Consider the following 57671-nt stretch of genomic DNA (forward strand, 5'->3'; position numbering starts at 1 on the left):
AAAGACCCTCATTCACATCAAACAACAGGGCATCACCACGGTCATCGTAGAACAGAACGCAGTGCGCGCGCTGGAGCTGGCCGACCGTGCCGTGATCCTTGACACAGGCGGTATTGTCTTCGATGGCGCCGCCGCTGAAGTCCTCGAAAACGAGGAACTGCGCGCCGAATACCTGGCCATCTAACCCCAACACTCCCCGTCGGGCCGGTTCATGTACCGGCCTTGGCACCTTGGGGCTGATGCGGTGGCATCAGCCCTTTTTTGGTCCCGTTTCCTGGAACCCGTGATGCCAGTTTGCAAGTGGCCACAAAGGACCCCACCACGCATTTTGCCTCCTGAATTCGCTTTGCTTTGCGCCGGAACAGCGGTTATCTGCCCCCATGACCGATCTTGCCTTTGAATTTGCGCCGGTGGGGCTGGCTCTGCTCGATCAGCGGGTGATCCAGCGCTGCAACCAGCAGTTTGCCGAAACCTTTGGGGGGGATAGCGGCAGCTATGTCGGCCTGCCCATTGCTGAACTTTACCCCAGCCAGGAAGACTTCCAGCGCATCGGCGACCGGCTGCAACAGCCCGACGCGCAGTCGGGGCAGTATAACGACGAGCGGATCATGCGCCGCCGTACCGGCGATCTGTTCTGGTGCCGGGTGCGCGGGCGCTCCCTGACGCCGGAGCACCATTTTCGCAGCGGTGTCTGGAGTTTCGCCGACATCTCGGACGACCGGCCCGTGGTCAGTCTCACCCCGCGCGAGCGTGATGTGGCAATCCTGACCTGTCGCGGACTTTCAGCCAAAGAAATCGGCGCTGAGCTGAACCTGTCCTATCGCACAATCGAAACCCACCGGGCGCATCTTCTGGTCAAGTTCTCCGCCCGCAAACTGCCTGAACTGGTGGCGAAACTAACCGGAATGCCGCTCTGAACAGCGATCCGCACCGCAAGATTGCAAATCACCTCAAGGGCGCCCATGTTAGCGTCCATATTGTCAGCGCTTTCCTTGTGGTAAAGCATACCCTATAAGCGCCTTCAAATCTTATGCCCGCAGCTTCTGCGGGCCTGTCGGAACCGGCTGAGGACAAAAATGACAAATAAGACCCACGAAGCAGACGTATCCTTCATCAAAGCGCTGGCCGAACTGCTGCGCGACAATGACCTGACCGAACTGCAGGTGAAGCGTGACTACGGCGAAGACGACAGCCTGAATGTGCGCGTGTCGCGTCAGACCATCGCCGCACCTGCCCCGGTGCAGGCATACGCGGCCCCGGCGCCTGTTGCCGCTGCTCCCGCAGCCCCGGCCCCTGCGGCTCCCGCCGCAGCGCCTGCCGCCGCCAATGACGATCCTGCAAGCCATCCGGGCGCTGTCCCATCGCCGATGGTGGGCACCGTTTACACCCAGCCCGAACCCGGCGCGCCGACGTTCGTGAAGGTGGGTGATCAGGTGGCCGAAGGCGATACGCTGCTGATCGTCGAAGCCATGAAGACCATGAACCACATCCCGGCACCCAAGGCCGGTACCATCAAGCGTATCCTCGTCGAAGACGGCGCAGCGGTCGAATTCGGAACACCGCTGGTCATCATCGAGTAAGGGTCCACCATGTTTGACAAGATCCTGATTGCCAACCGCGGTGAGATCGCCCTGCGCGTGATCCGTGCCTGCCGGGAAATGGGCATCCAGTCGGTTGCCGTACATTCCACCGCAGACGCTGATGCCATGCATGTGCGCATGGCGGATGAGTCCGTTTGTATTGGCCCGCCATCCGGGACACAAAGCTACCTGTCGATCCCTGCCATTATCTCCGCCTGCGAGATCACTGGCGCGCAGGCGATCCACCCCGGCTATGGCTTCCTGTCGGAAAACGCCAACTTCGTACAGATCGTTGAGGATCACGGCCTCACCTTTATCGGGCCGACCGCCGAACATATCCGTGTCATGGGTGACAAGATCACCGCCAAGGATACGATGAAGGACCTCGGCGTGCCCTGTGTGCCCGGTTCTGACGGCGGTGTGCCCGATCTGGAAACCGCCAAGAAAATCGGCGAAGATATCGGCTACCCCGTAATCATCAAGGCCACCGCCGGTGGTGGCGGTCGCGGCATGAAGGTGGCCAAGACCGCTGCCGACATGGAGCAAGCCTTCATGACGGCGCGCGCCGAGGGCAAGGCTGCCTTTGGCAACGATGAGGTCTATATCGAGAAGTACCTGACCACGCCGCGTCACATCGAGATCCAGGTCTTCGGCGATGGCAAGGGTAAGGCCGTGCATCTGGGCGAGCGGGACTGTTCCCTGCAGCGTCGCCACCAAAAGGTGTTTGAGGAGGCCCCAGGCCCCTGCATCACCCCGGAAGAGCGCGCCCGCATCGGCAAGACCTGTGCCGAAGCCGTGGCCAAGATCAACTACATCGGCGCCGGGACCATCGAATTCCTCTATGAAAACGGCGAGTTCTATTTCATCGAGATGAACACCCGTCTGCAGGTGGAACATCCGGTGACTGAGGGCATCTTCGGTGTCGATCTGGTGCGCGAACAGATCCGCGTTGCCGAGGGGCTGCCGATGTCCTTCAGCCAGGACGATCTGGAAATCAACGGTCACTCCATCGAAGTACGCATCAACGCAGAAAAACTGCCGAACTTCGCACCCTGCCCCGGCAAGATCACCCAGTATCACGCCCCAGGCGGTCTGGGCGTGCGCATGGATTCGGCGCTTTATGACGGCTATTCGATCCCGCCCTATTACGACAGCTTGATCGGCAAGCTGATCGTGCATGGTCGCGACCGGCCCGAGGCCTTGGCCCGTCTGAGCCGCGCTTTGGGAGAGCTGATCGTGGATGGTGTCGACACCACCGTGCCGCTGTTCCACGCGCTGCTTGAGGAAAAAGACATCCACACCGGTGAGTATAATATTCACTGGCTGGAGCATTGGCTGGAAACCAACCTCGGCAACGCCTAAGAGATCGGGGCGGTCCAACGGGCCGCCCTTTCTTCCTTCCTGCACCGGCCAGAACTTTGCCTTGCGCGGCACGTTTTTCCGGTTCCGTGTCTACCCACTCCCGTTTTAGACTAACGCCATGACCCTCACGCCAGACCTGCTGCTGCACGCCTATTCTGTCGGCGTCTTTCCAATGGCTGAAAGCCGGGATGACCCGGAGGTGTTCTGGGTAGATCCCAAGCGGCGTGGCGTCTTCCCCATTGGCGGCTTTCACCTGTCACGATCCCTGATCAAAACCTTGCGTCGGGGCGGGTATCAGATCTCAGTGAACCGGGATTTTGCAGCTGTGCTGGACGCCTGCGCGGATCGCGAAGAAACCTGGATCAACCCGGAAATCCGCGCCAGATACATTGACCTTCACAATCAAGGCAACGCCCATTCGCTTGAGGTCTACCATGCTGGCGCGCTGACGGGCGGTGTCTACGGCGTTGCGCTGGGGGGGGCGTTTTTTGGTGAGAGCATGTTCTCACGGCGGCGTGACGCGTCCAAGATTGCACTGGCCTATCTCATGGACCGCTTACAGCAATCAGGGTTCACGCTCTGCGACACGCAGTTTCTGACGCCGCATCTGGCCTCGCTCGGGGCGATCGAAATCACCCGTGCCAGCTATAGGCGCCAATTACGCGACGCGCTGGATATCGCCGCAGACTTCACCGCTGTTGAGCTGCCCGATCCTCAGGTGCTGGTGCAGCGCATGACCCAAACGTCATAACGGCTGTGATCCAGCGCATTCAGCGCCGGGCTTGAGGCGATCATCCAACCGTCAAAATACACTGTGGCATCATTGGGATTGCGCACCGTCAGATAGGCATAGGCATCACCCGTCGGGTTGTCCGCCGGATAGCGGCATTCCCGCAGACTGACGATCACGCCAAAAATTTCCGCGCTGCCGCCGACAGGAATTTCCAGATCCTGTGTCTGACCGTTGACCTTGTCGAGACCACGCAGAACAGCCGAACTGCCCGTCTCCGCAGCGCCCTGCGCAAAGGCGGTGCCAATGCTCAATCCACATGCCAAGACTGCCGAGAGCAGACGCATCAGCCTTCGTCCCCGCCGCCTGCAACGAACTTCACCAGAAGCGAGATCAGACTGACCGCGCCTTGGGTATCTTCCACCGCATCACCTGCTTCAAAGGCAAAGGGCGATCCGCCCGGCATTACCTCGACAAAATTACCACCCAGCAGACCTTCGGAGGAAATCACCACCGCGCTGTCATCCGGGATCTCAATCCCGTCTTTCACCGAAAACCGGGTATCCGCGCGGAAGGTTTGTGGGTTCAGATCAACCCCGGTCACGGTGCCAATCTTGACACCGGCAAGGCGAACATCGGTGCCGACGCTGACCCCCTCCAGAGAACGGAAGGAGGCATTGAGTTCATAGCTTGATCCGGCCCGAGACAGACCCGCGGCCTGCCCTGCATAGACGGCAAATCCGATTGCGGCGGCCAGAACCAGCCCACCTGCCAGAACCTCAGTAGTGTTATGCGACATGCTGTTTCAGCCCCTGCCCTTGGATGGGTCGGCGTTCCTGCCAACCGATCGGCGCCATCTCCCGGCGCTGCTGTCTCACATGGATAGGCCGGACTTATTCCGGCGACCACGCCTCATAGTCGCTGCGTTCCTTCGGGGCGCCTGCGGCCCGGATCGACCCGGCTAGGCGCATAGGCCAGCATGGTGCCGGTCAGGTTTTCCTGATGCGGCTTTTCCCAGGATTTATGGGCAAGCGGCTTTTCCGACGGGACCTCGTCAAAGGTGCGGTGCAGCCAGCCATGCCAATCCGCGCCAATACGGGAGGCCTCAACCTCGCCGTTGAACATCACCCAGCGCTTGCTGTCATCGGCATTGCGGTAAAACACGTTGCCCTGATCGTCTTCGCCCACCTTGAGCCCCTTACGGGCGGTGAAAATACGCGTATTCAAGGTCGAGCCGTTCCACCAGGTTACAGCCCGCAAGAGAGAGTTCAGGATTCCCATCGGTTCCTCCGAAAATTTCGCTTCTGATATGGCGCAATTTGCGGCCAAGGTCCAGACACGCCGCACCCGCCCGTGGGGATTGTCGCAAAACTTCTTGGACAATTACACAAACAGGCCACAATTGCGGCCCATGTTGATCTCGAATTCTTAACATCCGATAGCGAGACCGCGCGTGCGCTTCATCCTTTCTCTGGTTGCGACCCTTATTGTCACTGTTGCCGTTTTGGATCTGATGCAGGTTACCAGCCTGATGATCCACGACAACCGCGCCCATCACGGGGCAAAGACAATCCGCCTGACCGAACCAGAGACCGGAGACTGGCAAAAGATGACAGAGAAGACACTGACCGCCGCAAAAACCATGCTGGGCCTTGAGCCGGGACCGGAGAAAAGCGAGCTACAACAGTTGATAGACCGACGGCGCAAAGAAACGGCGCCGATGCGTGCCTTCGAATTCTAGCCGTCCCTGCTCTGTCGACGCCGCATTAGCCCGGCGTCAGAGCCGTGACCTCAATCTCGATCCGAAACTTGGCGTCGATCAACCCGCATTCAATCATCGTTGCAGCAGGCGGGTTGTCGCCAAAGGTCTGCGCCAACAACGGCCAGCAGGGTTCGAAGTCTGCCCGGTCCGGCAGGTAGTAGTTCACCCGCACCACATCGGCAAAACTGGCGCCCGCCTCAGCCAATGCAGCACCAATAGTGTCGAGCGCCGATTGGCACTGCGCCACCACATCATCGCCCTGCCCCACGGTCCCCGCGACATGCACAAACCCGCCTGCAACCACAGCGCGGCAATATCCTATCTTGGCCTCAAATTCACCACCTGAGGAAATACGTTTGATCATCACAACTGTCCTTCGTCATAGAAAAACGGCGCAAGGTTCCCCCTGCGCCGCCTGAAATCAATCGTCACGCGTTGTACACGTGTCGCTTAGGTTCAGCCCGCTGTGGCTAAGCTCTTTTTCGGCGTCAGCGTGGATCATCAGGGGCTGTGCGTCAGAGGTCACGGACTCTTCGTTGACGACCACTTTTTCGACGCTGTCCATGCCCGGCAACTCAAACATGGTGTTGAGCAGGATGTCCTCCAGAATGGAGCGCAGACCGCGGGCGCCGGTTTTGCGTTCGATCGCTTTCTTCGCGATGGAGCTCAGCGCCTCGTCGGTGAAATCCAGTTCGGTGTCTTCCAGTTCAAAGAGACGCTGATACTGTTTGACCAGAGCGTTCTTCGGCTTGGTCAGGATGGTGATCAGCGCATCTTCGTCCAGATCTTCCAGCGTCGCCAGAACCGGCAGGCGGCCGACGAATTCCGGGATCAGACCGAATTTTAGCAGATCTTCCGGCTCCAGATCCTTAAAGGTTTCGCCCACACCCGCGTCACTGTCATCACGCACATCCGCGCCAAAGCCCATGGCAGAGCCCTTGCCACGCTGTTTGATGATCTTGTCCAGACCAGCAAAAGCGCCACCGCAGATGAACAGGATATTGGTGGTGTCGACCTGCAGGAATTCCTGCTGCGGATGCTTGCGGCCGCCCTGCGGCGGAACCGAGGCTACGGTCCCTTCCATCAGTTTCAGCAAGGCCTGCTGCACCCCCTCGCCCGACACATCGCGGGTGATCGACGGGTTTTCCGACTTGCGGGTAATCTTGTCGACCTCGTCGATATAGACAATGCCGCGCTGCGCGCGTTCGACGTTGTACTCCGACGCCTGCAGCAGCTTCAGAATGATGTTTTCAACATCTTCACCGACATACCCCGCCTCGGTGAGGGTGGTGGCATCGGCCATGGTGAAGGGCACATCCAGAATCCGCGCCAGCGTCTGCGCCAGCAGCGTCTTACCGCAGCCGGTCGGGCCGATCAGCAGGATGTTGGATTTCGACAATTCAATGTCCGAACCGGCCTTCTGGGCGTGGTTCAGGCGCTTGTAGTGATTGTGCACCGCAACCGACAGCACCCGCTTTGCCATGGCCTGACCGATCACATAGTCGTCCAGAACTTCGCAGATGTCCTTCGGTGTGGGCACACCGTCGGTGGATTTCAGGCCAGAGGCCTTGGTCTCTTCGCGGATGATGTCCATGCACAATTCGACGCATTCGTCGCAGATGAACACGGTTGGGCCCGCAATTAGCTTGCGCACCTCATGCTGGCTCTTGCCGCAGAAGCTGCAATAAAGCGTGTTCTTGCTGTCGCCGCTTGAGTTCGTTGCCATGGTCTACCTTTCCGTCCGGGGCGTGCATGCGCCTCCTGCGCCACCCGTAATATTGGCAGCTTATGCCACCGGCACAGCCGCCACAATCGCAAAGTGTGCCCCGATGACGACGGGGCACACTTGTCAGCTCACACCGCTGATCAGCTGTCCTCTGGGTCCAGCTTGCTGCGGTTTTCAACGATTTCGTCGATCAGACCGAAGTCTTTTGCATCCTCAGGCGACATGAAGTTGTCGCGCTCCAGCGCGTCCACGATTTTGTCGTATTCCTGACCGGTGTGCTTGACGTAGATTTCGTTCAGACGCTTCTTCAGCTTCAGCGTTTCCTCGGCGTGGATCATGATATCCGTTGCCTGACCCTGAAAACCACCTGAGGGCTGGTGAACCATCACGCGGCTGTTGGGCAGCGAGAAACGCATGCCGACCTCGCCAGCGGTCAGAAGGAGCGAGCCCATGGAGGCCGCCTGACCAATCACCAGCGTCGAAACCTTAGGTTTGATGTACTGCATGGTGTCGTAGATCGACAGGCCGGAGGTCACAACGCCGCCGGGGCTGTTAATGTACATCGAAATCTCTTTCGAGGGGTTTTCTGCCTCAAGATGCAGCAACTGCGCCACGATGAGCGAGCTCATCCCGTCGTGAACCGGACCATTCAGAAAAATGATCCGCTCCTTCAGCAGGCGGGAAAAGATATCATAGGCGCGTTCACCGCGGCTGGTCTGCTCAACCACCATCGGCACCAGCGTGTTCATGTATGTTTCTCTTGGATCGACCATATTGACCTGCCTGCTTTGGATTGTGTCGGCATCATAGCCGACTGAGTATTACCTGAGTCTTAGTGCCTAGGCACATTTGGGCTGCAAGGGGCGGTGATTGTTTTTGCCTTCCGTTGTGGCCAGCCCCGAACCAGCGGCCGCGATGGCGCAAACAGTCCGGTCGGCGTCGAAAACCGCAGTCCCGCCGTCGCAAAACGTTGGATGCAAGCCGCAGATCGGGGTTAACTAGCATAGATCACAGACCCAACCGAAACCGGCGTGTTACAGGTTCCCCAATATGATCGACGATTATTTTGTGCAAAAAGGGGCTTCGGCCAATCTGACCATCCCCTTTGACGGGGAGCCTCAGGATTTCTATTTCCTGTTGTTGCCAAAGGCGACGATGCTGCCGATTGCGGCCGCTGTGGAGCCACTGCGCATTGCCAATCAGGTGACCAACACGCAGCTCTATCGCTGGTATGTGATGACGCCCGACGGCGCTCCGATCCAATGCTCCAATGGGATGGCCATCACCCCCGATCTACCGATGGGACCGCTTCCGGGGGACGCCTTGGCCTTTGTCTGTTCCGGTGTGGAGCCGCAGAATGCCGCCAGTGACGCGGTGCTGAACTGGCTCAGACGCGAACGCCGGTTTGGCCGTTCCATCGGCGGGATCTGCACCGGCGCCTTTGCTCTGGCGCAGGCCGGGTTGCTGGGCGATCATCGCTTCACCCTCCATTGGGAAAACCAGCCCGGGTTTGTCGAACGCTACCCGGATCTGCTGCCCTCCCCCCGGATCTTTGAGATCAGCGATACGCTGATGACCTGTGGCGGCGGCAATGCAGCCACGGATATGATGCTGAACCTGATCGAAGACCGCCACGGCAAACAGCTGGCGATCATCGTGGCGGATATGTGCCTGCATGTGCGCACCGGCGGTCAGAGTACGCCGCAGAAATCCAACTATGCTGTCGCCATTGGCAGCCGCAACCAGCGCCTGTTGAATGCGCTGCAACTGATGCAGGAATCGATTGAAGAACCGCTATCCATCGGTGAGCTGTGTGATCGGCTGGACATTTCGCGCCGCCAGCTGGAGCGGCTGTTTGCCCGCTATCTCGACCAGAGCCCGATGCATGTCTATTTCGACATGCGCCTCAGCCATGCGTTTGCGCTGATGAATGAAACATCCATGTCTGTCACAGAGATCGCGCTGGCGTCCGGGTTCAACAGTGCCACGCATTTCTCGCGCCAGTTCAAACGCAAATTCGGCGCCAGCCCGCATTTTTTCCGCAAAGGCTGGAACTAAACAGCCCTTGCGGTAACAGCTGTTATTTGGCCGGTCAGCCGTCGATCTTGCGCCCCATGATTGCTAGGGACTGCTGGTAGACCGTCGCCGCATTCCACTGTTTCAAGACCTTATAGTTGGGCTCGCCCTGCTGATAGCCGCGTCCCGGTTTCCAGCCTTTCTTGCGTAGAAAATAAGCGGTTGAGGCCAGCGCATCGCCCATATTGTAGAAATCCACCCGCCCGTTGCCGTCCCAGTCGACACCATAGTTCAGCGCATTGCCGGGCAAAAACTGAGTATGGCCCAATTCGCCATGTTTGGCCCCTTTGGTCGCGCCGGTGATCGCACCACGATCCACCAGTTTCAGCGCGCCAATGGCATGGGGTTTAAAAAACTCGGAGCGGCGGCAATCATAGGTCAGTGTCACGATGGCAGAGACCACCTGACTATCGCCCATGTAGTTGCCAAAGGCGGTTTCCATACCGTGGATGGCGATCAGGATCCCGGCAGGCACGCCGTATTTACGTTCCAACGCGGCAAAGAAGTCGGCATTGCGTGCCTTCCGCTTGCGCCCCTGTGCAATGATCGTATTGGCGCCACGGATCTGCATGAATTTCTCCAGAGAGTAGCGAAAGCTCTTCTGGTTGCGATCCGCAGCAATGGTGCGACGGGCGTAGGTTGTGTTGGCCAGCGCGTTCAGCCCGGCCTGGCGCACACCGGCCCGCTTGACCTCAACGGCGAAGTCGCGTTTCCAACTGTCAAATCCGGCAGATGTATTGCCGCAGGGCGCGGCCTTAGCGGCGTACGGCAGACCACACAGTAGCGCCGCAGACAGAGTGGTGGCTAACCATCCCCCTGCCCGCCGCTGCGCAGTTTCTTTGCGGGTATTGGCCGTGGCAGACTGTGAGAGAGATCGACGAAACAACTGGAAAATCATAAAAACCTGGGTCCAACGCTTGGGAAATGGGTTTCCAGTCTAGCGGATTTCCGCATCAAAGCCAGTCACAGGATCAGCGTTTTTCCCCTTGCCCGCGTCGCTCGCCCTTACCCTCGCTCAGGCAAAGGCGCTGCCGGATGCCAAGGCCAGACCATCGGCCACGGCGGTCATCGCGTTTTCTGTGTAAAGTTCCGCCTTTGGGCAAAGCTGCTGCATCTGCTGCTGTACCCCCCTCAACAGGGCTGAGCCGCCCACAAGCACCACTCGCGAAACCTGCTCCGCGCGCAGATCGGCGCGGCACAGGGTTTCCTGGGCACAGGCAGTAATCTCGGCGATATCGGCGGCAAGGCTGCGTTGAAGACCCTCAGCAGCCAGCGGCACCGACAGGCCCCGTTCCAGCACTTTCAGATCAATCACCGCACTACGCTCTCCCGGCTGGTTGGCCGCAATTTTGCCCCGCTCCACCGCAAAGGCGAGATCATGGCCCAGTTCATCCTCCAGCACGGATAGCAAGCGCGCCAGTTTTTCCGGCTCCTCGGCATTGCGCGCCAGATCCTGTGCGGCCCGGCGGCTATCCGCAGCATAGAGGAATGGGATCATCTGCCAGGTCGCCAGATCGTTGAACAACCGATTAGGTGCGGGCAGGCTGCCACCGCCGAAGCTGTTGCGAATAGCACTGCCACGCCCCAGAAGCGGCATGACGTGATCAATGCTCAGCTGCCGATCAAAATCTGTCCCGCCAAGGCGCACACCGTGAGAGGCCAGAATGCGGGTCGTGCCCTCTGCGGTTTGCTCAAAGGCAGTGAAGTCCGAGGTGCCGCCGCCGATATCGACGATCAGCCCGATACCGGATTGCGCGCGGGCCGACCGCAGGGCCGCCTCCGGTTCCAGCATGAAGCGCACATCCTCAAACCCCCCCGCCATATAGCAGGCGCGCAGATCCACTTCTGCCTGTGCATTGCGGGTGGCATCCTTGCTGTGGAACAACACCGGGCGGCCGGACAGCGCATGGGTGAAGGTCTGTCCGGTGGCCGCCTCAGCACGTGCCTTCAGCGCAGCTAGAAACCGCGCCACAATGGTTACGAAATCAACCAGTTCTCCGTTCAGACGGCGTTTTTCGTGCATCAAGGGGGTGCCAAGCAGGCTTTTCAAGGCGCGCATGAACCGCCCTTCGTCACCATTGATCAGTGCCCGTGTGGCCCGGCGCCCGATGATCATACTGCGGCTGTCAATGTCAAAGAACACCGCCGTCGGCAGGGTGGTTTCCCCCGGCTCGACCTCAATCAGCCAAGGGCGCCCGTTCACGGCGACACCCGCCGCGGAGTTCGAGGTGCCAAAGTCGATACCAAGGGTGTTGGGAGGGGTCATGTCGGGCACCTGTCGCTCAGAAAGAACCGGCGTAAGTATCGCAAGGATCTGCGCAAAACAAGGGTTCAGAGACATGTGACACAGGATCGGCGCGCCTGAAATAAAACCACCCCCGCAGCTATCGGTTGCGGAGGTGGTGTGCGGGGCGATGCGCCCAGCGTCATTCGGCAGTTGCAGCCTTCAGATAGGCAATCACCGCCTCGATATCGGCGTCTTTCTTCAGTCCTGCAAAGGACATCTTGGTGCCCTTCATGTATTTCTTCGGCTTGGCGAGAAACGCAGCAAGTTCAGCCTCATCCCAGACCAGCCCACTCTCGGCAGCGGCTTTCATCGCTTTTGAATAGCGGAACCCTTCGACATGAGCTGCTGGCGCGCCGATGATACCGTTCAGGATCGGGCCGGTTTTCGATTTAGCCCCCGCCCCGATCTGGTGACAGGCCTTGCACTTACGGAAGGTTTTCTCGCCCTTGGCGACCAGTTCCGGGTCCAGGGCAACAACCACTTCGGCAGGGACTTCTGCGGGTTGCTCGGCTGCGGTGTCCTCAACCGGTTCAACGTCGGCAGGTGCTTCGGCCCGGTCTTCCTCAGGCGTCACATCCAGCACCATGGCCCGCATGGTGATTTCGACGCTGTCCTTGCAATTCTCCATGCAAGGTTCCGGGTTCCAGAAGTGCTTCTCCGCCTCCAGCCGGTCATCCAAAACGAAACCATCCACATTGGGAAGCTCCACATCGGCGAAGGTCGCATCCGACAGCACAAATTCATCATCCACCAGATCGTTGGAATAGAGAATATAGGCCACGATGGCATAGACCTCATCCGGGGTCAGCGACTGCGCATCGCCAAACGGCATGGACCGGTTCACATAGTCCCAAGTGGTGGAGAGATAGGGCCAGTAGCTGCCGACGGTCTTCAGCGGATCATCATGATCCAATGTGCCCTGCCCACCTGCGAGCTTGGGCCAGTTGCCGACACCTTCGGCAAAATCGCCATGGCAGACGGCGCATTTCTCGGCAAAGACCTCTTCGCCGGTGAACACATCGCCTGACCCTTCCGGCAGGCCGGTGCCGTCAGGGGCAACGTCCAGATCCCAGGCAGCGATTTCCTCCGGCATGGCAGGACGGCCCAGGCCAAACCCCTCTGCATAAACCGGAACCGCCAAAGCCGCTGCAACGGCTGTTGCTGTGATAAACTTAGGAAACTTCGACATTTTCCGCCTCCCCGCTTGCCTTGACCCACCAGGTCTGGATGGCGTTGTTGTGATAAATCGAATTCAGCCCTCGCACCTCGCGCAGCTGCGCTTTGGTCGGTTGCACATAGCCGGAGGCATCGCGCGCACGGCTTTGCAGCAGCATTTCAGAGCCGTCCCAATTGGTATCGAGGTAAAAGCGCGTCAGCGCCTTGTCCGTGCCGGGAGCCGCCAGCCGCGCCTCCTGCCAGCTCTTGCCGCCATCTACCGACACATCAACACCGGTGATCGCACCACGGCCCGACCAGGCCAACCCTGTGATCACCAGCGGCCCCGTGCCATGTTTGATCGGCGATTGCGGGCTGGGGCTGGTGACGACGGATTTCGCGTCCATCTCCCAAGTCCATTTGCGGCTGGTGCCGTCAGCCAGCGTATCGGTGTATTTCGAGGTTTCCTCACGGCTTTCGACCGGCTGGTCCATCACCTCAACCCGGCGCAGCCATTTGATCCACATATTGCCCTCCCAGCCCGGCACCACCAGGCGCACGGGATAGCCATGCTCCTTGCGCAGCGCCTCGCCATTGGCCTTGAAGGCGACCAGCACGTCATCCATCGCCTTTTCCAGCGGGATGGAGCGGCCGTTGGAGGAAGCATCCGCGCCCTCGACATAAACCCATTTGCCTGCCGGGTTTACGCCCGCTTCCTCCAGCAGAGTGCGCAGCGGAACACCGGAATACTCCATATTGTGGATCATACCGTGGGTGAACTGCGCGCCATTCAGCTGCGCGCCCGCCCACTCCATGCCGGAATTCGCCGCACACTCGCAGAAATAGACGCGGTTTTCGCGCGGGAAACGCTCCAGATCCGCATAGGTGAACACCAAGGGGGTATCGACCAGCCCGTTGATCATCAGCCGGTAGTCTTCCTTGCGCAGCTCAATCGCGCCCGAGTGGTGCCGTTCAAACGCGCAACCCTGCGGCGTGATGGTGCCGTCCAGCGCGTGGATTGGCGTAAAGTTGATTGACGAGATGGTATCCGCCGTCAGCCACTCCACATTGCGCCGGATCACATCTGACTCATACTCAATGGGCAAACCATAGGGCGTCGCATCCACTCCGTCGCCCAGACCAGAGGCCCAGTCCTGCACCTCGGTGATCAGCGGATCAGGGGTCGCGGCCTGTGCCGAGCGGCCCGTCACCGCCCCTGCCCCGACCGCCGCAGCACCGGCCAGAAACTGGCGGCGTGAGGGGGTGGTTTGCTTCGGTTTGTCGTTCATCTCTGATCGTCTCCTTACATCGAAAAATTCACTTTCGTGAATTCATCTGCGTAAAATTTTTTGGCGAATGCCGGGCTTAGACGCCCGACACCTGCACGGAATTGTTCGGGGAAAGGGTGACGGTGCCCATCTTACGAATGTGGTTTTCGACCACATCCCAGATTTGCGGGCCTTCGGTGCCCTCATTCACGCTGGCCCAGCCTGCAACGATATAGGTCTTGGCCGGATCAATCGCCTCACCGGTCTTGAGCAGCGTCATATTGCTGATCCGCTCCCCCTGCGGCTTGGTAATATCGATGTGGTAGCCCATGCCGCCAACCCGCACCATGTCGCCGCCCTGCTGGTAATAGGGATCGGGATTGAAGATGTTGTCGGCCACATCCTCCATCACAACCTTGAGGAATTCGCCAGTCATCTCACTGCGATAGGCCGCACCATAGCTCATGGAAGTGACGTTCCAGATATCCTCGCGGGTGATGTCATCGCCCGGCAACAAGGACGGTCCCCAGCGCACACCGGGCGACAGGGCGATATCGGCCTCCCGTTCACTTAGCAAAGCGTCGCAGATCAGGTCATCCCAGGTCCCGTTGAAGTTGCCGCGCCGATAGAGCAGCTCATCAGTCTGACCGACCACCTCTGCCAGTTCGGCCTCATAAGGGGCGCGCTGATCGTCGATCAGCTGGGTGATCACCGGATCGGGCGCAATCACATCAGAAAACACAGGGATCAACTTATGCCGCAGCCCCATCAGCTGGCCATCGCGCACGTCCAGATCGACGCGGGAGACAAATTTCCCGTTGGAGCCTGAGGCGATGATGTGGGTCTGCTCGACCAGAACCGGCTCGGGCAGCGCGTCATGGGTATGGCCCGACAGGATCACGTCGATACCGCTGACCACTCCGGCCATTTTCTTATCTACGTCAAACCCGTTGTGCGACAGCACCACGACAACATCCGCACCAGCGGCACGCACCTCGTCGACCATCTCCTGCATATGCTCATCGCGGATCCCGAAGGAGTATTCCGGGAACATCCAGCCGGGATTTGCGATCGGCATATAGGGGAAGGCCTGACCGATCACGGCAACCTTCGCGCCGCCACGGTCGAAGAACTTATAAGGTTTGAACTGCTCAGCTAAGCTCATCCCATTCCGCATCAAAGATATTTTGGCCAAGGGCCGCAAAGGGCAGCCCCTCCACGATCTCATTCACCCGGTCAGAGCCCAGCGTGAACTCCCAGTGGAAGGTCATCGCATCCGGCTTCAGCGCGTTCATCACATTGACCATGTCCTGGCCTTCGGTGTGATGGCAGGTGTAGGAGCCGTGCCAAGTGTCGCCGCCATCAAGCAGAAGCGCATCCGGGCGGTCGGCGCGGATCGCATTGATAATTGTGGATACCCGGTCCAAGCCGCCAACGCGGCCATACCCCTGCGCAAGGGACGTAAAATCATTGTAGGTCAGCGCATAGGCGGAGGGGCTGCCATCAGCGATCCCATACGCCTTGCGGAAGTCCGCACCGGTGATGTGAGGCACCTGGCCCTTGTTCTCGCCAACGCCCAGATTGATCGACGGTTCGCGGAAATAGATCGGCTTCAGCTGGGCATGAATATCGGTGACATGGACCAAGCTGATATTGCCATAAGTGTCAAACTGCAAAAGCTGATCCTGTGTCAGCTTCTGCTGGGCCGCCAACCGACCCCAGTTGCCAAAACCGGAGGCACCGACCAAAGCGGAGGCTGCCATGGAGACCTGCATGAAATCACGCCGCGAAATCATTGGGTTATCTTTCTACTGAGACAGGCGATATATTCGCATGTTTGAATGAAATAAGTGGAAACGCGCCCCGTACCATTGCGGATACGGGGCCACGCTAGATCAGTTACGGACAGACGGCGCCTCGACCGAGAGGCCGTTGCCCCGAGAAGCCACATAGAGCTCCAGCGCCACGAACTCTGCTGACCCCGGTTTGTAAGTCTCCGCGCGAGTGTCGCGCACGCAGCCTTTGAACCGCGCATGGGCGGTGTTCAGCTTGGTGTTCTTCAACCGGTAGACCGGGAAACCATTGATCTGCCCCTGGCTCAGGTGGTCGGCGCGGATCATGTTGCCATAGTTGTCCTCATGGCAATTGGCGCAGGAGAGTTCCAGCTGACCCGTGCGGGTATAATAGAGTTCCTTGCCCTGCTCCCAGGTGGACTGGGCCGGTCCGTCGATGGCCACATTCACCGGCATGCCACGCGATTGCACTGAAATCAGCGCCTCCATAGCCGCCATTTTGCCGCCGGTGTATTTCCACTTATCGGCGCCCATCTGGTTCTCACGGCAGTCATTGATCTGCATCGCTAGGGTGCGGATCTCTCCTGCGTCCTCGTTCCACTTGGGGTAGACCGCGCGGACACCTGCCATGCTTTCCTCGACGTCGTCGTGACAGGAAGCGCAGGATTTCTCCGCAGTACCCTCAACCTTGGACCACGTGTCCATGGCCTGATCGACAAACACCATCGCCGGGTTGTCAAAATCATCCATCTGCAGCGCCTGCGTCTCGTCCGAGCGGAAATGCCAGCCTGACATCACCTCATCCAACGCATCAGATACATGGGCAGGTGCCGTGGTCTTGGTGACCATTTCAATCTCTTCGTTGACGACCAGCGTGTCTTCATCTGCCTCGGCATAAGCCACGACAGGTAGCGCCATCGCCATGGCAATTGCAGTGATTGCCTTATTGTTCATGTTGTTTCCTCCCTTGGGTGGTCGTCCCGCCCGGTATCCCGGACAGGGCGTTTGCCTATGGATCCGGAAGGGATCAGCCGATCGCGATCGACTTTTGTTCCGTGTAGACCGACCCGTCATCGTCATACCAGGTAAAGACGAAATCGCCCGCTTCGGGGACGGTCGCATCAAACTGGAAATACGGGTTGGTGGAAATGGCGGGTTCCATGGTCACATCAACAACGCTCTCGCCGTTGAATTCGCAGGTGAAGCGATTGATGATCGACCGTGGAATGACATTGCCTTCCTTGTCTTTGCGCTGACCACTTTCCATCTTGTGGCTGATCAGCGTCTTGATGGTCACCGCTTCGCCTGCGGTTGCTTTCTTGGGGACTTTGACGCGGGGTTTTACACCGGATGCCATGTCGTAAACTCCTGATATCTATGGGGGGCGAGCCTGAATGACAGGTCGCGCTTAGCCGCCGCAGCCGCCGATGGTTACCTTGACGGTGGAACTGGCCTTGGCAAAGCTGCCGTCGGCCATCTTGGCTACGGCCACGATATCCTGCGTGCCTGCAAGGCGGATCCGGGTGGAGGCAGACTGGCTGGCAGCCAGCGGGCCAAAGGCGAAGGTCGCCACGCCAGGGGTCGGGTTGCCGGTCGCCAGGATCATGATGGCGGTGGCACCGGGGGCGTCGACCGCGATTGGAACCGTATTGCCGTTTTCAGCGATTTCCGGCGCGGTCAGCGTCAGGCCGGTGTCGGTCATCTCCGCACCACCGGTGAATTCTGCAATCCGATCCTCGGTTGCAGCAACGACACGCAGGGGCAGCATGGTCAGAGCAGCGGCCCCAAGGCCAAGACCAAGTGTGTCGCGACGTGAGAACTCCATCGTATGTCTCCTTTGACGTTGATGGCGCAAAAAGATCCCGGTCTTTTGCGTCAGTCTTCTTTCAGGGTCGCAAGGAATGCGACCACATCTTCGATTTCCTGAGCGGTCAGGATGGGCGGCAGCGGCTCGGTGCCCGCCTCGCCCGTGTAGGCATCGCCCGGACGAATGAAGCCATCGACCTTGTAGAAGGCTCGGCATCATGGTACCGTCGAATGTCATCTTTGCGTTGGCCACGAGGCCGCGCAGTTCGGCTTCGCTCCAGCGGCTGCCTGCACCGTCAAGCGCGGGGCCGATTTCGCCGTGGAATGGCACATCGGACAGCGCGGTCACCTGATGGCAGGCCACGCAATTGCCCTTGGATTTATCGCCAACCAGCAATGCGCCACTGGCGGCATCCCCGGCAGCCCCGCTGAGCGATGCGGCAACGGCGCCATCTTCGTCGTAGCCGACGTCTTTCGGCGCGATCTCAGCGGCAAACGCAACTGTCCCGGCCAGACAAGCTGCCAGTGTCAGAGATATTTGCTTCATGTTTCCTCCCATTGGCTCCCACGCGCTTTTGGCGTGCTTCGCTGGCGGTTACCCTAGGCGACCTCACCCGCTTTACGCAACATCAAATTCAGTAATTTGAATTTTATTATGTCGTTTCATATCGCCCGCCCCAGAGAGGCCGTGACACGCAGCTGTTACAGGCTGGCTGGCATGTCAAGCACAGGACACGCAGCACCTCAATCAGCAGAGCCGTTGTCGCGTTCCTGAATGCGACGGGCATGATAGCGTTGGAAATCTTCTCCGTTATCAAGATTGTAGCGCTCTTCCTTAACCCAGGTGAACATATCCAACGTGGTCCCAACGCCAAAGGCCCCCGGCATGATCGACACCGCCGCCTGAGGGGCCGGAACCGCGGGCACCTCTTGGGGTAGGAACATCATGGTCGGCGTAAACAGGATGCCCCATTTGCGCGCCATATCCTTTTCGGACAGGGTTTCGCCGTCGAAATCCGTCACCTCCACATCACCATAAAGATTGAGCTGCACGACGAAGAAATTGTCCGCGATGTAGCTGCTGATCTGAGGTTTGGGAAACACCTCCTCGTGCATTTTGGTGCAGTAGATGCAGCCTCTCTGCTCAAAGAACAGCACCAGCCGTTTTCCTTCGGCGTTGGCCTCCTCCAGATCCTCGCGCAGATCCTTGAAGGTCTCGCGCATCCAGGGGGTTTTGTGCAGGCCATCGTCGCCCAGTTCCACCGCTACAACGGGCCCGGCGCAGAGCAGCCACAGCACGGCAATCCACAAGCGTCTCATCTCTCATCCTCCCGTTCAGGTTCACAATAGGCGCCCAACGCACCGCTGATCAGCCAATGTTCGTAAAGGCAGGAAACCAGCGGATCATCGCCTCAGCAATATAGCGCACGCTGCCGGTCGCGATCAGCACCGCAAAAACGATCAACATGACCCCCATCCCCTTCTCCACCCAGGCAAAGGCCGCCCGGTGGCGCGCCACGAAGCCAAGGAACGGACGCGCAAACAGGGCTGCGATCACAAAAGGTGCGGTCATCGCCGCACCGTAAACCAGCAGCAAAAGCCCTCCACGCCAGATATCGCCCATGCCAGAGGCGATCATCAGGATCGAGGCCAAGGCAGGCCCCACACAGGGCGTCCAGCCAAAGCCGAAAGCCAGCCCCATCATATATGCCCCGGCATAGGTCGCGGGCGACGCGCTACTCTCAACCCGGGCTTCGCGGTACAGCAGCGGAATGCGCACAACCCCGAGAAAATGCAGACCAAACACCAGCAGCAGGGCCGCCGCCGCATAGGCAAGGATATCAAGATACTGCCCGAACAACTGCCCCAGCGCAGTGGCGCCCATGCCCATCAGTACAAACACGGTGGTCACCCCAGCGGCAAAACAGATCGACGCCAGCACCAGCCGACGCTGCGCGCCTGGCGCAATGTCGCCTTCACTGCGCAGCTCAGACATGGAGAGCCCGCCCATGTAGGACAGGTAAAACGGCACCATCGGCAGCACACAGGGGGTGAAGAACGACAAAAGCCCGGCAATCACAGCCCCAAACAGGGAAATCTCCAGCATATTTTCGGGCCCCTTGCGACCTTATTTGTTCGACCAGTTCAGACCGCGATCACCGATCCGCGCCAACAACGATACCCCGCCAGTTGCGGACACAAACGAAATCGCCGTAGGCGTCTGGCACACGAGGCAGTGCCCAGCGAGGTTATCAGGACACAGTCTGCTCTGTGAAACTTGTACTATTCACATATTCAAATTACGTAGTACATATAGACACCGACCAGACGGGGCCGTCAATGACCCGACTTTCGCCCATCCGCACCGCATCACCGACCCACAACTGACTGTTGAGACCCATCACATCATGGCCCTTGCCCCACTGATATCCTTACCGCGCCGCGTTTACCGCGCTGCTGGCGCGCCTCTAGCGGCGCTGGCTCTTCTGGCGACGACGGGTATTGCGGCCAAGACGGCCGATGCCGCAGAACTGGTGATGGTCGAGCAACCCGGCTGTGCCTGGTGCGCGCGTTGGGATGCCGAGATTGCGCCGATCTATCCCAAGACCGCCGAAGGTCGCTTTGCCCCGCTGCGCCGCGCCGATCTGCGCGCGATGCCGGAGGATCTGACCCTGTCACGCCGGGTCACATTCACGCCAACCTTCTTGATCGTTGAAGACGGGCATGAAATGGCCAGACTGGAAGGCTATCCGGGAGAGGATTTCTTCTGGCCGTTGATCACTGGGCTCTTGCAGGAACATGCCGGTTTCATACCGACAGGCTCCGCGCCCAGCGCCCCCGACCAGACCACCGCCCCCTTGGCCACCAATGGTTGAACCAGGAGAGAACACCGATATGGCCCTGCCACAGTTTTCCGCCGATATGGATCCCGAAGATCTCGATACGATGGTGGACAATGCCACCCGTGCGTCGAATTTTCTGAAGGCCATCAGCCATGAGGGGCGCCTGATGATCCTGTGCCATCTGGTATCGGGAGAAAAATCGGTCACCGAACTGGAGGAACTGCTGTCCGCGCGGCAAGCGGCTGTTTCACAGCAGCTGTCGCGCCTGCGCCTCGAAGGTCTGGTCATTCCCCGCCGTGAAGGCAAGGCCATCTACTACCGGCTGGCCGATGACCGTCCGCGCCGCATTCTCGAAGTGGTCTATGAGCTGTTCTGCAAAGACAGCTGACCGCAGCGACCGGCCATTCCGGTTTCGTTTGCGGAGCCGTCATGTTCGGCCACTCCCGCAGACCTGAAACCGGCGGAGCCCCCTCTGATGCCCGAAGCCCTGTCCGATCTCATCAGCGACACGCATCTGACCGCCCTTCTGGGGCTGTTTGGTGGCATGCTTCTGGGGCTGACCGCGCGGCTGGGTCGTTTCTGCACGCTGGGCGCGATTGAGGATCTGCTCTATGGCGGCTCCTCCTTGCGTATGCGGATGTGGGGCATGGCCATTGGTATGGCAATCCTTGGCAGTTTCGGATTGATTGCACTGGGCTGGTTTGATCCGGTGCAATCGCAATACCTCGCCATCCGCTGGATGCCGCTGGCCTCAATCACGGGCGGGTTGCTCTTTGGCTACGGAATGGCGCTCAGCGGGATGTGTGGATATGGCGCCATTGCACGTCTCGGCGGCGGCGATCTGCGCAGTTTTGTCATTGTTCTGGTGATGGGGGTGTCCACCTTTGTGGTGTTGTCAGGCCCCCTCGCCCCCTTTCGCAACCTGATCTTTTTTCAGGATCCCATCACCGACGACCTGCCTGCGGGGATCGCACATCATTTGGCCGATCAGCTCGGGCTGGCAATAACACCCATCGGCTTTGCCATTGGTGGGGCAATCCTGCTGTTTTCCATCTTGGGGCGGGAGGTGCGCGAGGCCCCTGCCGCCATTGGCTGGGCGGCGCTGGTGGCGCTTGCCATTGTCAGCGGCTGGGCGGGCAGCAGCTATATCGCGCGCACCGGTTTTGACGCGGTGCCGGTTGTCTCGCATTCGTTTTCCGCGCCGCTGGGAGAGACCATCATGTGGACCATGACCGGCAGCCTGCGCCCGATCAGCTTTGCTGTCGGCTCGGTCAGCGGTGTCTGGCTCGGGGCCTTCATCGGCTCTCTGATCAAGGGGCATTTCCGCTGGGAAGCCTGCGATGATCCGCGAGAGCTGCGCCGTCAGATCATCGGGGCCGCAATTATGGGGACAGGCGCCGTGCTGGCCATGGGCTGCACTATTGGCCAGGGGCTGAGCGCGTTTTCTCTATTGTCGCTGTCGGCGCCGGTGACCTTCCTTTCGATCTTCGCCGGGGCTGCATTGGGGCTGCGCCAGTTGATCACCGGGTTTCGCCGCGCGGCCTGACGCGCGCCAGCCCAAGAGCCTGTCGGTGACCACAATAATGTGACCGAGGGAACACCTGCAGACGTCATAGACTGTCGGCAACAGAGGGAGTTCATGGCAATGGTTAGGGATCTGATCCGGCTCAGCAGGATGTCGCTGCAGCGCGCAGCTGCCGTCGTCATCCTGACAGGCCTCGCACTGCTGCAGGCGTCTAACGTCGCAGCAGGCCCGCTCACCAACCGTCCTGGCTGGGCCGTACATCACACCACCAAACCTTATGCGCAGCTGGTCCGCGACGTGATCACGGCCACCAAGTCACAGGGCCTGGTTGTCGTCACCCAAGCAGGCCCGACCAAGGCCGCCGCCGCGCGCGGCATCACCATTCCCGGCAATCGGGTGATCGGTGTTTTCAACAATGACTACGCTGTGCGGGTTCTGCGCCGCTCGACCGCCGCAATGATCGAGGCACCGATCCGACTTTATGTGACCGAAGAGGACAACGGTGACGCCACTCTCTCCTACAAAACCGCCATCCATGTCTTTGCCCCCTATCTGGCGGAGGGCGGGCCAGAGCTCGCAGACATCGCCGCCGAGCTGGACCAACATCTTGAGGCTATTGCGCAAAAGGCTGTGCAGTCGGCACCTTGACGCTCACACCCCCGTGAGGAGGCTTGCAAGATTGCCCGGTTCCGGCAATTTGGCGGGACAGGTTCACGAAGGGCAGATTTCATGACTGAAACCAATTCCGCAGCCGCGGCGGCCACTGACCCACTGCGCGCCGCTGATGTGCTGGCACAGCGGCTATATGCGGCGGGATGCCGCCACGCCTTTGGCATGCCCGGCGGTGAGGTTCTGACCCTTGTCGATGCGCTGACCAAGGCGGGGATCACCTTTCACCTCGCCAAGCATGAAAACAGTGCTCGGCTTCATGGGCGAAGGTGTGCATCACAGCGATGGCGCGCCGGTTATTCTGGTCGCCACCCTTGGCCCCGGTGCGCTGAACGGGGTGAATGTGGTGGCCAATGCCCATCAGGACCGCGTGCCGATGCTGGTGCTGACCGGCTGCGTCGATGCGGTTGAGGCTGCGACCTACACCCATCAGGTGCTGGATCATCAGGCAGTGTTCGCCCCGATCACCAAAGCCAGCTATCGCCTTGATGCAGAGGCCGCTGGTGTGATTGCAGACAAGGCCCTGCGCGTTGCAACCCAGCCACGCAACGGGCCGGTGCATATCGACGTGCCGATTTCTGTCGCTGATGCCCCTGCTGACTCGCACCGCCCCTGCCTCGCGCCTGCCAGAGCCACACAGCCCCAGCCCGCCGACCTGGCGCAGGCGCGCGCCTGGCTGGCGGAGGCAGACCGCCCCCTTGCGGTGATCGGTCTTGATGCTGTTGCCGAAGACGCCGGGGCAAGCCTGCGCGCCTTTCTTGAACATTACCAGATCCCGTTTGTGACCAGTTACAAGGCCAAGGGTATCCTGCCCGAGGATCACCCCCTTTGCCTCGGCGGTGCAGGGCTGTCGCCTCTGGCGGATCGTCACCTGCTGCCGCTGGTGCGGGAGGCCGATCTAGTTTTGGCGCTGGGGTATGACCCGATTGAAATGCGCCCGGGCTGGCGCAACGCCTGGGATTGCAGCCGCCAGCGGGTGATCGACATCTGCGCCGAAGACAACACCCATTACATGCACAGCGCCAGCCTGACTGTTGTAGCTGGTCTCGCGCCCAGCCTGCGCGCACTGACCGTCGGCGCACAGCTTGCTGATGATGCGGCTCATGCACATCAGAACTGGCCTGACGGACAGCCGGAGGCGGCTCGCGGCGCCCTTGCTGCGGCATTTGCGGCAGATGCCGACTGGGGCCCCGCCGCGATTATCGCAGAATGTCAGGCCGCCCTGCCCGTCGATACGCTCGCCACGGCGGATAGCGGCGCACATCGGATTTTGCTCTCGCAGATGTGGCGCTGTCAGGAACCCCGCGCGCTGATCCAATCCTCGGGCCTTTGCACCATGGGCTGCGCGGTGCCGATGGCCATTGGCCGCAAACTGGCCGAGCCACAGCGCACGGTTGTCAGCTTCTCCGGCGATGCTGGCTTCCTCATGGTCGCGGGGGAGTTGTCCACTGCGGCGGAACTGGGGGTGGCCCCGATTTTCGTGGTGTTTGTCGATGCAAGTCTGGCGCTGATTGATCTCAAACAACGCCAGCGCCGCCTCAACAATGCCGGTGTTGATTTTGGCCTGCATGATTTTGCGGCCATGGGCCGTGCCTTTGGCGGTAACGGTGTGCGGGTTCGCGACCGCGCCAGCCTGCGCGCCGCCCTGAATGAGGCACAGCAGGCCAAACATTTCACTGTTATTGCCGCAGAATTTGACCGGGAGGCCTATGATGGGCTCATCTGATCCGACCACCGACGGCAAACTGCCCCACGGCCCCCTCACAGGCATCAAGGTGCTGGACCTCTCCCGCATTTTGGCGGGGCCAACCTGCACCCAGATGCTGGGCGATCTGGGCGCCAGCGTGCTGAAGGTGGAAAATCCGCAGAGCGGCGGCGATGACACCCGCCAGTGGGGACCACCCTATGTGGTCGATGCCGAGGGTCAGCAATCCGATCTTTCAGCTTATTTCATGGCCGCGAACCGCAACAAGCGCTCCGTTGAGGTGGATATCTCCACCGCCGAGGGGCAGCAGGTCATCCGCCGCCTCGCCGCCGAAGCAGATATTCTGCTGGAGAACTTCAAACCCGGCGGGCTGGCCAAATACGGGCTAGATTACGACAGCCTGCATGCAGAGTTTCCGCATCTCGTCTATGGGTCCATCTCGGGCTACGGGCAGACCGGCCCCAACGCGCAGAAGCCCGGCTATGATCTGATGGCGCAGGGCTACGGCGGGATCATGTCGCTGACCGGTGAACCGGACGGGCGCCCCATGAAGGTCGGCGTCGGCATCGCCGATGTGATGTGCGGCATGTATGCCTGCGTCGGCATATTGGCTGCCCTGCGCCACAAGGAGCAGACCGGCGAGGGCCAGCAGGTTGATATCGCGCTCGTTGATGCGCAGATCGCCTGGCTGATCAACGAAGGTGTCGCCACGCTCAATACAGGGACCGCCCCGAAACGGCGCGGCAATGAGCATCCGAGCATTGTGCCGTATGGGCTATATGAAACCTCCGATGGGCATGTGATTCTGGCGGTGGGCAATGACGCGCAATTTGGCCGGTTCCTGTCCTTTCTCGGGCTGGATGGACTGGCGCGGGATCCGCGTTTTGCCACAAATCCAGCACGGTTGCAGAACCGCGATGCGCTGGCCGATATTCTGGTGCCTGCTCTCCGCCAATACAGCACCGACGCGGTGATCGCCGCGATGGAGGCCCGCAAGGTGCCTGCCGGGCCGGTGCAAACGCTGGATCAGGTTTTTGCCAGCGATCAGGTTGCGGCCCGCGAGATGACAATTGAGATGACCTCTGCTGCCGGGCCTGTCAGGCTGTTGGGCAACCCGCTGAAATTCTCGCGCACACCGGTCACCTATCGGCACGCGCCACCGACCTGTGGCGACAGCACTGACCTTCTGGCACCGGGGGCGGACCCCTTTGCCGATGAGAGCTGCTGACCCCGCTTGCGGCGACACAGCACCTCTGCTCCCTTAATCCGCCTGCGTTGACGCGGGCGGATTCGCGGCGGTCGCCGCCCCTATCCCCTTAAGAACCCGCAGAAAACAGTCCGTTTGGCCCTTTGCAACCGGCAGGATCTGGCCGAGTGTTACAGAAACTGGCGGTCTTCGGCCAAAGTCAGGCATCCCGGGCTTGCCAGATAGGCAAAAATGCGGGAAATCGCTGCCAATCGACATGGTTGGCTCCCTATTCCCACGAGATTGCACACGCCACTTCACCAAACCGCGAGCGGGCATCGCGAGACGCGATAGCCTGCTTTAGGCTCGACGACAAAGCGCCACTGCTTTCGTTTTTGACACGGATCGGACAAACGATGATGCAAGATATTTTTGGCCAGGACACCAGCCTGACAGACGCCGCAGCCCTTGAGAACTGGAACGCCGTGCAGATGGGGGTTCTCTCGCATGCCGCCGCGGCGCCAACGCATCTCGGTGCCCTGCTGGAGGCCGCCCCGGACTTTGCACTGGCGCAGGCTGCCAAGGGCATGTTTGTCCTGCTCTTGGGCCGGGCAGAGCTGATGCAGGCAGCCCATGACGCCTATGCCGCTGCCAAGGCCACAGAAGACGGCGCCCTCCCGCGCGAGCGTCACTACATTGCAGCACTCGGAGCCTGGCTAGAGGGGCGTCCCTCCGCTGCAATTGCCGAGATGGAGACGGTGCTGCGCAACCATCCGGAAGACGCGCTGGCGATGAAACTGAGCCATGCAATCCGCTTCATTCTCGGTGACAGCACAGGCATGCGTCGGTCCATTGAACGCGTATTGCCTGCCTATGCGCCTGATCACGCCGGGCGGGGATATCTGCTTGGCTGTCATGCTTTCTCGCTTGAAGAGACGGGCGCTTATGATCTGGCCGACGCGACTGGCCGACAGGCACTCTGGATGGCGCCGGATGATGCCTGGGGTCTCCACGCCGTGGCCCATGTGCATGACATGACAGGCAATTCGCGCGCCGGGTTGGACTGGCTCACCGGGCGCGAGGAGGCCTGGGCACATTGCAACAATTTCCGCTACCACGTCTGGTGGCACAAAGCGCTAATGCACTTGGATCAAGGCCAAACCGAACAGGTTCTGGCGCTCTATGATCATGAGATCCGCAAGGATAAAACCGACGATTACCGCGACATCTCCAACGCCACCTCACTGCTGATGCGGCTGGAATTGGAGGGCGTGGCCATTGGCGACCGCTGGGAAGAACTGGCCGAGCTTTGTGCCAACCGCACCGAGGATGGCTGTCTGATCTTTGCTGACCTGCATTATCTGCTGGCGCTGGTTGGGGATGATCGCAAACTTGAGACCGATCAGCTGGTGCAGCGCATTCATGCCGACGCCCGTCGCGGCGCAAGTGAAAGCGATGCCCGCATGGCAACGCCCGGATGTGGTCTCGCGCTGGGGCTGGAGGCGTTTGGTGAAGGCAACTACAGCGAGGCCTTTGGATATCTGGCGACGGGCCGCAGTTCGCTGCAACTGGCCGGTGGCAGCCATGCCCAGCGGGACGTTTTTGAACGCGTAACCATTGATGCAGGCCTCCGGGCGGGCCGTCTGGATGCGGTGGAGGCTATTCTCAACGAACGGCGGGCCCTGCGAGGCGGCGCCGAAGACAGCTATGCCCAGGCGCGCCGCGCCCTGATTGCTGCCGGACGTGGTGCGCCAGGCGCACAAAGCGTCCCGGCAGAATAACCGAAGTAAGGACACGACAGCCTATGGCGACCATCTCGCCCTTTCCCGGTGCCAAGGGCACCGAGACCACACCAGTGGCCAATCGCCCGGTTGCCCCGCAATCGGACGTGCAGCCGCGTGCACCCCGTGATCCACGTCTGGACTTCTACCGGGGCATAGCGATGTTCATCATCCTCTGCGCCCATATCCCCGGCAACCGCTGGACCGGATGGATCCCGGCGCGGTTTGGCTTCTCCGACGCGACAGAGATCTTTGTCTTCTGTTCCGGCATGGCCTCGGCCATCGCCTTTGGTGGCACCTTTGGCCGTCAGGGATGGCTGATGGGCAGCGCACGGGTTCTGTTTCGCTGCTGGCAGGTGTTCTGGGCCCATATCGGACTGTTTGTGTTTATCGCGACCAGCATGGCGGCGCTGGATCTTTATGGCAGTTTCGACAAAAGCTATATCGCCTCGCTCAATCTGCGTCCGTTCTTTGAAAACCCGGTGCCGCAGCTGGTCGGGCTGATGACGCTCAGCTATGTGCCGAACTATTTCGACATCCTGCCGATGTATCTGGTTGTTCTGGCGCTGATGCCGCTGATGATGGGGCTGGAACGTATCGGGATCTGGGCGGTGGCTGCCGCTTCAATCGGGATCTGGCTGCTCGCCAATCCCTATATGGTTGGCCTTGGACCGGATGGGCTGTCGCTCTCGGCTGAACCTTGGTCCAGCCGGGAATGGTTCTTCAATCCCTTTGGCTGGCAACTTTTGTTCTTCACGGGTTTTGCCTTTATGAAGGGCTGGCTGCCAGCCCCGCCCGTTTCCCGCGTGCTAGTGGTCGTGGCCGCAGCCTACCTTGTCCTGCTGGCCCCGTTTGGGTCCTGGAAGGTCTTTCTCTGGGTCGAGGCCTGGAACCAGGATCTTGCCGACCTCATCCGTCCCACTTGGAAACAGACGGCGGAATGGCGGGAGAAAACCGACTTTGGCCTGCTGCGCTTTGGCCACTTCCTGTCGCTGGCCTATCTCGGTTGGGTGATCGCTGGTGAGGGTGGTCGACGCCTGATCGCATCCGGCCAGTCAACGGCGGCCCGCATCTGGGCCGTGCTCCTGTCGCTGATCACCAAGGTCGGTCAGCAATCGCTTGCGGTCTTTGTCTTCTCGATGGCACTGGCACGGCTCCTTGGCTTTGCCATGGACCTGACGGACCGGTCTGTCCTGACAACCGCATTTTTCAACCTCACAGGGTTTGGCCTGATCATTGGCTGCGCCTATATCGCTGCCTGGTTCAAATCGCATCCATGGAAAACCAAGAGATGAGAGCATTTTCGCGACGCACCTTTCTGGCAACGGCCTTGGCCAGCACCGCTCCGTTTGCGCTTGGCGCGCTGACATCGCCCGCATTGGCGACGGGTGGCCCTGCCTTTTCGCGCGAAACCGTGGTGTCCCTTGCCCGCGATCTCGCAGCCGCCCCCTATGCGCCCCGCGCCAGCGTTCCGCAGGACTGGCAGGAACAAAGCTATGAGGACTATCAGACCCGCTGGTTCCGTAGCCGTGACGCGCTCTGGTCGAAAACCCCGCGCAGTTACAACGTCGATTTCTTCCTGCCGGGGCTCTACTTCCCCCGCCCGGTAGAGATTTTCACCGTTGAAAATGGTCTGGCACAGCCAGTGGCCTTTGACCTGTCCCTGTTTGACAAAACCGATAAGGCGCCTGATCTCAGCATTGACGACAGCCTTGGCTATTCCGGCTTTCGCCTTCGCACCGATCTGAAAGAACCGGGCAAGAAAACCGAGTTCTGCGTCTTTCAGGGGGCGAGTTACTTCCGCGCCATCGGGGCCGCCCATACCTATGGGCTGTCGGCACGGGGACTGGCCGTGAACACGGCCACCGCAAAGGGTGAAGAATTCCCTGAATTCATATCGCTCTGGCTCGAAACTCCAGTACCAGGGCAAAAGAATATGGTGGTCCATGCCCTGATGGATTCCCCTTCGGTCACTGGTGCCTACCGGTTCGATATCCTGCCCGGTCAGAACACCGTGATGGAGGTCGAGGCGCGCCTCTTTGCCCGCGAAGAGCTGGACAATATCGGGCTTGGACCACTCACGTCGATGTTCCTCTTCGATCAGACCAACCGCAACCGGTTTGATGATTTCCGCCCCGCAGTCCATGACAGCGACGGGTTGCTGGTGGTCAACGGAAATGGCGAAACCCTATGGCGGCCGCTGGCCAACCCGAAAACGCTGCAACTGTCTTCCTTTGTCGATGAAAACCCGCGTGGCTTTGGCCTGATGCAGCGCCCAAGACTGCTGTCGGACTACGAGGATCTGGAGGCCCATTATCACCAGCGCCCGGCGCTTTGGGTGGAGCCGAAGGGCGGTTGGGGCAAGGGCGCGGTCACATTGGTGGAAATCCCGGCCGACAAAGAAATCTATGACAATATCGTCGCCTATTGGCGCCCACGTGAGAGTTACGCACCCGGTTCCGAAATCAATATCGATTACCGCCTGACCTGGGGCGATGGTCCGGACCTATCTGTGCCACAGGTGATCAACACGGCGGCTAGGCGCGCGGATCTTCGGGGATCCCGGTCGCATCATGACCATCGATTTTGCCGCCCACCCGATGTTTGCGGGCGGTGTGGATGATCTTGAGGCGCATATCACCTCTCCCCATGTCACCCCGACCGAAGGCGTATTGCAGGAAAACCCGGAAACCGGTGGTTTGCGGCTGGCGTTTGCCTTTGATCCGGGCGAGCGCGATCATGTCGAGCTGCGCGCAGAGCTACGCAAGGACGGTCAGCCCGCGTCAGAAGTCTGGCTATACCGGTGGACCAAATGACCAATTTTTCGCTGACCCCGCCGGAACAGCCACTTGCCATGCCGGAGCAGAACTTCGGCGCCTATTTTCAGGATCAGGCCTGCCCTGCTCTCGCTGACCGGATCCCCACATCCGCACAGACGGGTGAGGCAACGCAAGGGCAAGTCGCGCTCTGGCGGGTGCTGGCCTTTTCCCCGGCGATGGCGGCAACTGGCTTGCTGACCTGGGGGATGAAGGACTGGTTTGCCGCTGACGGGTTCTCTATTCTGGAAATAGCGCTTCTGGTGCTGATTTCCTTCAACTTTTTCTGGATCTGCTTTTCGGTCTCGACCGTTCTTCTAGGCCTCTGGGGTCTTTCGCAACGGCCGCGCGCCCTGGGGCGAGGCCGCCCGCAGCGGATGAAGGTCGCGCTCTTGATGCCGATCTACAATGAGGTGCCCTGGTATGTGCTGGGCAATGCCCAGTCGATGCTGGAAGAACTGCATGCCCGTGGCGGGGTCCATGACTATGCAATGTTCATCCTGTCCGACACCCGCGATGACGCCATCGCCGCGCAGGAACGCGCCAGCGTAGAGGCCCTGCGTGCGATGCTGCCTGCCGGAACCCAGCTTTACTATCGCCGCCGCGAAGATAACGCCGACCGCAAGGTTGGCAATATCGCCGATTGGGTGCGCCGCTGGGGCGCGGGTTGGGACGCCATGCTGGTGCTGGATGCCGATAGCCTGATGACGGGACGCGCGATCGCCCATCTGGCGGATGCGCTGGCCCGCGATCCCGGCGCGGGCCTCATTCAGAGCTACCCGCAGCTGATCGGCGCGCAGTCTGTCTTTGGCCGGATGCAGCAATTCGCCAATGGCGTATACGGTCTCGCACTCGCCGAAGGGTTGGCCCGCTGGGCCGGACACGAGGGCAACTACTGGGGCCATAACGCGATCATCCGCACCCGCGCCTTTGCCGCCTGCGCAGGGCTGCCACCGCTGCGCTCGGTCTTTGGCGGTGAGAAGCTGATCATGAGCCATGACTTCGTCGAAGCGGGCCTTCTGCGCCGTGCAGGCTGGAGTGTTCAGTTCCTGCCGCGTATCCGTGGCTCCTACGAGGAAACACCGCAGACGTTGATTGATCACGTGCTACGGGACCGACGCTGGTGTCAGGGCAACCTGCAGCACCTGAACCTCTTGAACGCCAAGGGCTTTCGCGCGCTGTCGCGGTTCCATCTGCTGCATGGGGCCATCGGTTATCTGATGGCACCGGTCTGGTTCGCGTTGCTGGTGATCTGGGCACTGATCGGACGCGGCGAGGAGGCCTCTGTCCTCACCTACTTCAGCGAAACCAACCCGCTGATGCCGTCTTGGCCCGACATGTCAGAGCCACGCCATGTGCTGGTGATCCTGCTGATCTATGCCATGTTGCTGGCGCCAAAATTGCTGGCTGTTGTCGCCCTGCCGATGACCGGCAGCCGGTTCTCCGAATATGGTGGCGCGGGTCGGTTTACCCTGTCGCTGTTCGTAGAGATCCTACTTGCGATCCTTTATGCGCCAATCCTGATGGTACAGCAGATGATTGCTGTGCTGCGCACTACCTTCGGCCTGCAAAAAGGCTGGTCGCCACAGGCACGCGACGGTGGCCGCTATTCCTGGCGGACGCTGATAACGTGCCATGCGCTGGAAACTGTCAGCGGGGTTGCCCTCTGGAGCGGTATTCTGGCGGGTGTGGTCTCTGTCTGGCTGCTGCCGATCGCGCTATCGCTGGTGCTGGCGGTGCCGCTGTCGGCGCTCTCTGGTGTGCCGTTGCAGCGCTTTGCCAAGGCCCTTCTGGCAACACGCGAAGTCCACAAAGAACCCCGCATCACCCGCATCGCCCGCGCCCGACGCAATCGGCTGCGCATGGCATTGGAGACCGTGCCGACGCATCGCACCGCAGCTGAGTGACACGCCCGAAATTGTGTGAATACGTAAACCCTGAGAGATTTTAGGAAATTTCTCAGGGTATTTTTATTCAAATATCGACATCAATATGACCGCGAAACTTGTTGCCTCATTGCGACAGTGCGATGTTCTCGACCCAATCCACCAGCCAGTTGGCCCAATCCCGTGGCACCCGGTGACCGCCCGCAAACAGCACCAATTCGATATCCGCGTTCGGTCCGCAGTCCCAGCGACGCCGCAGCTGACCGCCAGCGGACCAACTGCGGCTTGGCGCATGTGTGTCGCACCCGTTGGTATCCCGCCACAACTCCAGCCCGGCAAAGATATCGCCCTGCTGAAAGCGCCGGTTTCCCAAATAGCGCCCTTCCAGCGGCACCACCTCATCCGCCCATCCATGAGTATGCATCAGGCGGATTGGGCCCGCGCAGCTCTCTGGTTGAGGCCGCCAGAAACTGCCCGACACCGTTGCATAGGCAAGGAACTGCTCAGGTGACGAACACGCGAGATAGCTGACCATGAAGGCACCTGCGGAAAATCCTGATAATACAATCGACTCTCGGTCGATGTTAAACTTCTTTTCGGCATCTTTCAGGACTGCGTCGAAGAAGGCAGATTCGTCACGGCCACCGAAATCTGGCAAAAACGCCCAAGAGCGCGGGCCGCCGGGATTGCGGGGCAGCGCCGTGGGTGCGATGACCGCATAGCCGCGCCCGGTCAGCCCATCGACCATCGCCTGATTGCGCAGGGCGGCATCACCCGAGCCACCATAGCCGTGCAGAAACATCACGGCCGGGATTGCCGCGCCGGGTTGCGTGTCAGGTGGCGTGTCAGGCAGGACGATATGATAATCCCCGTCCTTGATCTGACAGGCATCACCCCGTGGGCCACATTCAGCCACGGCCACAGATGCGAGTGAGATCCCGGACAGCGCCACAGCAAAACCGAAGCACCAGCGACCAGCGCGCACAATCGCGGGCCGCATCAGCCCTGCCCCGTCCAGCGGGCGACGGGTAGATTGCTGCGCAACCAGCCCGGACCAGCGGCAGAGCCAAGCATGCCCTCAGGCACATCAATCACGTTGGAATACCCCGCCGCATCCAGCGCCAGCGTCACACGGGCCGAACGGACGCCGCGCGCGCAAATCAGCGCCAGCGCCGCGCTGCGATTGCCGCCGGTAACCTGATCAAGAGCCGCCAGAAAATCGTCGCGCCGCATATCAATCTGATGGCTGCCAACGGGTACGCCGCTCGCCCGCCATTCGCGCGGGGTGCGGATATCCACCAGGATCAGCTCATCTGCCTTGGCTTTCGCAAAGGCCTCCTCAACCGTCAGGCGCGGCAAATCATGGTCCGGGGGCTGGCGGCGCCACCAGACGTATCCACCGACACCCGCAACGGCCAACCCGCCAACAGCCACACCGGCACGCAGGAACCGACGCCGCGAGATCACAGAACCGCCCAGCCCGGACGTGAGTTGTGGAGTGTCGCCGCCGCCTTCGGACTGAGGATTGGAATTATCTGACCGTTTTGATTGAGAATGCGACATCTGGCCTCTCCCCTCACTGCAGGCGCCGTCCTACATGATCCAAGACCTAGCAGGTTCCTGCATAGTGTTCAGCATGAGACATCCCGCATGGTGATCAAGTTCTTGTCAACCTGACACCAGATCGCATCAAACCGGTGCGGTGCGCAAAAAACTAACCTGATCGCCGCTTTTGCAGGGTTTGCAGGCGCGGTCGGGGCTGGCACAGTTGCGAAAAATTGCTTAGGCACCAAACGATCTGGCCCTGTGCATGGAGGAGAACCGCACGTGTCCCTGTTCCTGATTGCAGCCCTGCCCTTTCTGGGCGCGGTTTTCCCCGCGCTATTGATCCGTGCCGGGCGCAATGCCTCGGCATCGGCGGCAGGCCTGACAACATTGCTCGCGTTTGTCGGACTGATGCTGCACGCCCCGGCGGTGATGCGCGGGGAGGTCATTCAGGCGCAATTCGACTGGCTGCCCGCCCTGGGGCTGAACGCCAACTTCTTTCTTGATGGACTAGGCTTCCTCTTTGCGGGGTTGATCCTTGGCATTGGTCTGCTGATCATCCTTTATGCGCGGTTTTACCTGTCGCGCGAAGATCCGATGGGCAATTTCTACACCTATCTTCTGCTGTTTCAGGGCGCGATGGTGGGGATTGTTACATCCGATAACATCCTGTTGCTGCTGATTTTCTGGGAACTCACCTCGCTCAGCTCCTTTCTGCTGATCGGTTACTGGAAACATCTGCCAGAGGGGCGCCAGGGCGCGCGCATGGCGTTAACCGTTACCGGTGCGGGTGGTCTGGCCATGATCGGTGGCATGCTGATCCTCGGCAATATCGTTGGCTCCTATGACCTGACCGTCATCCTCGGCGCGAAAGAGGTCATTCAGGCTTCGCCGCTGTATCTGCCCGCCTTGATCCTGATCCTGATCGGCGCATTCACCAAGTCAGCCCAGTTCCCGTTTCATTTCTGGCTGCCCCACGCAATGGCGGCGCCTACCCCGGTATCCGCCTATCTGCACTCCGCCACGATGGTGAAGGCAGGTCTGTTCCTGATGGCGCGGATGTGGCCCGTTCTGGCTTAAGCACGCCTGAGTGGTTTTATATCGTTGCGACAACCGGGCTGATCACCATGGTGCTGGGTGCGATCATCGCCCTGTTCAAGGATGATCTGAAGGCGCTTCTGGCGTTTTCAACCGTCAGCCATCTGGGGCTGATCACCATGCTCTTGGGCTTTGGCACCAAGTTTGCGGCGGTTGCCGCAGTGTTCCACATCATCAACCACGCGACCTTCAAGGCGGCGTTGTTTATGAGTGCCTGAGCATTGTCGACCACGAGGCCCATACACGCGACATCAAGCGTCTTGGCGGCCTGCGGCACCTGATGCCGATCACCTTTGCCATTGCGACGGTTGCGGCGCTGTCGATGGCCGGTATTCCACCCTTCAACGGCTTCCTGTCCAAGGAAATGATGCTCGAGGAAACCGTGCACACGGCCTGGGCTGGCTCACATTACTTGGTGCCTGGCCTCGCGCTGCTGGGGGCGCTGTTCTCTGCGGCGTATTCGTTCCGGTTTATCGCCCATGTTTTCCTCGGTCCGAAACGAGATGATTATCCGGCGACCCCGCATGATCCGGGTGCCGGTATGTGGCTGGCGCCTGCGTTCCTTGTGGGTCTGGTGGTGCTGATCGGCCTGTTCTCAGCCAAGATTGTCGGGCCACTTGTCGCCACAGCAGCCTCTGCGGTCATCGGTGGCGAGAAGCTGCCCTATTACTCTCTGAAACTCTGGCACGGGTTTACCCCGGCGCTCTATATGTCGATGGTCGCGGTTGTTGGCGGTGTGGTGCTGCTGATGCTGCACAAGCCACTGATGCGACTGTGGAATGCCACTCCGCGCCCTGAGGCAAAGGTGATTTTCGAGGCGCTGATTGCTGCCCTGACCCGCCTCGCGCGCGGGATCACCGACGGGATGCACAATGGCTCCATGCCGCGGTATGGCGGGATCATGATCACCTTCACGGCGGTGCTGTCCTACTACGCCTACCAATCCGGCACATTGGCGGCGCCGACACGAACCCTTCAGGATGTGGGCCTGATCCCGATCCTCGGTTGGGCCAGCCTGTTGATCGCCACTGGTTTCCTTGTCGCGATGCACCGAAATCGCCTGCTGGCACTGGTGCTGATTGGCGTTGTTGGTCTCGTGGTCTCCATGGGCTTCAACTACATGTCGGCCCCGGATCTCGCCCTGACGCAGATTTCGGTCGAGGTGGTCACCATCATCCTGATGCTGCTGGCGTTGAACTTCATGCCGAAAGAAACCCCGGTCGAAAGCTCCGGCGGTGCCCGTCTGCGCGATATCTCCATTGCCAGCGTTGCAGGTCTGGGCGTCGGCGGGCTGATCTATGCCCTCATGACCCGTGATTTCATCGGCGAGACGATTTCCGGCTTTCACCTTGAAAACTCCTACAAGGGCGGTGGCGGCACCAATGTGGTCAATGTGATCCTGGTCGATTTCCGGGGCTTTGACACCTTTGGCGAGATCATCGTGCTGGGGATTGCTGCACTAGTGATTTTTGCCCTGACCGAAGCGGTCTTGGGCACCCGCGTGCGGGCCTATCTGCTGAACCGCAAACCGGATCTGCCACAGGCCGGTGACTCCCATCCGATGATGATGGTGGTGGCGACCCGAGTGATGATGCCGCTGGCACTGATGGTGGCGGCCTATATCTTCTTCCGCGGGCACAACCTGCCCGGCGGTGGCTTTATCGCCGGTCTGATCGCAGCGATTGCTGTCATCATGCAATATATGGCGTCCGGCTTTGCCTGGGCGACTGAGCGGCAGCGCTACCCCTACCATGGCATCATCGGGTCCGGCGTACTTATTGCCGCCGCGACCGGCATGGGGTCGTGGTTCAGTGGCCAGCCATTCCTGACCAGCGCCTTTGGCTACATCCATTGGGCACCGCTGGAGGAGTTCGAATGGGCCACTGCGGCGCTGTTTGATCTGGGCGTGTTCCTGGCTGTCGTCGGCGCAGTTCTGCTGGCGCTGGAGAGCCTGTCGCGCTTTGCCTGGCAGCCGGGGACCGACAGCACCCATGCGATGGATATCAACCCGGCCCGCGATGATGTGGCCAAGACCGAGAACGAGGGCTGATTATGGAAATTCTAGTCGCTTCGGCCGTGGGCGTTCTGACCGCGGCTAAGCATCTACCTGATCCTGCGCCGTCGCAGCTTTCCCGTTATTCTTGGGCTGTCGCTGGTGTCCTATGCGGTGAACGTGTTCCTGTTTGCCACGGGCCGTCTGATGACCAATGCGCCTGCGATCCTCAACAAATACGAAGAGGTACCCTATACCGATCCACTGCCGCAGGCGCTGGTGCTCACCGCGATCGTGATCTCCTTTGGCATGACTGCCGTTGTCGTGATGATCGCGCTCGGGGCCTATCTGTCGTCGCAGGATGACCGGATCAACCTCAGCGACGACGATGCGAAAGCAGGAGAAGACGCATGAACCACCTTGTGATTGCGCCGATTGTCCTGCTAGCCCTTGTCGCACCCTTTATTATCATGGTGCTGCGCTACCATCTGGACCTGCAACGGATCTTTTCCGTTGCCAGCAGCGTGCTGGTACTGTGCCTGACGCTGGCGCTGGCCGCGCAGGCGGCGGATGGCACCGTGCAGGTCTATGAATTGGGCGACTGGTCAGCCCCCTTTGGGATCGTGCTTGTGCTGGATCGGCTGTCGGCGATGATGATCGTCCTCACCTCGGTGCTGGCGCTGGCGGTGGTGCTTTATGCAATTGGCACCGGTTGGGACTCCCGCGGAGCCAATTTCCACGCGTTGTTCCAGTTCCAGATCATGGGCATTCTGGGGGCCTTCATGACCGGGGATGCCTTCAACCTGTTTGTGTTCTTCGAGGTGCTGCTGATTGCCTCCTACGGGCTGATGATCCACGCAGGCGGTGCCAAACGGTTTCAGGCCGGTGTGCAATATGTGGTCTATAACCTCTTGGGCTCCACCCTGTTTCTGTTTGCCCTCGGCACCATCTACGCCGTCACCGGCACGCTGAACATGGCGGATCTGGCGGTCCGTGTAGCCGAGATGTCCGCCGAAGAAACCGCGCTTCTGAGGGTGGGCGCAGTGATGCTGCTCCTGGTTTTCGCGATCAAGGCTGCGGTTCTGCCGCTGCATTTCTGGTTGCCTAAGCCTCCTACAGCCATGCGCCCCTGCCTGTTGCTGCCCTGTTTGCGATCATGACAAAGGTCGGCGCCTATTCGATCCTGCGCGTCTATACCCTAATTTTTGGCCCGGACGTCGCAATCACCGAAGGGTTGGTTGGCGACTGGCTGCTGCCTGCCGCGCTGTTGACGCTTGCGGTAGGGGCTGTTGGTGTCCTCGGCTCTCGTGAGATCGGACGGCTGGTGGCCTTTGGCGCGATCACATCAATGGGCACGCTGTTGATTTCCATCGCGCTGTTTACCCCTGCTGCCACCGGCGCCGCGCTCTACTACATTGTCCATTCGACGCTAGCGACAGCACTGATGTTCCTGATAGCCGATCAAGTGATGGAGCGTCAGGGCGGCGCGGTTGCGGCGATGCGGTTGATGCCGCAGAGTGGTCTTCTGTCTGTGATGTTCTTTGTTGCTGCGATTGCGCTGGCGGGGATGCCGCCGCTCTCCGGCTTCATCGGTAAACTGCTGGTGATGGACGCCGCCCGCGATCATGATCTGGTCTGGTGGATCTGGGCGGTAATCCTGATTGGCTCTCTGGTGACGATCATCGGCCTGGCCCGTGCCGAGCACGCTGATCTTCTGGAAAAGCCATGGTTTGCCGGACAGCGATGTTGATCCTGATGCAGTCGCAAATACTGAGGACGACGATCTTCTGGACGGCGAGGCAACCGCAGCCCCTGCGGCGGCACCGGTTCTGCCGCTGGTGGTCTGCTTTGCCCTGATGACCGCACTTGTAATGCTCACCGTCTTTGCCGGGCCGATGACGCGTTATGCCGATGCAACCGCGGCCCAGCTGTTCACGCCAACCGCCTATATCGAAACCGTCCTCGGGGGGGCCTCAAAATGAAGCTGATGCGCCGCATACTGCCGCACCCGATCCTAACACTGGTGCTGACTGTGACTTGGCTGCTGCTGGTCAACGGCTGGTCTCTGAACTCCTTGGTCTTTGGCTTCATGCTGGGGGTTTTGATCCCCTTCCTGACGCAGCCCTACTGGCCGCAACAGCTGAAGATGAAAGGCCCGATGAAGATCATCGGCTATGTCCTCATCGTGCTTTACGATATTGTGGTTGCCAATCTGGTGGTCGCCAAGATCGTGCTGTTCAAACCCAATTCCCGCCGTCACCCCAATTGGGTGACTGTGCCGCTGGAGCTACGCACACCTGAGGCAATCACGGTATTGGCCGCAACAATCACCATGACCCCGGGGACCGTATCGGCGGACCTTTCGGCCGAGGGCCATGCGCTGCTGGTGCATTGCCTGGATGCGCCCGATCCGGAGGCGGTGCGCGACGACATCAAAGACCGCTACGAACGTCGCCTGAAGGAGATCTTCGAATGATCGAAACTGCTGCAATTTTTGCGTTCGTCTGCTTTGCATTATCGCTGCTGATGAACCTCTGGAAGGTCGTCTCGGCCGAGGATGTTGCTGACCGGATCCTCGCCCTGGACACCATGTTCATCAACGCGATCGCGCTGATGGTGCTTTATGGCTTGGCGCTTGGGACTGAGATCTTCTTTGAGGCGGCAATGATCATCGCCATGCTGGGATTTGTCTCCACTGTGGCCTATGCGCGGTTCATCCTGCGCGGCAATATCATCGAGTGAGGAGAGACCATGGACCAATTCTTTGACATCGTCATTGCCGGGTTTCTCGTGATCGGCGGGGTGTTCGGTATCGTCGGCTCATTCGGCCTGCTGAAACTCAACGACCGCATGTCGCGGCTGCATGCGCCAACGAAGGCAACAACGCTGGGCGTCGGCGGTGTGCTGCTAGCCTCCATGACCCATGCAGCGGTTTATGAGCACCACCTGTCGGTGCATGAGCTGATGATTACGCTGTTCCTGTTCCTGACCGCCCCGATCACGGCAAATTTCATTGCCAAGGTGCATATCCACCGCCATGACACCCCGGACAGCCTGCCGGACGCGGGCGAGGACAAAATCTGGGCGACCCATAAGAAGCCCGAGAACGAGGTGATCGGGCCTGAGGTCTGACCCCCCCCCCCCGCCCCTTTCGGAGGGGGTCTTTCATCCGGGACCCAACCTGTCCGGGTGACCCTGCGCAGACCGGTGGACGACAACAATGCATGCCCCCCCCTCCCCCTGACCAAAGACGTGGTGTTGATCGGCGGCGGGCACACGCATGCGCTGGTGCTGCGCAAATGGGGAATGCGCCCCTTGGCAGGCGCGCGCTTGACCGTCATCAACCCCGGCCCCACCGCGCCCTACTCCGGGATGCTACCCGGCTTCGTCGCCGGGCACTATGATCGGGGCGCGTTGGACATTGATCTGGTGAAGCTGGCGCGCTTTGCAGGCGCGCGGCTTATTCTCGGGGCTGCGGAACACATCGATACGACCGCCCGGCAGGTACATGTCGCGGGCCGCCCGCCTATTGCCTACGACGTTGCAGCGATCAATCTCGGCATCACGTCCGCGATGCCGGACATGGCCGGGTTTCAGGACCACGCGATCCCGGCCAAGCCGCTGGGCCGCTTTGCCGCCAGCTGGGCTACATATCTGGAGGGAGATGGCCCGGCCCATGTTGCGGTGATCGGCGGTGGCGTGGCCGGGGTGGAACTGATCCTCGCCATGGCCCATGCCCTGCGCGCCCGCAGGCGACTGGCCCAGGCCACGCTGATTGACCGTGGCACCATCCTTGATGACGCAGGCAGCAAAGCTCAGGCCCGGCTGCGAAAAGCGCTGCATGATTTGGGTGTTACCGTGATTGAGCAGGCTACGATCACGCAGATTGAAGCCGCCCATGTGGTGCTGGATGATGGCCGGGCCATCCGCTCCGATTTCACATCAGGCGCGGCGGGCGCGCGCCCGTATTCTTGGCTTTCCAATAGCGGTCTGGATCTGCACCATGGTTTTGTCCGCGTGGACAGCGCCCTGCAAACCAGCCAGACAGGTGTCTTTGCCAGCGGCGACTGCGCCCATTTCAGCACGGATCCACGCCCCAAGGCCGGGGTCTACGCAGTGCGTCAGGCGCCGGTGCTTTACAACAATCTGCGTGCCAGCCTGACCAAGGATCCGCTGCGCCAGTATCAACCTCAAAAGGACTATCTGAAACTGATCTCCATGGGCGACAAAAGTGCCGTGGGCGAACGGTTCGGCCAGACCTTCTCCGGCAGTTGGATCTGGCGTTGGAAAGACCACATTGATCAGACCTTCATGGCGCAGTTCCGCGACCTCCCACAGATGGAAACCCCGGCTTTACCCCCAGAACACACCCATGATCTGCCCGAGGTACTTGGAGAAAAGCCGATGTGCGGTGGCTGCGGCGCGAAGGTTGGCGCCCGCGCCCTGAAGGCCACGCTCAGTTCAGCGCCAGAGGTGCGGCGCGCGGATATCACACCCCTGCCCGGTGATGATGCAGCGCTGTTGATGACTGGAGGGGAGCAACAGGTTCTCAGCACCGATCACCTGCGGGCCTTTACCGCTGATCCGGTGGTGATGGCACGGATCGCGGCGGTGCATGCGCTTGGCGATATCTGGGCCATGGGCGCCGCCCCGCAGGCCGCAACCGCCAATCTGATCCTGCCGAAACTGTCACCAGAGTTACAGGCCCGGACCCTGCATGAAATCATGGTCGCCGCCGGTGAGATCATCCGCGACGCGGGGGCCGATATCGTTGGCGGCCACACCTCTGTCGGGGATGAGCTGACCATCGGGTTTAGTGTCACCGGGCTCTGTCACAGGCAGCCCATCACCCTGGCCGGGGCGCAGCCCGGAGATGCGCTGATCCTGACCAAACCGCTTGGCACCGGTGTGATCATGGCCGCTGAAATGACCGGGGCTGCTGATGGGGCGGTCGTGGCGGGGGCTTTGACCTCCATGAGCCAGCCGCAAGGCCAGGCTGCTGAGCTGCTGTGCGGTGCCCATGCAATGACGGATGTGACCGGGTTCGGGCTGCTGGGGCATCTCCTTGGGATATGTGAGGCATCCAAGCTCGGCGCTGAGCTTCGTCTTGATGCGATGCCCTATCTGCCCGGTGCCGCTGCCCTGTCGGCGCGGGGGATCCGGTCCTCTCTGTTTGCAGAAAACGCCGCCCAGTTGCCGGAGATTTCCACCGGTGGCGTGCAGGATCTGTTGTTTGATCCGCAAACGGCCGGTGGCCTGCTGGCTGCGCTCCCCATGAGGCAGGCAGAAGCCCTGTTGCCGCAACTGCGCACCCATGCCCCGCATGCCACCATCATCGGCCATATGTCAGATACGGCAGGCGCGATTACTCTCGTCTAAGGTGGGTGTAGCGTTGCAGACTTCCCGCACGGAAGGTTATCCGAGCGACAACTGATCAAGTTCACCAAGCAGATCTGCGGCCAGCCGGTCCAGATCAGCCTCCCCAAGATCCCCGGCCCGAAGTGTCGCGACAACATCGGCACCAATGCTCCGGCGCGCAGTCTCATAAGCCGGATCGTAGTGCTGCACCATCAACGCCTCCGTCAGCGCTGGTTTGTCGCCTGCATCAATCAACTGCAACCAGCCATCGACCACAGCGTTGGAGCGATGCGCCCGCAACCCATCCAACCGGACACGCAGCATGTCACCATTGGACAGGATATCATCGTACCCCGCCAATAGGTAGCGGCAGCGCGCAGCAATGGAGGCCTCAATCTCAATCCGCGGGGCGCGTTTCATTCCGGACCACAGTCGCGGCGGAATGATCCGAGCACCAATCTTGCTGGACTCCGCCTCCACCAACACAGGGCGATCCGGTGTCATCCGCGCCAACTGGCCAGCTATTTCGGACTCAAACGCCTTCTGGCTCGGCTGCGGCGTCGGGTGATCGCCCAGCAGTGAGCCGCGATGATGCGCCAACCCTTCCAGATCCAGAACCTGGCCGCCAAGAGATTGAACCCGTTTCAGAATTTCCGTTTTGGCGGTGCCAGTATATCCATCAAGCGCTACAAAACGATGCGGCAGTTCCGTTTTATATAGATAGTCATTCACCAGACGGCGGTAGCTTTGATAGCCGCCCTCAACCACATCCGCGCGCCAACCGATCTGTTGCAGCAACCAGGTAAAGCTGCCCGAGCGCTGACCACCCCGCCAGCAATAGACCAGTGGCCGCCAGGAACCGGGATGATGGCTTAACCTTTGTTCAACATGATCAGCGGCATTGCGAAACACTTTGGCCGCACCCACTTTGCGCGCCAAAAACGGGCTTTGCTGAACGTAGATCGTTCCGACTTCCGCGCGTTCTTCATTGTCCAAAACCGGCAGGTTGATGGCACCGGGCCAGTGATCCTCGGCGAATTCGGCGGGACTCCGCACGTCAATGACACAATCGTAGTCCTGATCGAGGATATCGGATAGCGATGTAAAACGAATGGCCATATCCGATGATCTACAGCGCCACGGACGTAAGGAAAAGTCGCATTCCCTTCGCCCTGTAAACATTTTATTATGGCTCGAAGATTCGTTTGAAATTCTATCTATTGTTCCACCGCACCCGGCCCTGTCGGATGTGCACGGGATCCTTTTGTCCAACGGGAGGTAGGACATGTCAGAGCCACCGGTAGATACCTTGCAGTTCCCGGGCCATCTGATCCGGCGATTGCACCAAATTTCTGTAGCGCTGTTTGCGGACCATATGGCGCGCAATGACATCGACCTGACCCCGGTTCAGTTTGCCGCCATCGAAGCGGTGGCCCATGAACCCGGCGTAGATCAGGCCACGATTGCCGCCCGCATAGCCTATGATCGGGCGACGCTTGGCAAGGTGATCGACCGGCTGGAAGCCAAAGCGCTGATCCAGCGCGATGTCTCAACGACGGATCGGCGCGCTCGGGTGGTTACGTTGACCGACAGCGGGCATTCTCTGCTGCGCCGCGCCCTACCGATAGTTGAGGAGTTGCAGGCTGATATTCTGACCGGCCTCAGCCCCGCCGAGCAGGTGCAGATGACCACGCTGCTGACGAAGGCTACGCAGGTCGGCGACCGTTTGCGCCGCGCACCGCACCGGGCCCCGGCAGCCCCGCTGAAAGACGACTAACCGAACTCCCAGAACGCCCAAAGGGCTGCATAATATCGGCACGTTACGAACGACGGGATGACCCGACCGGCCCCTACCAGCAAACATCCACCGATGGGGCGTTATTTTCCATATGCCTTACGTGCCAGATCAATACGGGCCTCAAGCATCGACATCTCTTTCATGATGTCCTGACGCCTTGTCCGGTCGCCTGTGTCGAGCAGCTGCTGTCGCAGATCGGCCAGTGTCCGGGATAGGCTGACAAATTCCGGCACCCCGCCACTCTCCTGAACCAAACGATTGACCAGCGCGTTCTCCGGGTCATCGACGTGGCGCAGCGGCTTGCCTGCCCCTGACAAATTGTCAAAAGCGCCATCGGCCTCCGCCTTCTCGATGCGGGCATTGATAAGGTCAATCAGCGGGTGGTCCATAACCGTCTTATGCCCCAACAAAGGCAAAAAACAAAGACCGCGCCAGATATATGGCGCGGTCCAGTTTACTTTAATAAGCAGCGCAGCCGCTGCCGTCACTCACTTCTGGCTGATGCGGCCGTCGGTGTAGGGTTTATAGGGCGAATTTTCGACCAGATATTCTGCCATCACGTCAGCCAGATCCGGGCCGAAGTCATAGGCGTTCTTGTCGTCACCCGCGAAGACCTTGTAACCGTCGCCGCCATTGCGGACGTAGTTGTTGGTGACAACCACATAGGTCTTGGCCGGATCAATCGGTGCGAAACTGTCACCTTCGCCAACCATGACATCCTGAATGCGGCCCTCATTAGGGGCAACCGTGGGATCCCAGGTGAACTTCAGACCAGCGACCTGCGGGAAGCGGCCCTTGATCTCTTCAACCTGACTTACCCCGTTCTCCAGCGCCGCAATCACCTCCTCACCGGTGATTTCAAAGGTCGAGAGCGTGTTCTGGAACGGCAGCACCGTCAGGACCTCGCCCATGGTGACCTCACCCGGTTCCAGGCTCGCGCGGATCCCGCCCGAGTTGGCGATGGCGATGCTGACGCCCTGATCCTTCACCCGGTCGAGCATAGCATCAGCCACCAGATTGCCCATCTGACATTCCTGAACGCGGCAATTGTTGCGGTCGCCGTCAACCGCTTCTGCGCTCTCTGCAACAACCTTGTTGCGGATCTCATCCAGCGGTTTGGCCAGCTCAGCGATACGGGCAACGGTGCCTTCGTCCTCAGTAACGGTACCGTCCATAATCAGCGGCTCACCCACCGCCTCAACGACATTCCCGGCATCGTCAAAGGTCACGTTCAGTTCGCCCAGAAACTTGCCATAGGCATAGGCCTGCACGATGGCCACGTCATTCACAGTGGTCGGATAAGGGCCTGCCGCCTTGTCCGAAGTGTTGGAGAGATATGTATTGCTGTGACCGCCGACGATTACATCAACCCCCGTGGTACCCGCCGCAACCCGCTGATCAACTGCATAGCCCGAATGGCTGAGCACGATGATCTTGTTCACGCCCTCGGCAGTCAGCCTGTCGACCTCGCCCTGCACCGCATCTACCGGATTGGTAAAGGTGATGTTCTTGCCCGGGCTCGCCAGATCAGGCGTATCTTCAGGGGTGAGACCAATGAGGCCAATCTTCTCACCACCGCGTTCGATCACGGTGGATTTCTTCAGCACATCCGCCAGTGCTAGGCTCACCGCTGACATCCGCATTGGACATCAGAACCGGGAACTGAACAGAGTCCATAAAGCCGCGCAGCACCTCAGGCCCATCGTCGAACTCATGGTTGCCAACGGTCATACCGTCATAACCCAGCTTGTTCATCATCTCGGCGGCAACTTTGCCCTTGTAGTAGGTATAATAGAGCGACCCCTGAAACTGGTCGCCCCCATCCACAAGAATACTGTTGTTGCTGCGCGCGCGCGCATCTGCAAGCGCGGTCACCAGACGCGCGGATCCACCAAAGCACTTGCCTTCGGCATTGTCGCCTTCGCGGCAGCCGCTGTCATATTTGCTGATCGGCTCAAACCGCGAGTGGAAGTCATTGGTGTGCAGAATGGTCAGCTTGTAATCCGCTGCGGCGACCCCCGCCGTCAGGCCAAGCGCGGCAACAGACGTCAAAAAACGCGTCATCATGAAAACATACTCCCTTATTGTTCTATTGGGCGAATGGTGCGGGGAAACGCGGGCGCAGTCAAAGGGGAAAAATCCACCACCCCACTGCCCTTGCGTCAACAGGCACCATATTCGGCCTTGATTCAGCCGGACACGCAGGGCATCACCGCGCCATGCTGATCTATAAAATCTTCCGCACCGACGAATGGACCACCCTGCAGACAGAGGGCGAGACCCTCGGCGCCCCGATCGATCTCAGCGATGGCTACATTCATTTCTCCACCGCCAGCCAATCGCAGGAAACAGCGGCCAAACATTTTGCAGGCGCTGACGGACTGTGGCTGATCGCGGTAGAGGCCGATCACCTTGGCGATGACCTGCACTGGGAAGTCTCGCGCGGCGGGGCCGAGTTCCCGCATCTCTATCGCAAGATGACCATGGAGGACGTGCTCTGGGCCAAGCCGCTGCCGCTGGTCGATGGCACGCATCAATTCCCGGAGGACATGGCGTGAGCCTGACCGAACGTCTCGCCCTTGCGGCGCTGCACCGCTGTGATCCAGAGGCCGCCCATGGCCTGTCGATCAAGGCGCTGAAAATGGGTCTGACGCCGACGCCTGGCCCGGTCACATCTGCGCGGCTTACGACACGGATCGCGGGCCTTGATCTGCCCAACCCGGTTGGATTGGCCGCTGGCTTTGACAAAAACGCAGAGGCGCTGCGCCCGCTCAGCCAGGCCGGTTTCGGGTTCATTGAAGTAGGCGCAGCCACCCCCCGGCCCCAACCCGGCAACCCCAAGCCCCGCCTGTTTCGCCTGACCGAAGATCAGGCCGCGATCAACCGGTTCGGCTTCAACAATGAGGGCATGGCGGTGATCGGCCAGCGCCTCGCGGCCCGTCCACAGGATGCTGTGATCGGCCTCAACCTTGGCGCCAACAAGGACAGCGGCGATCGCGCGGCAGATTTTGCCAAGGTGCTGGCCCATTGCGGCGCGCATCTGGATTTCGCCACGGTCAATGTCTCCTCTCCCAACACCGAAAAACTGCGCGACCTCCAGGGCAAGGCGGCGCTCTCGGCCCTGCTCAACGGCGTGATCGAGACTCGCGACGGGTTGGATAGGCGGGTGCCTGTGTTCCTGAAAATCGCGCCGGATCTGGATCGCGCCGGGATCGAAGATATCGCTGAAGTCGTTGTTGAAACTGGGATTGATGCGGTGATTGCCACCAACACCACGCTTGAGCGGACAGGGCTCAACAGCGCCCATCGCGGCGAAGCGGGCGGGCTATCTGGTGCGCCACTGTTTGAGAAATCCACCCGCGTTCTGGCGCAGCTGTCTGAGCTGCTCGACGACCGCGTACCACTCGTGGGCGTCGGTGGCATCTCCACCCCGGAGCAGGCCTATGCCAAGATCTGCGCTGGCGCCTCGGCTGTGCAATTCTATACGGCCATGGTCTATGCGGGGCTGTCGCTGGCCGGTGACATCGCGCGCGGGCTGGATCAGCTGCTGGCGCGAGACGGGTTCTCCAACGTCACTGAGGCCGTTGGCAGTAAAAGAGGAGACTGGCTATGATCACCTATTGGCACAATCCGCGTTGCTCCAAATCCCGTGCGGGCCTTGCCCTGCTGGAAGAGCGCGGCGCGACGGTGACTGTGCGGCTTTATCTCAATGATGCTCCGTCAGAGGCTGAGCTGACTGCGGTTCAGGCAAAGCTTGGTGTTCGCGCAATCGATATGATGCGCAAGGGTGAGAAGATCTTCAAAGAGCTGACCCTCAGCACGACCGATGACGACACGCGCCTGATCGCAGCGATGGCGGCCCACCCGATCCTGATTGAGCGCCCCATTGCAATCACCGGGGAAACTGCAATCATCGGTCGTCCAACCGAGGGTCTCACTGCGCTCCTCTGACCACTCCCGAGTATTTCGAGAAAAGTCCGCCGCGCTAGCTGCCGACCTGCGCTTCCAGTCGTGGATAGCGCAGACCAAGCGTGGTGCCGCGCGCCAAATTCAGCACCATCAGCGCCGCCCAAAGCCCGTGGTTGCCCAGTGTTGGCACCAGAACAACAAGCGCAACGGCGTAGATTGCCACCGATTGCAGCATCGCTATCCGCATATCTCGGGTCCAGGTGGCACCGATGTAAATGCCGTCAAACATGTAGCTGGCGACGCTGATCAGCGGCAGGATGGCCGCCCAGATCAAATAATCACGCCCCGCCGCGCGCACCTCCTCAGACGTGGACATCACGTCAATCAGCCACCCACCGCCAAGCCAGAAGAGCAGCCCTAGCGCAATTGCGCCGCCAACGCCCCATTGGCTGGCCACAACCGCCGCGCGCCGCAGCTGCATCCGCGCCTTGGCCCCCACTGCGCTGCCGACCAGCGCCTCTGCGGAGAAGGCAAAGCCGTCTAGCGCAAAGGCGGTGATTTCAACAAATTGCAGCAGCACCTGATTGGCCGCCAGCGTGACATCGCCCAGATCGGCCCCAATGAACAGGAAGGTGGTAAAAGACCCGGTCAGTAAGACAGAGCGGATCATGATGTCGCCATTCACCTGCATCATACGCTTAAGCCGAACCGGATCAAAGACCCGCGACCAGTTGCGCCACTGACGCCCCGCAAAGGCATCACGACACAGCCAAAGCCCCAGCGCAAGGCCGCTCCACTCCGCAATAAGGGTCGCGGCGGCGACACCCTCAACGCCCCAGCCAAGGCTCAGCACAAACCACAGATCCAGAAGGATATTGAGGCCATTCATCCAGATCTGGAGCACAAAGACCCCGCGCGTCCGCTCCACCGCGATCAACCAGCCGGTCACCGCATAGAGCGCGATGGTCGCGGGCGCGCCCCAAATCCGGATTTCCAGATAGGCCCGCGCCAGCCCTTCGACCTCGGCACTGGCTGGCGCCAGCGCAAAGGCGCCCCAGAACACAGCGGCCTGTCCGACGATGAACATGGCGCCCGCAGCGAAGGCCAGTAGGATGCCCCGGGTCAGCAGCGCGCCGGTCTCGGCCCAGTCGCCAGCACCGCGCGCCTGCGCAGCGAGCCCTGTGGTGCCCATCCGTAGAAATCCGAAGATCCAGTAGATCGTCGCCAGAATGACCGCCCCGATGCCAACCGCGCCAATTGGTGCCGCCTGCCCCATCTGGCCAACCACGCCGGTATCCACCGCGCCCAGGATCGGGACGGTGGCATTCGACAGCACGATCGGCAGCGCGATTTTCAAAACGCGCTTATGGGTGATCGGCTTGGCCCCTTCGGCGGCGACGCTTGTCATCTGCGCCTAAGCCTTATCGCCCGGCGCAGCATCTGCCACAAACTCCGGCGAGGTTGAGGATTGCGTGGCCGCCTCCTGCGGCATCAGAAAGTGACCCGTTGCCTGAGCAAAAAGCTTGTCCCGGTGATCCTGCCAAGCCGCCACATGGACCGAGGCATAGCGTCGACCTGACCGCGACACCGTGGCCCGTGCATAGGCATCCCTCGGCAAGCCTGACCGCAGGTAGTCCACCGTGAAATCAATGGTCTTGGGCTGGCGTGGCAGCTTGCCAGAGGCCAATTCTTCGACATCAAGACTGCCGCTTTCGATGCGTTCCCAGAGATTCGCCCAGGTGAGTGTCATGACCGCCGTCATCTCCAGAAACGCGGCCGTCACGCCACCATGAATGGCCGGAAGAAATGGGTTGCCGATCAGCTTATGGCTGAAATTCAACTGAGCCGTCAGCTCATCTCCGCGGCGGTCAAATGTGATGTTGAGAAAGCGCGCATAGGGCACGGACGCCACAAGGGCGGCGAGCGCTGCATCGCGCCGCTGTTTCACCACTTGGACGGGTTCGGGACGGGGGCGGCTCAAAACTTGCTCTCCACTGTAAAGGCGCCTACTGCGGTCGCGACCGGGTTTGCCTCGTCCTCGTCCATGGCGGTGGCGCGCACAAAGGCGACATTGCGGGTCATGTGATGACAGGTGGCACGGGTCAGGATCCGTTGTCCGGGAGTTGCCGCGCGCATGTAATCAATGCGCAGATCAATGGTTGCAGTCCCCCCTGGCCCCGAAGGATGGCACATCACCGCAGCCCCGCAACAGGTATCCATCAGCGCCGATACAGCCCCCCCATGGATAACCCCGGTTTCCGGATCCCCAATCAGCTTCTCATCATAGGGCATGATAATCTCGGCGGTGCCCTCCCCCAGTTCCGTCAACCTCATCCCCAGCTCTTGCGCGTGAGGAATGGCTTCTATGAACTGTCGCGCAAATCGCGTCTTGTCGACCATGAGGCCCCCTGTTGTTTTGATTTCCTCTTTATCAGCCATACCTTGGCCGAAGAGCAAGCCCAGCGGTTGAACCCCCTGTCGGTTGCGCTTAGTTTGCGGGTAAGGGAGAATTGAGAATGACCGAACAGAAATTGTCATTCAAGGAGATGTGCAGCGAATTCGACGTGACCCCGCGCACGCTTCGCTACTATGAGTACATCGAATTGTTGCAGCCCGACCGTGAAGGTCGATCCCGCTTTTATGGCGCCCGTGAGCGCGCCCGGATGAAGCTGATCATGCGTGGACGTAAGTTCGGCTTTCAGCTGGAAGAGATCCGCCAATGGCTGCTGATCTATGAGAATGAGGGCGATGAGGCGCAAAACCGCGCGTTTGTCGAAATGGCCGACCGCCAGATGGGTGAGCTGCGCAAGCAGCGCGAGCAGCTGGACGAGGCCCTGCAGGAGCTTCACGACCTGCGCGCCACGACGCTGAGCCTGCTGTCGCAGGACGCCTGACCGTTGCCCCTGTGGGGGAACTTATCATCGGCTCACCACCCGAAACGCCCCGCCAGTTTGGTGGGGCGTTTTGTGATTCCACCCAAATCACCCCACGATTTTTGCGATCGCAGCGCGGCGACGTCAGTCCAATTAATCGAACATAATAGACGCAAAATCCGCGCAGATTATGCCCGTAAAACTCCAAAATACCCCTATTTCACAGGGCAACCCGTTGCGGCATAAACAAGATAACGCTGCGTCACTCCACCGGATCCTACGTCACCTCCAGAAGTGACGCAGCGTTCAACTTACGTCAACGTCAACTAACTGTTGTAAACGTCGGGCAAGCTGCTCACCTTAGTCTCACAACCCAGCAGTTATGAGTTACGACGATGACCGATGAAACCAAGACCATCCGCCAGATGTGCGATGAGTTCGGCGTAACGCCGCGCACATTGCGGTTTTACGAAGCCAAAGAGCTGTTGTTTCCAATCCGCGAGGGTCAGAAACGCCTCTTCACCAAACGCGACCAGGCCCGGCTGAAGCTGATCCTGCGCGGCAAACGGTTTGGCTTCAGCCTCGAGGAAATCCGGCAACTTCTGAACCTCTATCATATGGGCGACCAGCAGCTGACACAGCTGACCCGCACCTATGACATCGCCTGCGAGCGTCTCGCCGATATGGAGCGCCAGCGCGATGAGCTGAACGAGGCGATTGACGACTTGAAGGAGCAACTGCGTTGGGGGGACCGCGTGATCGCCTCAATGACCGCCAAACAAGAAGCCGCGGAATAGATCCCGGCCCCATGCTTGCCTGTCCCGATTCAGGGAGAGGCGATCCAGACAGACACCGCAGAACCACAGCGAGGACCGCGATGCCCAGTTATACCGCCCCGATCAAAGACACCCAGTTCATTCTGCACAATGTTCTGAAGATCTCTGAAAAGGCCATCCCCGGCTACGACGAGCTGGATGCCGATTTCACCAACGCCGTTCTGGAAGAGGCCGGCAAGATCTCCAGCGAAGTGCTGCACCCGCTGAACACCGTAGGTGACACCGAGGGCTGCCGCTTGGAAAACGGCGTGGTCTATACCCCCACCGGGTTCAAAGCCGCGTTTGAGCAAGTGAAGGAAGGCGGCTGGACCGGTCTCGACATGCCGGAGCAATACGGTGGCCAGAACATGCCCTATATCATGGGCACCGCCGTGGGCGAGATGTTCTCTGCCGCGAACCAGGCCTTCACCATGTATCAGGGTCTAACCCATGGGGCGGCGTCCGCAATCCTCGCCCATGGCACCGACGCGCAGAAAGACACCTATCTGCCGAAGATGGTCTCCTGCGAGTGGACAGGTACCATGAACCTGACCGAACCGCACTGCGGCACCGATCTGGGCCTGATGCGCACCAAGGCAGAGCCGCAGGATGACGGCAGCTATAAACTCACCGGCCAGAAGATCTTCATCTCCTCCGGCGATCACGACATGGCCGACAACATCATCCATCTGGTGCTGGCCAAGATCCCCGGCGGCCCCGAGGGCATCAAGGGCGTATCGCTGTTCATCGTGCCGAAATTCATCGTCAAGGAAGACGGCTCACTCGGCGATCGCAACGGCGTGTCGGTCGGTAAGATCGAAGAAAAGATGGGCATCCACGGCAACTCAACCTGTGTGATGAACTACGACAGCGCCACCGGCTACCTGCTCGGCAGCGAGCACAAGGGCATGCGTGCCATGTTCACCATGATGAACGAGGCCCGTCTCGGCGTAGGCATGCAAGGTCTGGCACAGGCAGAGGCCGCTTATCAAAATGCCCTGGAATACGCCAAGGACCGTCTGCAGGGGCGCGATGTCACCGGCGTCAAAAACCCGGACGGCCCGGCCGACCCGCTGATCGTGCACCCGGACATTCGCCGCAACCTGATGGATCAGAAAAGCTTCGCAGAAGGTGCCCGTGCCTTCATCCTTTGGGGCGCGCAGATGATCGACCAGGCGCACCGCGCCGAGGACAAGGACGCAGATGGGCTGATCTCGCTGCTCACCCCAGTGATCAAAGGCTTCCTCACCGATCTGGGCTACGATATGACCGTTCAGGCCCAGCAGATCTACGGTGGCCACGGCTATATCGAAGAGTGGGGTATGTCCCAGTACACCCGCGATGCGCGGATCGCGATGATCTATGAGGGCGCCAATGGCGTTCAGGCTCTGGATCTGGTTGGCCGTAAACTGGCGCAGGACGGTGGCAAGCATGTCATGGCGTTCTTTGAGATGGTCAAAGGGTTCTGCAAGGAAAACGGCGATATCTCCGAGGCTTACAGCAAGGAGTTCATTGAACCTCTGAAAGCTGCGTCGAAGGATCTGCAGGCCGCTGGCATGTATTTCATGCAAAACGGCATGACCAATCCGAACAACGCGCTCTCCGGCTCTTATGACTTCATGCATATGTTCGGCCATGTCTGTCTCGGCTTGATGTGGGCTGAGATGGCGAAAGCCGCACAGGCTGAGCTTGACGCCGGGTCTTCTGACGCCGCGTTCTACGAGACAAAAATCGCGACCGGACGCTATTACATGGCACGCCGACTGCCTGCGACCGCGCTGCACCTCAGCCGCATCCAGACCGGTGGCGACACCGTTATGGCGCTGGACGCAGACCAGTTCTGAGCCGCGATTTAAGCAGATCGGAGCCCCTTATTGTCACAGGGGGCTTCGTGACCTGCCCCGGTTATCTGACATCGGGGCCGACATAACAGACTGGCGCTCCGGACACGGTTCGGTGTGCCGCAATCGGAGGAGAGACCATGCCAAAACGCTTTCGCCTCACACGCCGCCTGCCGGTCGCAATGACCGAAGACGGCTACCGCCGGTTGCGAAAATTCTCGCAGGAGGCTGGCCTCGACGAAGGCGAGGCCCTGTCCTTTCTGTTTGAGAATTTCGACAGCGTGACAGACAGCGACAACCTCACCCACCGGCTGCGGCTCTTCAATGCCGAGCTTGAGGACCGCAAACGATAGGTGGGCACGCGCCACCAGCAGACAACAGATGCCACAAGGCACGATACAGACACCAAGGGGAGCCCCATGAGCGCAGAGCAACACTCCAGCTGGATGACCGACGAGCACCAGATGCTGGCTGATATGACAGCGCAGTTCATCACGCGTGAATGGGCGCCAAAATTCGAGACCTGGCGCAAGCAGGGGATGATGGATCGCTCCACCTGGAATGAAGCCGGCGCGCTAGGTCTGCTTTGCCCCTCGGTACCGGAAGAATACGGCGGTGTCGGTGGTGATTTCGGCCATGAGGCCGCAATCCTGATCGAAGGCAGCCGTGCCAATCTCGCCAGCTGGGGACACGGCATCCACTCAGGCATCGTCGCACATTACGTGCTGGCCTATGGCACCGAAGAGCAAAAACAACGCTGGCTTCCCAAGATGATCACCGGTGAGCTGGTCGGCGCCTTGGCAATGACAGAACCCTCCACTGGGTCGGATGTTCAGCGCATCAAGACAAAGGCTGTCAAAGACGGCAACGCCTATCGGCTGAGCGGTCAGAAAACCTTCATCACCAACGGCCAGCACGCCAACCTGATCCTGGTTGCCGCCAAAACCGACCCCTCGCAAGGATCCAAAGGCATCTCTCTGGTGGCTGTGGAAACCGATGGCGCCGATGGGTTCAGCCGTGGCCGCAACCTCGACAAGGTGGGCCTCCATGCCGCCGATACATCGGAACTGTTCTTTGACAATGTGGAAATCGCGCCAGAGAATATCCTGGGCGGGACCGAGGGTCAGGGCTTCTACCAGATGATGCAGCAGCTGCCCCAGGAACGGCTGATCATTGCCTGTGGCGCAGTTGGCGCGATGGAAGGCGCCGTGGAACGCACCATCGCCTATTGCAAGGAGCGCGAAGCCTTTGGCGGCCCGCTCACCCAGTTTCAGAACACCCGGTTCAAACTTGTGGAATGCCAGACCAAAACCAAGGTCGCGCGGGCCTTCTTGGACGAATGTATGGTCGAACATCTTCAGGGTAAGCTGACGGTCGAGAAGGCCGCGATGGCGAAATACTGGATCACGGACACTCAGGGCGATGTGCTTGATGAGTGTGTTCAGCTGCACGGTGGCTATGGCTTCATGCAGGAATATGCTGTGGCAGAGATGTGGGCAGATGCCCGCGTCCAGCGGATCTATGGCGGCACCAATGAAATCATGAAGGAATTGATTGCGAGGTCCCTGTGACACGGCAAACGGCAGGCCATACTGACAGTGCGGGATGCCTCCGGCGGGAGTATTTGGGGAAAGGTGACAGGATGAGACGCGCCTCCCCCCGAGCTCTCCGCCTAACGGGTCGGCGCGCCGTCACCTTTCACGAGCATCGGCTCTCCAGCCTGCCCCGCACTGCCATCGTCGCGTCACCACTGTTAACGCGGAGTGAACACTCCGTCATCTTTCCACAAATACTCCACGGGGGTGTGGGGGTGTGAAACCCCCACGCGCTCCGGCAACAGGAAGGACATGTCATGAGCATCAAACTCCATTGTTTCGGTGAGAGCGGCCATTCCTACAAGGCCGCGCTGGCGCTTGAACTGGGCGGAATTGCTTGGGAGCCAGTCTTTGTTGATTTCTTCAGCGGCACCACACGCGGCGAGACCTTTCGCAGCGACGTAAATGACATGGGAGAATGCCCGGTGCTGGTCGACGGAGATTTGACGCTCAGCCAGTCTGGTGTGATCCAGCAGTATCTATCAGATACCTATGGAAAATTCGGCGGCAAGACACCGGAAGAGGCGCGCGAGATATTGCGCTGGCAGCTGTGGGACAATCACAAACTGTCCTCCAACGCCGGGCTCTGCCGCTTCCTGATGAATTTCCTGCCCGCTGACAAACGCCCGCAGGAGGTAATCGCCTTCCTGCAAGGTCGGCTGAAGGCGGCTTACGCAATCTTGGACAAACACCTTGAGGGACGCAACTGGATCGTGGGCGACGGCCTTACCAACGCCGATCTGACCTGCTGTTCTTATCTCTATTACCCAGAACCCTTCGGCTTCGAACGAGCCGAGTGGCCGAATATTGACGCTTGGCTCTCACGGCTGAGCGCACAACCGGGCTGGAAAGCCCCCTACGATCTAATGCCCGGCAACCCGTCGGACCGAGCCTGAGGAGACTGATATGACCGAAGCCTATATCTATGACGCCGTGCGCACCCCGCGCGGCAAGGGTCGCAAGGATGGATCCTTGCATGAAGTGACAGCCGCGCGGCTGTCGGCAGTGGCTCTCAACGCTCTGAAAGACCGCAACAACCTCGAAGGTCACGCGGTTGAGGATGTGATCTGGGGCAATGTCACCCAAGTCGGTGAGCAAGGCGCCTGCCTGGCGCGGACCGCTGTTCTGGCGTCTGACTTGGATGAATCGATCCCCGGTGTCTCCATCAACCGCTTCTGCGCCTCCGGTCTGGAAGCGGTGAACATGGCCGCCAACCAGGTCCGTGGCCGCGCCGGTCACGCCTATATCGCGGGTGGCGTGGAATCCATGAGCCGCGTGCCTATGGGCATGGACGGTGGCGCCATCGCGGTTGATCCTGCCATCGCAATCGACAACTATTTCGTCCCACAGGGGATTTCAGCGGATATCATTGCCACCGAATACGGGTTCTCGCGTGATGACGCTGATGCAATGGCAATGGAATCCCAGCGCCGCGCCAAGGCTGCCTGGGACGACAACCGGTTTGCTGGCAGCGTCGTACCCGTGCGTGACATCAACGGGCTGACCATCCTGGACCACGACGAATACATGCGCCCCGGCACCGATATGCAGTCGCTGGGCGGTCTGAACCCCGCATTCCAAATGATGGGCGAGCAGATGCCCGGCTTCGACAAGATCGCAATGCTGAAGTATCCGCATCTGGAGCGGATCAATCACATTCACCACGCCAAGCAACTCCTCCGGTATCGTGGATGGCGCCGCTGCTGTGTTGATCGGCGACAAGGAATTCGGCGAGGCGATGGGCCTGAAGCCGCGCGCGCGCATCAAAGCAACCGCCAAGATCGGCACCGACCCCACCATCATGCTGACCGGTCCCGTGCCTGTTACGGAAAAAATCCTGCGCGACAATGGCATGGCAATTGGCGATATCGACCTGTTTGAGGTCAATGAGGCCTTCGCCAGTGTCGTGATGCGGTTTGAGCAGGCCTTTGGCGTGGATCACGACAAGGTGAACGTCAACGGCGGGTCTATTGCGATGGGTCACCCGCTGGGGGCCACCGGTGCGATGATCCTCGGCGCGCTGCTGGATGAGCTGGAGCGCAGCGACCGGGAGACTGGCCTTGCTACGCTTTGCATCGGGTCCGGCATGGGCGCGGCCACCATCATTGAACGCGTGTAACCCAGGCGGCAGGAGAAGAAGATATGTCTGATTTCACAATGAAAAAAGACGCCGACGGCGTCGCCATCATCACCTGGGACTGCCCCGGCAAGACTATGAACGTGCTCAACGGCCAAGCCATGATCGACCTCGACGGTCTGGTCGAGGACGCGCTGGGCGATGACGCGGTCAAGGGCATCGTGATCACCTCTGGCAAGAAAGACTTTGCCGGTGGCATGGACCTCAATGTGCTGGCCAAGATGAAAGAGGATGCCGGTGACGAGCCCGCGCGAGGCCTGTTCGAAGGCATCATGAAAATGCACGAAGGTCTGCGCAAAATCGAACGTGCCTGGCATGGATGCCAAGACCAACAAAGGTGGCAAACCGGTTGCAGCAGCCCTGCCCGGCACTGCCGTTGGCATTGGTCTGGAACTGCCGCTGTCCACGCATCGCATCTTTGCCGCTGACAACCCCAAGGCAAAAATCGGTCTGCCGGAGATTATGGTTGGCATCTTCCCCGGTGCAGGCGGCACCACCCGTCTGGTGCGCAAGATGGGCGCCATGGCAGCAGCCCCCTTCCTGCTGGAAGGCAAGCTGGTTGATCCCAAGAAAGCCAAGGGCAGCCGGCATCATCGACGAGGTTGTCGAAGACCCCCTGGCCGCTGCGCGCGCCTGGGTTCTGGAGGCGAAAGACGCCGATATCGTCAAACCCTGGGATGCGAAGGGCTATAAGATGCCCGGTGGCGCGCCCTATCATCCTGCGGGCTTCATGACCTTCCTTGGTGCCGCTGC

General features: G+C 60.2%; 50 protein-coding genes and 11 pseudogenes (2 of these 61 cut by a window edge). 36 read left to right on the top strand and 25 right to left on the bottom strand.

Translation table 11 applies throughout. The features are described 5' to 3' along the window. The 5 genes from L0Z65_RS07265 to aat form a co-directional block, all read left to right on the top strand. Positions 1-184: the 3' portion of an ABC transporter ATP-binding protein gene (locus L0Z65_RS07265; RefSeq protein ID WP_040173216.1), read on the top strand. Its footprint begins 572 nt before the window's first position; 184 of the gene's 756 nt are visible here — the last part of the coding sequence; its start codon lies off the left edge, out of view; its stop codon occupies positions 182-184. A gap of 196 nt (positions 185-380) precedes the next feature. Then, positions 381-917, top strand: coding sequence for a LuxR C-terminal-related transcriptional regulator (locus tag L0Z65_RS07270; RefSeq protein ID WP_040173213.1), 537 nt, complete (start codon positions 381-383; stop codon positions 915-917). A 159-nt stretch (positions 918-1076) separates the two neighbouring features. After that, positions 1077-1580 (top strand): acetyl-CoA carboxylase biotin carboxyl carrier protein, encoded by a 504-nt coding sequence (gene accB / locus L0Z65_RS07275; RefSeq protein WP_405111995.1) that lies wholly within the window; start codon positions 1077-1079, stop codon positions 1578-1580. A 9-nt stretch (positions 1581-1589) separates the two neighbouring features. Further along, positions 1590-2942, top strand: a complete 1353-nt coding sequence (accC, locus tag L0Z65_RS07280) for an acetyl-CoA carboxylase biotin carboxylase subunit (protein ID WP_040178231.1) — start codon at positions 1590-1592, stop codon at positions 2940-2942. 118 nt (positions 2943-3060) lie between these two features. Then, entirely contained in the window at positions 3061-3693 is a 633-nt protein-coding gene (gene aat, locus L0Z65_RS07285; protein ID WP_405111999.1) for a leucyl/phenylalanyl-tRNA--protein transferase, read from the top strand. On the opposite strand, the gene L0Z65_RS07290 is transcribed toward aat, so the two are convergent. From L0Z65_RS07290 to L0Z65_RS07300, 3 genes and pseudogenes are all read right to left on the bottom strand, one after another. After that, positions 3657-4019 (bottom strand): DUF2155 domain-containing protein, encoded by a 363-nt coding sequence (locus L0Z65_RS07290; RefSeq protein WP_102897133.1) that lies wholly within the window; start codon positions 4017-4019, stop codon positions 3657-3659. The genes aat and L0Z65_RS07290 overlap by 37 nt on opposite strands. After that, entirely contained in the window at positions 4019-4471 is a 453-nt protein-coding gene (mlaD, locus tag L0Z65_RS07295) for an outer membrane lipid asymmetry maintenance protein MlaD (protein ID WP_014879763.1), read from the bottom strand. Before mlaD ends, L0Z65_RS07290 begins: the two co-directional genes overlap by 1 nt. 94 nt (positions 4472-4565) lie before the next feature. Continuing rightward, positions 4566-4953 (bottom strand): annotated as a pseudogene (locus tag L0Z65_RS07300) (NADH:ubiquinone oxidoreductase subunit NDUFA12). 172 nt (positions 4954-5125) lie between these two features. Between L0Z65_RS07300 and L0Z65_RS07305 the strand changes: the two are divergent. Further along, positions 5126-5413 carry a hypothetical protein gene (locus L0Z65_RS07305; protein ID WP_405112003.1) on the top strand — a complete coding sequence of 96 codons (288 nt, stop codon included), beginning with the start codon at positions 5126-5128 and terminating at the stop codon, positions 5411-5413. Positions 5414-5438: 25 nt separating this feature from the next. Here L0Z65_RS07305 and L0Z65_RS07310 read toward each other — a convergent pair whose 3' ends face one another. From L0Z65_RS07310 to L0Z65_RS07320, 3 genes are all read right to left on the bottom strand, one after another. Beyond that, complete coding sequence (locus L0Z65_RS07310; protein ID WP_405112006.1) at positions 5439-5798, bottom strand: RidA family protein; 360 nt, start codon at positions 5796-5798, stop codon at positions 5439-5441. Positions 5799-5855: 57 nt separating this feature from the next. Further along, positions 5856-7160, bottom strand: coding sequence for an ATP-dependent Clp protease ATP-binding subunit ClpX (clpX, locus tag L0Z65_RS07315; protein ID WP_405112009.1), 1305 nt, complete (start codon positions 7158-7160; stop codon positions 5856-5858). A 140-nt stretch (positions 7161-7300) separates the two neighbouring features. After that, positions 7301-7933, bottom strand: a complete 633-nt coding sequence (locus tag L0Z65_RS07320; protein WP_405112012.1) for an ATP-dependent Clp protease proteolytic subunit — start codon at positions 7931-7933, stop codon at positions 7301-7303. 277 nt (positions 7934-8210) lie between these two features. Here L0Z65_RS07320 and L0Z65_RS07325 point away from each other — a divergent pair, with 277 nt between their 5' ends. Next, positions 8211-9218, top strand: a complete 1008-nt coding sequence (locus L0Z65_RS07325; protein WP_014874377.1) for a GlxA family transcriptional regulator — start codon at positions 8211-8213, stop codon at positions 9216-9218. A 34-nt stretch (positions 9219-9252) separates the two neighbouring features. On the opposite strand, the gene L0Z65_RS07330 is transcribed toward L0Z65_RS07325, so the two are convergent. The 11 genes and pseudogenes from L0Z65_RS07330 to L0Z65_RS07380 all read right to left on the bottom strand — a co-directional run bounded on the left by L0Z65_RS07330 (position 9253) and on the right by L0Z65_RS07380 (position 19652). After that, positions 9253-10134, bottom strand: a complete 882-nt coding sequence (locus tag L0Z65_RS07330; protein WP_405112016.1) for a lytic transglycosylase domain-containing protein — start codon at positions 10132-10134, stop codon at positions 9253-9255. Positions 10135-10251: 117 nt separating this feature from the next. Then, positions 10252-11502, bottom strand: a complete 1251-nt coding sequence (locus L0Z65_RS07335) for an Hsp70 family protein (protein WP_102897138.1) — start codon at positions 11500-11502, stop codon at positions 10252-10254. Positions 11503-11662: 160 nt separating this feature from the next. Next, a complete protein-coding gene (locus L0Z65_RS07340) occupies positions 11663-12712 on the bottom strand; it encodes a c-type cytochrome (protein ID WP_405112019.1) in 1050 nt (349 codons plus the stop codon). After that, the gene (soxC, locus tag L0Z65_RS07345; protein WP_405112022.1) at positions 12696-13967 is read right to left on the bottom strand and encodes a sulfite dehydrogenase; all 1272 of its coding nucleotides are present in this window, start codon (positions 13965-13967) and stop codon (positions 12696-12698) included. Before soxC ends, L0Z65_RS07340 begins: the two co-directional genes overlap by 17 nt. Before the next feature lie 76 nt (positions 13968-14043). Further along, positions 14044-15742 (bottom strand): annotated as a pseudogene (soxB, locus tag L0Z65_RS07350) (thiosulfohydrolase SoxB). Between the two features lie 99 nt (positions 15743-15841). Continuing rightward, entirely contained in the window at positions 15842-16693 is an 852-nt protein-coding gene (gene soxA, locus L0Z65_RS07355) for a sulfur oxidation c-type cytochrome SoxA (protein ID WP_405112025.1), read from the bottom strand. Positions 16694-16766: 73 nt separating this feature from the next. Further along, positions 16767-17096, bottom strand: a complete 330-nt coding sequence (gene soxZ, locus L0Z65_RS07360) for a thiosulfate oxidation carrier complex protein SoxZ (RefSeq protein ID WP_014879751.1) — start codon at positions 17094-17096, stop codon at positions 16767-16769. A 51-nt stretch (positions 17097-17147) separates the two neighbouring features. Next, on the bottom strand, positions 17148-17564 hold the full coding sequence (soxY, locus tag L0Z65_RS07365; protein ID WP_405112028.1) for a thiosulfate oxidation carrier protein SoxY: 417 nt from the start codon (positions 17562-17564) through the stop codon (positions 17148-17150). 50 nt (positions 17565-17614) lie between these two features. After that, positions 17615-18092, bottom strand: a pseudogene (soxX, locus tag L0Z65_RS07370) (sulfur oxidation c-type cytochrome SoxX). A 197-nt stretch (positions 18093-18289) separates the two neighbouring features. Continuing rightward, positions 18290-18865, bottom strand: coding sequence for a thioredoxin family protein (locus L0Z65_RS07375; protein WP_096868620.1), 576 nt, complete (start codon positions 18863-18865; stop codon positions 18290-18292). 49 nt (positions 18866-18914) lie between these two features. Beyond that, positions 18915-19652 (bottom strand): cytochrome c biogenesis CcdA family protein, encoded by a 738-nt coding sequence (locus L0Z65_RS07380; RefSeq protein ID WP_405112032.1) that lies wholly within the window; start codon positions 19650-19652, stop codon positions 18915-18917. A 301-nt stretch (positions 19653-19953) separates the two neighbouring features. Between L0Z65_RS07380 and L0Z65_RS07385 the strand changes: the two genes are divergently transcribed. The 10 genes and pseudogenes from L0Z65_RS07385 (at position 19954) to mdoH (ending at position 31977) form a co-directional block, all read left to right on the top strand. Then, positions 19954-20421 (top strand): hypothetical protein, encoded by a 468-nt coding sequence (locus L0Z65_RS07385; protein ID WP_040178217.1) that lies wholly within the window; start codon positions 19954-19956, stop codon positions 20419-20421. 19 nt (positions 20422-20440) lie between these two features. Further along, complete coding sequence (locus L0Z65_RS07390; protein ID WP_405112036.1) at positions 20441-20776, top strand: ArsR/SmtB family transcription factor; 336 nt, start codon at positions 20441-20443, stop codon at positions 20774-20776. 87 nt (positions 20777-20863) lie between these two features. Continuing rightward, complete coding sequence (locus L0Z65_RS07395) at positions 20864-21934, top strand: YeeE/YedE family protein (RefSeq protein ID WP_405112039.1); 1071 nt, start codon at positions 20864-20866, stop codon at positions 21932-21934. A gap of 99 nt (positions 21935-22033) precedes the next feature. Then, positions 22034-22561, top strand: a complete 528-nt coding sequence (locus L0Z65_RS07400) for a DUF302 domain-containing protein (RefSeq protein WP_405112483.1) — start codon at positions 22034-22036, stop codon at positions 22559-22561. A gap of 81 nt (positions 22562-22642) precedes the next feature. Further along, a pseudogene (locus tag L0Z65_RS07405) lies at positions 22643-24308 on the top strand (thiamine pyrophosphate-binding protein). Further along, the gene (locus L0Z65_RS07410) at positions 24295-25515 is read left to right on the top strand and encodes a CaiB/BaiF CoA-transferase family protein (protein WP_096871103.1); all 1221 of its coding nucleotides are present in this window, start codon (positions 24295-24297) and stop codon (positions 25513-25515) included. Before L0Z65_RS07405 ends, L0Z65_RS07410 begins: the two are co-directional and overlap by 14 nt. A gap of 374 nt (positions 25516-25889) precedes the next feature. Further along, positions 25890-27254, top strand: coding sequence for a tetratricopeptide repeat protein (locus L0Z65_RS07415; protein WP_405112042.1), 1365 nt, complete (start codon positions 25890-25892; stop codon positions 27252-27254). A gap of 23 nt (positions 27255-27277) precedes the next feature. Next, on the top strand, positions 27278-28549 hold the full coding sequence (locus L0Z65_RS07420; protein ID WP_096871101.1) for an OpgC family protein: 1272 nt from the start codon (positions 27278-27280) through the stop codon (positions 28547-28549). Next, positions 28546-30070 (top strand): annotated as a pseudogene (locus L0Z65_RS07425) (glucan biosynthesis protein). Before L0Z65_RS07420 ends, L0Z65_RS07425 begins: the two are co-directional and overlap by 4 nt. Continuing rightward, positions 30067-31977 (top strand): glucans biosynthesis glucosyltransferase MdoH, encoded by a 1911-nt coding sequence (gene mdoH / locus L0Z65_RS07430; protein WP_405112045.1) that lies wholly within the window; start codon positions 30067-30069, stop codon positions 31975-31977. The pseudogene L0Z65_RS07425 and the gene mdoH overlap by 4 nt, the downstream one beginning before the upstream one ends. Before the next feature lie 106 nt (positions 31978-32083). Here the strand turns inward: mdoH and L0Z65_RS07435 are convergent, their stop codons facing one another. Together L0Z65_RS07435 and L0Z65_RS07440 are read right to left on the bottom strand one after the other, a co-directional pair. Continuing rightward, positions 32084-32956 (bottom strand): PHB depolymerase family esterase, encoded by an 873-nt coding sequence (locus tag L0Z65_RS07435; RefSeq protein ID WP_102897151.1) that lies wholly within the window; start codon positions 32954-32956, stop codon positions 32084-32086. Then, on the bottom strand, positions 32956-33519 hold the full coding sequence (locus L0Z65_RS07440; protein ID WP_405112048.1) for a rhodanese-like domain-containing protein: 564 nt from the start codon (positions 33517-33519) through the stop codon (positions 32956-32958). The genes L0Z65_RS07435 and L0Z65_RS07440 overlap by 1 nt, the downstream gene beginning before the upstream one ends. A 264-nt stretch (positions 33520-33783) precedes the next feature. Here L0Z65_RS07440 and L0Z65_RS07445 point away from each other — a divergent pair. From L0Z65_RS07445 to selD, 7 genes and pseudogenes are all read left to right on the top strand, one after another. Beyond that, positions 33784-36649 (top strand): annotated as a pseudogene (locus L0Z65_RS07445) (monovalent cation/H+ antiporter subunit A). Positions 36650-36651: 2 nt separating this feature from the next. Beyond that, positions 36652-37006: pseudogene (locus L0Z65_RS07450) on the top strand (Na+/H+ antiporter subunit C). Continuing rightward, positions 37003-38574 (top strand): annotated as a pseudogene (locus tag L0Z65_RS07455) (monovalent cation/H+ antiporter subunit D). Before L0Z65_RS07450 ends, L0Z65_RS07455 begins: the two co-directional pseudogenes overlap by 4 nt. After that, a complete protein-coding gene (locus L0Z65_RS07460; RefSeq protein WP_014879732.1) occupies positions 38571-39068 on the top strand; it encodes a Na+/H+ antiporter subunit E in 498 nt (165 codons plus the stop codon). The pseudogene L0Z65_RS07455 and the gene L0Z65_RS07460 overlap by 4 nt, the downstream one beginning before the upstream one ends. After that, positions 39065-39334 (top strand): K+/H+ antiporter subunit F, encoded by a 270-nt coding sequence (locus tag L0Z65_RS07465; protein ID WP_014874349.1) that lies wholly within the window; start codon positions 39065-39067, stop codon positions 39332-39334. Before L0Z65_RS07460 ends, L0Z65_RS07465 begins: the two co-directional genes overlap by 4 nt. A 9-nt stretch (positions 39335-39343) precedes the next feature. Further along, entirely contained in the window at positions 39344-39724 is a 381-nt protein-coding gene (locus L0Z65_RS07470; RefSeq protein ID WP_040173140.1) for a Na+/H+ antiporter subunit G, read from the top strand. A gap of 57 nt (positions 39725-39781) precedes the next feature. Next, positions 39782-41971 (top strand): selenide, water dikinase SelD, encoded by a 2190-nt coding sequence (gene selD / locus L0Z65_RS07475; protein ID WP_405112053.1) that lies wholly within the window; start codon positions 39782-39784, stop codon positions 41969-41971. Between the two features lie 36 nt (positions 41972-42007). Here the strand turns inward: selD and mnmH are convergent, their stop codons facing one another. Continuing rightward, complete coding sequence (gene mnmH / locus L0Z65_RS07480) at positions 42008-43069, bottom strand: tRNA 2-selenouridine(34) synthase MnmH (RefSeq protein WP_405112056.1); 1062 nt, start codon at positions 43067-43069, stop codon at positions 42008-42010. Positions 43070-43235: 166 nt separating this feature from the next. Here mnmH and L0Z65_RS07485 point away from each other — a divergent pair, with 166 nt between their 5' ends. Then, on the top strand, positions 43236-43727 hold the full coding sequence (locus L0Z65_RS07485) for a MarR family winged helix-turn-helix transcriptional regulator (protein WP_096871091.1): 492 nt from the start codon (positions 43236-43238) through the stop codon (positions 43725-43727). Between the two features lie 101 nt (positions 43728-43828). On the opposite strand, the gene L0Z65_RS07490 is transcribed toward L0Z65_RS07485, so the two are convergent. Further along, the gene (locus L0Z65_RS07490; RefSeq protein WP_405112059.1) at positions 43829-44137 is read right to left on the bottom strand and encodes a DUF1992 domain-containing protein; all 309 of its coding nucleotides are present in this window, start codon (positions 44135-44137) and stop codon (positions 43829-43831) included. Between the two features lie 99 nt (positions 44138-44236). After that, positions 44237-45815 (bottom strand): annotated as a pseudogene (locus L0Z65_RS07495) (bifunctional metallophosphatase/5'-nucleotidase). Between the two features lie 152 nt (positions 45816-45967). Between L0Z65_RS07495 and L0Z65_RS07500 the strand changes: the two are divergent. The 3 genes from L0Z65_RS07500 to arsC are packed head-to-tail and all read left to right on the top strand — an operon-like array spanning position 45968 to position 47699. Further along, entirely contained in the window at positions 45968-46306 is a 339-nt protein-coding gene (locus L0Z65_RS07500) for a DUF952 domain-containing protein (protein ID WP_405112062.1), read from the top strand. Next, positions 46303-47361: a quinone-dependent dihydroorotate dehydrogenase gene (locus L0Z65_RS07505; RefSeq protein ID WP_405112065.1), complete on the top strand. Its 1059-nt coding sequence runs from the start codon at positions 46303-46305 to the stop codon at positions 47359-47361. Before L0Z65_RS07500 ends, L0Z65_RS07505 begins: the two co-directional genes overlap by 4 nt. Next, positions 47358-47699 carry an arsenate reductase (glutaredoxin) gene (gene arsC / locus L0Z65_RS07510; protein ID WP_405112068.1) on the top strand — a complete coding sequence of 114 codons (342 nt, stop codon included), beginning with the start codon at positions 47358-47360 and terminating at the stop codon, positions 47697-47699. The genes L0Z65_RS07505 and arsC overlap by 4 nt, the downstream gene beginning before the upstream one ends. 34 nt (positions 47700-47733) lie before the next feature. On the opposite strand, the gene L0Z65_RS07515 is transcribed toward arsC, so the two are convergent. The 3 genes from L0Z65_RS07515 to L0Z65_RS07525 are packed head-to-tail and all read right to left on the bottom strand — an operon-like array spanning position 47734 to position 50057. Beyond that, on the bottom strand, positions 47734-49065 hold the full coding sequence (locus L0Z65_RS07515; protein WP_405112071.1) for an MATE family efflux transporter: 1332 nt from the start codon (positions 49063-49065) through the stop codon (positions 47734-47736). Between the two features lie 6 nt (positions 49066-49071). Then, positions 49072-49638 carry a PaaI family thioesterase gene (locus L0Z65_RS07520; RefSeq protein ID WP_405112074.1) on the bottom strand — a complete coding sequence of 189 codons (567 nt, stop codon included), beginning with the start codon at positions 49636-49638 and terminating at the stop codon, positions 49072-49074. Continuing rightward, the gene (locus L0Z65_RS07525) at positions 49635-50057 is read right to left on the bottom strand and encodes a PaaI family thioesterase (RefSeq protein WP_040178706.1); all 423 of its coding nucleotides are present in this window, start codon (positions 50055-50057) and stop codon (positions 49635-49637) included. The genes L0Z65_RS07520 and L0Z65_RS07525 overlap by 4 nt, the downstream gene beginning before the upstream one ends. A 116-nt stretch (positions 50058-50173) precedes the next feature. On the opposite strand from L0Z65_RS07525, the gene L0Z65_RS07530 reads away from it, so the two are divergent. From L0Z65_RS07530 to L0Z65_RS07565, 8 genes and pseudogenes are all read left to right on the top strand, one after another. Then, complete coding sequence (locus L0Z65_RS07530) at positions 50174-50551, top strand: MerR family DNA-binding transcriptional regulator (protein WP_024097600.1); 378 nt, start codon at positions 50174-50176, stop codon at positions 50549-50551. A 374-nt stretch (positions 50552-50925) separates the two neighbouring features. Continuing rightward, a complete protein-coding gene (locus L0Z65_RS07535) occupies positions 50926-51327 on the top strand; it encodes a MerR family DNA-binding transcriptional regulator (RefSeq protein ID WP_014874336.1) in 402 nt (133 codons plus the stop codon). Between the two features lie 80 nt (positions 51328-51407). Beyond that, a complete protein-coding gene (locus tag L0Z65_RS07540) occupies positions 51408-53189 on the top strand; it encodes an acyl-CoA dehydrogenase C-terminal domain-containing protein (RefSeq protein ID WP_405112079.1) in 1782 nt (593 codons plus the stop codon). Positions 53190-53326: 137 nt separating this feature from the next. Further along, positions 53327-53539 (top strand): hypothetical protein, encoded by a 213-nt coding sequence (locus L0Z65_RS07545; RefSeq protein WP_014874334.1) that lies wholly within the window; start codon positions 53327-53329, stop codon positions 53537-53539. Positions 53540-53605: 66 nt separating this feature from the next. Then, positions 53606-54757, top strand: coding sequence for an acyl-CoA dehydrogenase family protein (locus L0Z65_RS07550; protein ID WP_102897163.1), 1152 nt, complete (start codon positions 53606-53608; stop codon positions 54755-54757). A 281-nt stretch (positions 54758-55038) separates the two neighbouring features. Then, complete coding sequence (locus L0Z65_RS07555) at positions 55039-55677, top strand: glutathione S-transferase family protein (RefSeq protein WP_405112082.1); 639 nt, start codon at positions 55039-55041, stop codon at positions 55675-55677. 10 nt (positions 55678-55687) lie between these two features. Then, positions 55688-56900: pseudogene (locus L0Z65_RS07560) on the top strand (acetyl-CoA C-acetyltransferase). Positions 56901-56923: 23 nt separating this feature from the next. Then, a pseudogene (locus tag L0Z65_RS07565) lies at positions 56924-57671 on the top strand (3-hydroxyacyl-CoA dehydrogenase NAD-binding domain-containing protein); it runs 1456 nt beyond the window's last position.

The organism is Phaeobacter sp. BS52 (genome assembly GCF_045040595.1).
Taxonomy (GTDB): Bacteria; Pseudomonadota; Alphaproteobacteria; order Rhodobacterales; family Rhodobacteraceae; genus Phaeobacter; species Phaeobacter piscinae.

Coding starts and splice junctions, on each gene's coding strand:
- accC (WP_040178231.1), top strand. CDS start 1,590: ATGTTTGACAAGATCCTGATTGCCAACCGCGGTGAGATCGCCCTGCGC.
- L0Z65_RS07400 (WP_405112483.1), top strand. CDS start 22,034: ATGGTTAGGGATCTGATCCGGCTCAGCAGGATGTCGCTGCAGCGCGCA.
- L0Z65_RS07415 (WP_405112042.1), top strand. CDS start 25,890: ATGATGCAAGATATTTTTGGCCAGGACACCAGCCTGACAGACGCCGCA.
- clpX (WP_405112009.1), bottom strand. CDS start 7,160: ATGGCAACGAACTCAAGCGGCGACAGCAAGAACACGCTTTATTGCAGC.
- L0Z65_RS07515 (WP_405112071.1), bottom strand. CDS start 49,065: ATGACAAGCGTCGCCGCCGAAGGGGCCAAGCCGATCACCCATAAGCGC.
- aat (WP_405111999.1), top strand. CDS start 3,061: ATGACCCTCACGCCAGACCTGCTGCTGCACGCCTATTCTGTCGGCGTC.
- mlaD (WP_014879763.1), bottom strand. CDS start 4,471: ATGTCGCATAACACTACTGAGGTTCTGGCAGGTGGGCTGGTTCTGGCC.
- L0Z65_RS07550 (WP_102897163.1), top strand. CDS start 53,606: ATGAGCGCAGAGCAACACTCCAGCTGGATGACCGACGAGCACCAGATG.
- L0Z65_RS07330 (WP_405112016.1), bottom strand. CDS start 10,134: ATGATTTTCCAGTTGTTTCGTCGATCTCTCTCACAGTCTGCCACGGCC.
- mdoH (WP_405112045.1), top strand. CDS start 30,067: ATGACCAATTTTTCGCTGACCCCGCCGGAACAGCCACTTGCCATGCCG.
- L0Z65_RS07500 (WP_405112062.1), top strand. CDS start 45,968: ATGCTGATCTATAAAATCTTCCGCACCGACGAATGGACCACCCTGCAG.
- L0Z65_RS07290 (WP_102897133.1), bottom strand. CDS start 4,019: ATGCGTCTGCTCTCGGCAGTCTTGGCATGTGGATTGAGCATTGGCACC.
- L0Z65_RS07470 (WP_040173140.1), top strand. CDS start 39,344: ATGGACCAATTCTTTGACATCGTCATTGCCGGGTTTCTCGTGATCGGC.
- L0Z65_RS07335 (WP_102897138.1), bottom strand. CDS start 11,502: ATGACCCCTCCCAACACCCTTGGTATCGACTTTGGCACCTCGAACTCC.
- L0Z65_RS07340 (WP_405112019.1), bottom strand. CDS start 12,712: ATGTCGAAGTTTCCTAAGTTTATCACAGCAACAGCCGTTGCAGCGGCT.
- L0Z65_RS07440 (WP_405112048.1), bottom strand. CDS start 33,519: ATGTCGCATTCTCAATCAAAACGGTCAGATAATTCCAATCCTCAGTCC.
- soxY (WP_405112028.1), bottom strand. CDS start 17,564: ATGGAGTTCTCACGTCGCGACACACTTGGTCTTGGCCTTGGGGCCGCT.
- L0Z65_RS07465 (WP_014874349.1), top strand. CDS start 39,065: ATGATCGAAACTGCTGCAATTTTTGCGTTCGTCTGCTTTGCATTATCG.
- L0Z65_RS07555 (WP_405112082.1), top strand. CDS start 55,039: ATGAGCATCAAACTCCATTGTTTCGGTGAGAGCGGCCATTCCTACAAG.
- soxZ (WP_014879751.1), bottom strand. CDS start 17,096: ATGGCATCCGGTGTAAAACCCCGCGTCAAAGTCCCCAAGAAAGCAACC.
- L0Z65_RS07395 (WP_405112039.1), top strand. CDS start 20,864: ATGCCCGAAGCCCTGTCCGATCTCATCAGCGACACGCATCTGACCGCC.
- L0Z65_RS07270 (WP_040173213.1), top strand. CDS start 381: ATGACCGATCTTGCCTTTGAATTTGCGCCGGTGGGGCTGGCTCTGCTC.
- L0Z65_RS07390 (WP_405112036.1), top strand. CDS start 20,441: ATGGCCCTGCCACAGTTTTCCGCCGATATGGATCCCGAAGATCTCGAT.
- L0Z65_RS07380 (WP_405112032.1), bottom strand. CDS start 19,652: ATGCTGGAGATTTCCCTGTTTGGGGCTGTGATTGCCGGGCTTTTGTCG.
- mnmH (WP_405112056.1), bottom strand. CDS start 43,069: ATGGCCATTCGTTTTACATCGCTATCCGATATCCTCGATCAGGACTAC.
- L0Z65_RS07420 (WP_096871101.1), top strand. CDS start 27,278: ATGGCGACCATCTCGCCCTTTCCCGGTGCCAAGGGCACCGAGACCACA.
- L0Z65_RS07435 (WP_102897151.1), bottom strand. CDS start 32,956: ATGCGGCCCGCGATTGTGCGCGCTGGTCGCTGGTGCTTCGGTTTTGCT.
- L0Z65_RS07530 (WP_024097600.1), top strand. CDS start 50,174: ATGACCGAACAGAAATTGTCATTCAAGGAGATGTGCAGCGAATTCGAC.
- L0Z65_RS07540 (WP_405112079.1), top strand. CDS start 51,408: ATGCCCAGTTATACCGCCCCGATCAAAGACACCCAGTTCATTCTGCAC.
- L0Z65_RS07325 (WP_014874377.1), top strand. CDS start 8,211: ATGATCGACGATTATTTTGTGCAAAAAGGGGCTTCGGCCAATCTGACC.
- soxA (WP_405112025.1), bottom strand. CDS start 16,693: ATGAACAATAAGGCAATCACTGCAATTGCCATGGCGATGGCGCTACCT.
- L0Z65_RS07310 (WP_405112006.1), bottom strand. CDS start 5,798: ATGATCAAACGTATTTCCTCAGGTGGTGAATTTGAGGCCAAGATAGGA.
- L0Z65_RS07460 (WP_014879732.1), top strand. CDS start 38,571: ATGAAGCTGATGCGCCGCATACTGCCGCACCCGATCCTAACACTGGTG.
- accB (WP_405111995.1), top strand. CDS start 1,077: ATGACAAATAAGACCCACGAAGCAGACGTATCCTTCATCAAAGCGCTG.
- L0Z65_RS07535 (WP_014874336.1), top strand. CDS start 50,926: ATGACCGATGAAACCAAGACCATCCGCCAGATGTGCGATGAGTTCGGC.
- L0Z65_RS07490 (WP_405112059.1), bottom strand. CDS start 44,137: ATGGACCACCCGCTGATTGACCTTATCAATGCCCGCATCGAGAAGGCG.
- arsC (WP_405112068.1), top strand. CDS start 47,358: ATGATCACCTATTGGCACAATCCGCGTTGCTCCAAATCCCGTGCGGGC.
- L0Z65_RS07410 (WP_096871103.1), top strand. CDS start 24,295: ATGGGCTCATCTGATCCGACCACCGACGGCAAACTGCCCCACGGCCCC.
- L0Z65_RS07385 (WP_040178217.1), top strand. CDS start 19,954: ATGGCCCTTGCCCCACTGATATCCTTACCGCGCCGCGTTTACCGCGCT.
- soxC (WP_405112022.1), bottom strand. CDS start 13,967: ATGAACGACAAACCGAAGCAAACCACCCCCTCACGCCGCCAGTTTCTG.
- L0Z65_RS07545 (WP_014874334.1), top strand. CDS start 53,327: ATGCCAAAACGCTTTCGCCTCACACGCCGCCTGCCGGTCGCAATGACC.
- L0Z65_RS07320 (WP_405112012.1), bottom strand. CDS start 7,933: ATGGTCGATCCAAGAGAAACATACATGAACACGCTGGTGCCGATGGTG.
- L0Z65_RS07485 (WP_096871091.1), top strand. CDS start 43,236: ATGTCAGAGCCACCGGTAGATACCTTGCAGTTCCCGGGCCATCTGATC.
- L0Z65_RS07525 (WP_040178706.1), bottom strand. CDS start 50,057: ATGGTCGACAAGACGCGATTTGCGCGACAGTTCATAGAAGCCATTCCT.
- L0Z65_RS07375 (WP_096868620.1), bottom strand. CDS start 18,865: ATGAGACGCTTGTGGATTGCCGTGCTGTGGCTGCTCTGCGCCGGGCCC.